The 57671-nt window shown below is 56.2% G+C and carries 37 protein-coding genes, 2 tRNA genes and 1 pseudogene (1 of these 40 running past the window's edge); 13 read left to right on the forward strand and 27 right to left on the reverse strand.

The window, feature by feature from the left end; translation table 11 throughout:
- Positions 1–203 precede the first annotated feature (203 nt).
- From EST62_RS02705 to EST62_RS02720, 4 genes are all read right to left on the reverse strand, one after another.
- Positions 204–1073 (reverse strand): N-acetylneuraminate synthase family protein, encoded by an 870-nt coding sequence (locus EST62_RS02705; protein WP_167599138.1) that lies wholly within the window; start codon positions 1071–1073, stop codon positions 204–206.
- Positions 1074–1158: 85 nt separating this feature from the next.
- On the reverse strand, positions 1159–1677 hold the full coding sequence (locus EST62_RS02710; protein ID WP_129050569.1) for an HAD family hydrolase: 519 nt from the start codon (positions 1675–1677) through the stop codon (positions 1159–1161).
- A gap of 608 nt (positions 1678–2285) precedes the next feature.
- Complete coding sequence (locus tag EST62_RS02715; protein WP_167599139.1) at positions 2286–2819, reverse strand: inorganic diphosphatase; 534 nt, start codon at positions 2817–2819, stop codon at positions 2286–2288.
- Positions 2820–2964: 145 nt separating this feature from the next.
- Positions 2965–4287, reverse strand: coding sequence for a sodium:alanine symporter family protein (locus tag EST62_RS02720; protein ID WP_245153429.1), 1323 nt, complete (start codon positions 4285–4287; stop codon positions 2965–2967).
- Between the two features lie 210 nt (positions 4288–4497).
- Between EST62_RS02720 and EST62_RS02725 the strand changes: the two genes are divergently transcribed.
- The 3 genes from EST62_RS02725 to EST62_RS02735 are packed head-to-tail and all read left to right on the forward strand — an operon-like array spanning position 4498 to position 5977.
- The gene (locus EST62_RS02725) at positions 4498–4806 is read left to right on the forward strand and encodes a BrnT family toxin (RefSeq protein WP_129050571.1); all 309 of its coding nucleotides are present in this window, start codon (positions 4498–4500) and stop codon (positions 4804–4806) included.
- Entirely contained in the window at positions 4778–5083 is a 306-nt protein-coding gene (locus tag EST62_RS02730; RefSeq protein ID WP_129050572.1) for a BrnA antitoxin family protein, read from the forward strand. Before EST62_RS02725 ends, EST62_RS02730 begins: the two co-directional genes overlap by 29 nt.
- Before the next feature lie 51 nt (positions 5084–5134).
- Positions 5135–5977, forward strand: coding sequence for a hypothetical protein (locus tag EST62_RS02735; protein WP_129050573.1), 843 nt, complete (start codon positions 5135–5137; stop codon positions 5975–5977).
- A 103-nt stretch (positions 5978–6080) separates the two neighbouring features.
- Here EST62_RS02735 and EST62_RS13730 read toward each other — a convergent pair whose 3' ends face one another.
- Positions 6081–6407 carry a hypothetical protein gene (locus EST62_RS13730; protein ID WP_245153431.1) on the reverse strand — a complete coding sequence of 109 codons (327 nt, stop codon included), beginning with the start codon at positions 6405–6407 and terminating at the stop codon, positions 6081–6083.
- Positions 6408–6466: 59 nt separating this feature from the next.
- On the opposite strand from EST62_RS13730, the gene EST62_RS02745 reads away from it, so the two are divergent.
- The 3 genes from EST62_RS02745 to EST62_RS02755 all read left to right on the forward strand — a co-directional run bounded on the left by EST62_RS02745 (position 6467) and on the right by EST62_RS02755 (position 11478).
- On the forward strand, positions 6467–8065 hold the full coding sequence (locus tag EST62_RS02745) for a peptide chain release factor 3 (RefSeq protein WP_129050574.1): 1599 nt from the start codon (positions 6467–6469) through the stop codon (positions 8063–8065).
- A 269-nt stretch (positions 8066–8334) separates the two neighbouring features.
- Positions 8335–10614, forward strand: a complete 2280-nt coding sequence (locus EST62_RS02750) for a cation-translocating P-type ATPase (RefSeq protein ID WP_129050575.1) — start codon at positions 8335–8337, stop codon at positions 10612–10614.
- A gap of 105 nt (positions 10615–10719) precedes the next feature.
- Positions 10720–11478, forward strand: a complete 759-nt coding sequence (locus tag EST62_RS02755; protein ID WP_129050576.1) for a SagB/ThcOx family dehydrogenase — start codon at positions 10720–10722, stop codon at positions 11476–11478.
- Positions 11479–11627: 149 nt separating this feature from the next.
- Here EST62_RS02755 and EST62_RS02760 read toward each other — a convergent pair whose 3' ends face one another.
- From EST62_RS02760 to EST62_RS02800, 9 genes are all read right to left on the reverse strand, one after another.
- Entirely contained in the window at positions 11628–11957 is a 330-nt protein-coding gene (locus EST62_RS02760) for a hypothetical protein (RefSeq protein WP_129050577.1), read from the reverse strand.
- Between the two features lie 99 nt (positions 11958–12056).
- Positions 12057–13295, reverse strand: a complete 1239-nt coding sequence (locus tag EST62_RS02765) for a glycosyltransferase family 4 protein (protein WP_129050578.1) — start codon at positions 13293–13295, stop codon at positions 12057–12059.
- A 10-nt stretch (positions 13296–13305) separates the two neighbouring features.
- Positions 13306–14667 (reverse strand): TolC family outer membrane protein, encoded by a 1362-nt coding sequence (locus EST62_RS02770; protein WP_129050579.1) that lies wholly within the window; start codon positions 14665–14667, stop codon positions 13306–13308.
- Between the two features lie 29 nt (positions 14668–14696).
- A complete protein-coding gene (locus EST62_RS02775) occupies positions 14697–15875 on the reverse strand; it encodes an HlyD family efflux transporter periplasmic adaptor subunit (RefSeq protein WP_129050580.1) in 1179 nt (392 codons plus the stop codon).
- Positions 15875–17626: a type I secretion system permease/ATPase gene (locus EST62_RS02780; protein WP_129050581.1), complete on the reverse strand. Its 1752-nt coding sequence runs from the start codon at positions 17624–17626 to the stop codon at positions 15875–15877. Before EST62_RS02780 ends, EST62_RS02775 begins: the two co-directional genes overlap by 1 nt.
- A complete protein-coding gene (locus tag EST62_RS02785) occupies positions 17623–19392 on the reverse strand; it encodes a type I secretion system permease/ATPase (protein ID WP_129050582.1) in 1770 nt (589 codons plus the stop codon). The genes EST62_RS02780 and EST62_RS02785 overlap by 4 nt, the downstream gene beginning before the upstream one ends.
- Before the next feature lie 267 nt (positions 19393–19659).
- Entirely contained in the window at positions 19660–25761 is a 6102-nt protein-coding gene (locus EST62_RS02790; RefSeq protein WP_167599140.1) for a cadherin domain-containing protein, read from the reverse strand.
- 112 nt (positions 25762–25873) lie between these two features.
- Entirely contained in the window at positions 25874–29416 is a 3543-nt protein-coding gene (locus EST62_RS02795; RefSeq protein ID WP_129050584.1) for a cadherin-like domain-containing protein, read from the reverse strand.
- An 88-nt stretch (positions 29417–29504) separates the two neighbouring features.
- Positions 29505–30338 (reverse strand): hypothetical protein, encoded by an 834-nt coding sequence (locus EST62_RS02800; RefSeq protein ID WP_167599141.1) that lies wholly within the window; start codon positions 30336–30338, stop codon positions 29505–29507.
- Positions 30339–30369: 31 nt separating this feature from the next.
- Between EST62_RS02800 and EST62_RS02805 the strand changes: the two genes are divergently transcribed.
- Positions 30370–30576: a hypothetical protein gene (locus EST62_RS02805; protein WP_129050586.1), complete on the forward strand. Its 207-nt coding sequence runs from the start codon at positions 30370–30372 to the stop codon at positions 30574–30576.
- 269 nt (positions 30577–30845) lie between these two features.
- Here the strand turns inward: EST62_RS02805 and EST62_RS02810 are convergent, their stop codons facing one another.
- Positions 30846–34871, reverse strand: coding sequence for a DUF4347 domain-containing protein (locus EST62_RS02810; protein ID WP_129050587.1), 4026 nt, complete (start codon positions 34869–34871; stop codon positions 30846–30848).
- A 229-nt stretch (positions 34872–35100) separates the two neighbouring features.
- The gene (locus EST62_RS02815) at positions 35101–37791 is read right to left on the reverse strand and encodes an Ig-like domain-containing protein (RefSeq protein ID WP_167599142.1); all 2691 of its coding nucleotides are present in this window, start codon (positions 37789–37791) and stop codon (positions 35101–35103) included.
- 141 nt (positions 37792–37932) lie between these two features.
- Here EST62_RS02815 and EST62_RS13870 point away from each other — a divergent pair, with 141 nt between their 5' ends.
- Positions 37933–38055, forward strand: coding sequence for a hypothetical protein (locus tag EST62_RS13870; RefSeq protein WP_256372349.1), 123 nt, complete (start codon positions 37933–37935; stop codon positions 38053–38055).
- 180 nt (positions 38056–38235) lie between these two features.
- Here EST62_RS13870 and EST62_RS02820 read toward each other — a convergent pair whose 3' ends face one another.
- From EST62_RS02820 to EST62_RS02865, 9 genes and pseudogenes are all read right to left on the reverse strand, one after another.
- Entirely contained in the window at positions 38236–43116 is a 4881-nt protein-coding gene (locus EST62_RS02820) for an Ig-like domain-containing protein (protein WP_129050589.1), read from the reverse strand.
- A gap of 821 nt (positions 43117–43937) precedes the next feature.
- Positions 43938–44635: pseudogene (locus EST62_RS02830) on the reverse strand (capsular polysaccharide biosynthesis protein); the annotation flags it as partial.
- The gene (locus EST62_RS13950; protein WP_129050590.1) at positions 44583–45119 is read right to left on the reverse strand and encodes a hypothetical protein; all 537 of its coding nucleotides are present in this window, start codon (positions 45117–45119) and stop codon (positions 44583–44585) included. The pseudogene EST62_RS02830 and the gene EST62_RS13950, both read right to left, overlap by 53 nt.
- A 561-nt stretch (positions 45120–45680) precedes the next feature.
- Positions 45681–45753: transfer RNA gene (locus EST62_RS02840), tRNA-Pro, on the reverse strand.
- Positions 45754–45776: 23 nt separating this feature from the next.
- Positions 45777–45849, reverse strand: a tRNA-Arg gene (locus tag EST62_RS02845).
- 107 nt (positions 45850–45956) lie between these two features.
- A complete protein-coding gene (locus EST62_RS02850; protein ID WP_129050591.1) occupies positions 45957–47345 on the reverse strand; it encodes an oleate hydratase in 1389 nt (462 codons plus the stop codon).
- Positions 47346–47391: 46 nt separating this feature from the next.
- Positions 47392–48006, reverse strand: a complete 615-nt coding sequence (gene recR, locus EST62_RS02855) for a recombination mediator RecR (RefSeq protein ID WP_129050592.1) — start codon at positions 48004–48006, stop codon at positions 47392–47394.
- Positions 48007–48018: 12 nt separating this feature from the next.
- Positions 48019–48354: a YbaB/EbfC family nucleoid-associated protein gene (locus tag EST62_RS02860; RefSeq protein WP_129050593.1), complete on the reverse strand. Its 336-nt coding sequence runs from the start codon at positions 48352–48354 to the stop codon at positions 48019–48021.
- 92 nt (positions 48355–48446) lie between these two features.
- Positions 48447–49430 carry a transketolase family protein gene (locus EST62_RS02865; RefSeq protein WP_129050594.1) on the reverse strand — a complete coding sequence of 328 codons (984 nt, stop codon included), beginning with the start codon at positions 49428–49430 and terminating at the stop codon, positions 48447–48449.
- A gap of 103 nt (positions 49431–49533) precedes the next feature.
- Between EST62_RS02865 and rsmA the strand changes: the two genes are divergently transcribed.
- Positions 49534–50331, forward strand: a complete 798-nt coding sequence (gene rsmA, locus EST62_RS02870; RefSeq protein WP_129050595.1) for a 16S rRNA (adenine(1518)-N(6)/adenine(1519)-N(6))-dimethyltransferase RsmA — start codon at positions 49534–49536, stop codon at positions 50329–50331.
- 17 nt (positions 50332–50348) lie between these two features.
- On the opposite strand, the gene EST62_RS02875 is transcribed toward rsmA, so the two are convergent.
- The gene (locus EST62_RS02875; RefSeq protein ID WP_129050596.1) at positions 50349–51197 is read right to left on the reverse strand and encodes a radical SAM/SPASM domain-containing protein; all 849 of its coding nucleotides are present in this window, start codon (positions 51195–51197) and stop codon (positions 50349–50351) included.
- 496 nt (positions 51198–51693) lie between these two features.
- Positions 51694–51942, reverse strand: coding sequence for a hypothetical protein (locus EST62_RS02880; protein WP_129050597.1), 249 nt, complete (start codon positions 51940–51942; stop codon positions 51694–51696).
- A 172-nt stretch (positions 51943–52114) separates the two neighbouring features.
- On the opposite strand from EST62_RS02880, the gene EST62_RS02885 reads away from it, so the two are divergent.
- The 4 genes in view from EST62_RS02885 to EST62_RS02900 are tightly spaced (at most 18 nt apart) and all read left to right on the forward strand, a layout consistent with a single transcriptional unit that may run on beyond the window.
- Positions 52115–54016 carry a propionyl-CoA synthetase gene (locus EST62_RS02885; RefSeq protein ID WP_129050598.1) on the forward strand — a complete coding sequence of 634 codons (1902 nt, stop codon included), beginning with the start codon at positions 52115–52117 and terminating at the stop codon, positions 54014–54016.
- A gap of 18 nt (positions 54017–54034) precedes the next feature.
- Positions 54035–54460, forward strand: coding sequence for a methylmalonyl-CoA epimerase (gene mce, locus EST62_RS02890; RefSeq protein WP_129050599.1), 426 nt, complete (start codon positions 54035–54037; stop codon positions 54458–54460).
- 2 nt (positions 54461–54462) lie between these two features.
- The gene (locus EST62_RS02895; RefSeq protein ID WP_167599143.1) at positions 54463–56247 is read left to right on the forward strand and encodes a carboxyl transferase domain-containing protein; all 1785 of its coding nucleotides are present in this window, start codon (positions 54463–54465) and stop codon (positions 56245–56247) included.
- A gap of 12 nt (positions 56248–56259) precedes the next feature.
- A protein-coding gene (locus EST62_RS02900; RefSeq protein WP_129050601.1) for a methylmalonyl-CoA mutase family protein crosses the window boundary here: on the forward strand, positions 56260–57671 show its 5' portion. It continues 337 nt past the right edge of the window; only the first 1412 of its 1749 coding nucleotides appear in the window; its start codon is at positions 56260–56262; its stop codon lies off the right edge, out of view.

The raw sequence follows: 57671 nt of genomic DNA on the forward strand, positions 1-57671 counted from the left end.
CCGCCTTCAGTTCACCGCGCAAGGCAAGACCGCAAAAGCTAAACCGCCGGATTATCAGCTCCCGCGAGAGCTTTGCCGTCTCTGAAGCCGCCAGCCGATTGACGGGGAGCTGACAGAATCCGCCGCGCAGACAAGAAAAAAGCCGCAGAGGACTCGGCTCCCCTGCAGCTTCACATTGTATGTCTTTCGTCGATCCCGGCCTGCTACACCCGGCGCAGCTTTTTGCGCGCGGCGGCCTCACCATCATAGACCCGCTTGACGCCGTCGCCAAGCGCTTTTTCGATGTCGCGAATGTTCGAGACCAGCCGCGACATGCCGGAAATCTCCACCGACGCCGCCTGGTCGGAACCCCACATGGCGCGGTCGAGCGTCACGTGGCGCTCCACGAAGGTCGCGCCGAGCGCCACCGCCGCCCAGGTGGTGGCCAGCCCCACCTCGTGGCCCGAATAGCCGATGGGGTTGTCGGGGTAGCGCTGCTGAAGCGTGTGGATCATGCGCAGGTTCAGCTCCTCGACCGGGCAGGGATAGGTGGAGTTGGTGTGGGCGATCAGCAGATTCTCCCGGCCAAGCTCGTTGACGGCGGCATCGACCTCCTCCATCGTGGACATGCCGGTCGAAATCATCAGCGGACGACCGGTCGCCTTGGTCTTTTTCAGCAACGCGAGGTCGGTCAGCGAAGCCGACGCCGCCTTGTAGCACGGCGGGTTGAACTGCTCCATGAAATCGACCGCCTCCTCGTCCCAGCACGACGCGAACCACGCAATCCCCATCTGGCGGCAGTAGGCGTCGATTTCGGAATAGTCGTCGAAACCGAACTCCACCTTGTAACGGTAGTCCATATAGGTCATGCGCCCCCACGGCGTATCGCGCTCGATCTGACGCTGATCCATCGGCACGCACAGCTCCGGCGTCCGCTTCTGGAACTTGACGGCGTCGCAACCTGCCTGCGCCGCGCCTTCGATCAGCTTTCTGGCCACTTCGAGCGAGCCGTTATGGTTGATCCCGATCTCCGCAATCACATACACCGGATGGCCGTCGCCGACCATGCCATTTCCGATTTTCACTTCAGCCATAGATTAGACCCGACAGATATTGTTAAAGCCTGCGCTGCAAGCCTCTGATTGATAGTATTGATAAAGGGAAAAGAGTCTGGAATGCTTACAACGCTCTCTGGGCGATGAGCCACTCGGCATACTCGCGGAACGCGCCCCGCCCGCCATGCGCGGCGCACCGGTAGTGAACGCACGGTTCAACCAGATGCATACCGTCACCCGGACAGGCCACCAGACCGGATGGCGCGATGGCATTCATGATTTCGATGTCGTTCACGTCATCGCCGATATAGGCGATTTCCGACACGTCGAGGCCGGTATCCGAGAGCACCTCATTGAGCTTCGAGAGCTTGTCCTTGACGCCGAGGTACAATCTTTCGATGTGAAGCTTCTGCGCCCGCCTGACAAGACTTGGCGAAACCTCGCCGGTGATGATGCCGGTTTCGATGCCATAAGCGCGTAGCCGTTCAACGCCCATGCCGTCGCGGATGGAGTACCGCTTGAACTCTTCCCCCCGTTCCGAGTAGTAAACGCCGTTATCGGTGAACACGCCGTCGTTGTCCGAAAGAACAACCCGGATGCGCGAAGCTCTCGCTTTCTGCTCCTGCGGAGAGAGAAGAATCATGGAGTCACGGGATTTGGTGGAATATCGCTTCAGTGCAAAACACCGGCCAATATATCACTTTTCTGTAATATCCTCGACGCCCCGCCTTCGCGGCGAAGAATTCAGCCTTAAAGCATCTCCACTTCTCGCCACGCAATAGCCGGGAACAAGGCGAATGGAGCGAAAAAACCGGAGTCGCGATGCCGATCACTGTCGGAACGGAATGAGAATTTCGACCCCGACAAACCACGACAAACGCAGTTATCAACCTTCGGGAACAGACAACTCAACAAGTTATCCACATTCCACCCACACATTGCCAACCCCTTTGCCGATGGGCTATTACGAACTTCTCACAGAAAAAGCGGACGCGGAGAGCAACAAGCGAAGAACAGCGCTATCGCAATGATATAAAACAACTTAAATTAAAAGAGGAAAAGATTGTTCGCGGGTTTGTCATCCAGCAGCCAACTCCGGCTCTTTATTGTACCAAATCGTATATATCAACTTTTCAACATTATATGCTGCGCCAACCGGCACCTTGCCGATACAGATCAAAAAGGGCGACATGGCATTGCTTCCATGACGCCCCATCGGATTCGCTGGATCAAAAATCGTGCCTGCCGGAATCAGGCATACGTTTCGTTGTAGCGGTTGATCGAGTCGAGCAGAATCTGCCTGGCCGTGGCCGCGTCCTGAAAATCTTCGACCAGAACGGTTTTGTTTTCGAGCGCCTTGTACTCTTCGAAGAAGTGCTGAAGCTCCATCTTGAAGTGCTTACCGAGATCGCCAATGTCGTGGATGCCACTGACGCTCATATCGCCTTCAGCTACGGCGATGATCTTGTCGTCGCCCTCGCCGTGGTCGATCATGCGCATGACGCCGATCACCCTGGACTTCACGACGCACATCGGCACAATGGAGCACTGTGAAATGACGACGATGTCAAGCGGATCGTGGTCTTCACCGAGAGTCTTGGGGATGAATCCGTAGTTTTCCGGATACAGCACCGACGAGAAAAGCACACGGTCAAGCAGCAACATGCCGGTCTTCTTGTCCAGCTCGTACTTGGTTTTGCTGTCTTTGGAAATCTCGACAATCGCATTAACGACGTTCGGGCAATCTTCACCGATCTCGACGTGGTGCCAGGGGTTGAAATTCATGGTTGGCTGTCTGGTTTATCTCTGGATGGTGTAAATGAAAACGTTTTTCAAGATAGAATTTTTTTTCAAACCATCCAGAAAAAAGAGCGTTAAGAACAAGATCAGCCAGATCGGCCGTATCCGACTGATCCGGCCTTTTTACCCATCACTCTCGCCGCGAGAAATACTCCTTCGTCTCACTGGCGATCACCGGGCTGAGCAGCAGCAACGCCACCAGGTTCGGCACCGCCATGAGGCCATTGGCGATGTCGGCGAAGGTCCAGACCACTTGCAGCGAGGCGACCGAGCCGACCATCACCGCCGCGACCCAGAGCCAGCGATAAGGCTTGATCGCCCCGCGGCCCGCGAGATATTCGAGCGCCTTTTCCCCGTAATATGACCATCCGATGATGGTCGAAAAAACGAAGGTCAACAGGCCGAACGAGAGCACCATCGGGCCAATGTGGGGTATGTCCGAGAAAGCGGCGTTGGTCAGCTCCGCCCCTTTCAGGCCGCTCGTCCACGCGCCTGAGTTGACCACCACGATCCCTGTGGCGGCGCAAACCACCACCGTGTCCCAGAAAGTGCCGGTCGAGGAGATCAGCGCCTGGCGTACCGGATGCGAGGTCTGCGCCGCCGCCGCCACGATGGGCGCGCTGCCGAGGCCCGACTCGTTAGAAAAGAGGCCGCGCGCAATGCCGTACCGCACCGCCTCGCGCGCCCCCGCGCCTGCGAAGCCGCCGAGCGCGGCCTGGCCGGAAAAGGCCGAACTGACGATGAGGCCGATGGTGTCGCCGATAGAGTGGTGCCCTATCACCAGCAGCGCGACGCAGCCGACGAGATAGAGCGCAGCCATGAAGGGGACGAGGTACTCGCACACGCGAGCGATTGACTTGATGCCGCCGATAATCACCACGCCGGTGAACGCGGTCAGCACCGCGCCGGTCAGCCACGGCGAGACCTGATACCTGGTCTGCAACAGCGTGGCGATGGAGTTGGCCTGCACCATGTTGCCAATGCCGAACGAGGCCACGACAGTGAAAATCGCGAAAATGACGCCGAGCCACTTCATCCCCAGCCCCTTTTCGAGCACGTACATCGGCCCACCCGAAATCGTGCCATCCTCGTTGACCACGCGATACTTGACCGACAGCACCGCCTCGCCATACTTGGTGGCGATGCCAAAGACGCCGGTAAGCCACATCCAGAGCACCGCCCCCGGCCCGCCGAGAGCCACGGCAGTCGATACGCCGACGATGTTGCCCGTGCCGATGGTGGCCGCCAGCGCCGTCACTAGCGCCCCGAAATGGCTGATTTCACCGGTGCCCTCATGCGAGCGGGTAAACGAAATACGGATCGCATGAGGCAAATGCTTCTGGATAATACCCAGCCTGAACGTCAAAAACAGATGCGTCCCGAACAGCGCCACCAGAAGCGGAATACCCCAAACGACATCGGCGATTTGCGAGAGAAGAGCTTCAATTTGCAACCGAAGAGGCTCAAATTGCGCAAGAAAGCTGTCAAGTGATTGCATGATTTTTAGTTAGGATGAATGTGGATGGAAACCTGGGCGCGCGGAACCCCAGCTCCGCATCTTTTAAAATCGTCAGGAAAAAGTACGGAAATTCCCGAAGCTCTGGAACTGCCAGCTTGACAGTTCCACACACATCGTGTATATTTCAATAATATACAAAGCATCATGAATCTTTTTACAGGCATAACCGGGTTTCAATGGGATGAGGGTAATCTCGCCAAAAATCCGGAAAAACATGGCGTATCGAACTCCGAGTCGGAATCGATCTTCTTCAACCAGCCGTTGATCGTTGCCGACGACCCGAAACATTCGGAGATAGAATCAAGATGGTACGCGCTGGGTCAAACGAATGAAGGCAGAAAACTCTTTGTGGTTTTCACCGTCAGGAAAGACAAAATCAGAATTATCTCGTCGAGAGACATGAACAGAAAGGAGAAGAGTACCTATGAAAAAGCAGACAAAGACCGTTCCTGAATTCAGCAGTGAGCAGGAAGAACGCGAGTTCTGGGCTACCCATGATTCGTCTGAATATATCGACTGGAAAAAAGCGAAACCGGCCATCTTCCCGGATTTGAAACCAACAATGAAAACCATTTCGCTCCGTTTGCCGGAAACGCTGCTCAATCGCATCAAGACTCTTGCCAACGAACGTGACGTGCCGTATCAGTCTTTGATGAAAATGTACCTCAGAGAACGCATCGATAGCGAGTACGGGCTGGAAAGGAACAAACAAAAGAAAGCGAACTCCTGAAGGTCAGGATATTGGTATAATTAACATCCTCTATTTTTTCTCATCATCACCATGTCAGAACAAATAAACGAAACAGAATACACGAAGCACTTCGGATTAGACGAAAAAAAACCTGATCAGAAAAAAGCGGAAAAAGCACTTAAGTACGCTTGGGATATTCGCAAATTTGAAATCGATCTATACTGGAAAAGGTCAACACATTTCTGGACATTAATAGGCGCAATATTTGCTGGATATTTTGTGGTTTTAGGATCAGATAAAATAGAGAATAAAGATTTTTATGCTCTCATAATCAGTTGCGTTGGCCTTGTATTCTCAATAGCATGGCATCTCGCAAATTTGGGGAGTAAATTTTGGCAAGAAAATTGGGAATATCAGATTGAACTGTTGGAGGATGATTTTATCGGGCCATTATACAAGACAACGCTATCAAAGATTAAAGAGCCTTCGACAATAAAACATTTTTTCACTATCCCAATCAAATCCCACTCTTTTTCTGTCACAAAAATAAATCACATAACAAGCCTCTTTACAACAATCATTTGGCTCTTATTAGTAGCATATAGCTTAATGAGCCTGTTCTCGCCGAGCGACATTACTATATCGCATACAGTCTTATACAATCTCAGCGAACCAAACGCCACAGTATCACTCCTTACTTTCACCACAAACATTCAACAAACCGACCAAACCATATCATACTGGAGTCTTGCATTCATCATAATCATAATCACATTCATTTTCATATGCCTACTATGTCACGCAAGAACCACAAAGACAAAAAAAGAAGAAATAAATCAACCAGAAAAACCGCGAGATATTAATTCAAATATCGTAATCGCGCAAAAACGAGAAACTCGAATATCCCCTCAAGAACGATTTAACAAGTTTTAGAAAGACAACTAATTTCTGCAAAAGATATCATGAATTATACTCACAGTGATTTAATCAAATGCTAATTATTTTGACAAAAAAAATTCCCCACCAACATCAAGAGTCACAGACTTAAGCCAGAAATAACTTTATCTAACGGAACACCTGGCTGATTCTGCGACGTTTCTTTCTCTTCCCTCAAATCCCTTAAATCCTGATAATCACTCATAGCTTCTTCCAAAACCATAAACTCTTCATAGGGCAAAACGACGAACTCTTTTTTACCCTCTTTTCCTATAATTTGCGGATGAAGTTCCATAGGGGCATCGACACTATCAAATTCATGATTCTTGCCTGACTTCCCCAAAAGTACACTCTCCGCCCCGATAAAACAAGGACGCCCAGCTTTACCATCATCCTTCCCCATGCCCGATATTCTCAATAATTTCATATTTTCCGCCCTCATCACAGAGAACCGGACTTGACACATCAGACAGAGAGAAGAAACCCATGGAGTTAGCACAGGAGATCGCGCGGCGACGGACGTTCGCTATTATCAGCCACCCGGATGCGGGTAAAACCACCCTCACCGAAAAACTGCTGCTGTTCGGCGGCGCGATTCACACGGCGGGGGCGGTCAAAAGCAACAAGATCCGCAAGTCGGCGACGAGCGACTTCATGGAGATCGAGAAGCAGCGCGGCATTTCGGTGGCGACTTCGGTGATGGGCTTCGAGTATCGCGGCAAGCGCATCAACATTCTCGACACGCCGGGCCACAAGGATTTCGCCGAAGACACCTACCGTACGCTGACGGCGGTCGATAGCGTCATTCTCGTCGTCGATAGTATGAAGGGCGTCGAGGAGCAGACCGAGCGGCTGATGGAGGTGTGCCGGATGCGCCATACGCCGGTGATTATCTTTATCAACAAGATGGACCGCGAGGGGCGCGACCCGTTCGAGCTGCTCGACGAGCTGGAGGAGAAGCTCGACATCCAGACCTGCCCGATGACCTGGCCGATCAGCCAGGGCCAGAACTTCAAGGGCGTTTACAATCTGTTCGACAAATCGCTGAACCTGTTCGAGGCCAACTCGTCGCAGATCGGCCAGAAGCTGACCGACATCGAAGGGATCGACGATCCGAAACTCGCCGACTGGATCGGCACGGCCAACGCCAAAAAACTGCGCGAGGATGTGGAGCTGATCGAGGGGGTCTATGAACCCTACGAGCTGGAGATGTACCGCGAAGGGTTGCAGGCGCCAGTCTTTTTCGGCAGCGCGGTCAACAACTTCGGCGTCCACGAACTGCTCGACACCTTCATCGAGGTCGCCCCCTGCCCGCACGAGCGCGAGGCGACCGAGCGCATCGTGAGCGCCTCCGAACCGACGCTGAGTGGCTTCGTCTTCAAGATTCATGCCAACCTCGACCCGAACCACCGCGACCGCACGGCCTTCTTCAAAATCTGCTCAGGGCGCTTCGAGCGCAACAAGTTCTACCAGCACACGCGCCTCGGCAAAAAGCTCCGCTTCTCCAACCCGACGCAGTTCATGGCACAGGAGAAAAGCGTCATCGACGAAGCGTGGGCGGGCGACGTGATCGGCCTGTACGACAACGGCTCGCTCAAGATCGGCGACACGCTCACCGAGGGCGAAGCGCTGCACTTCCGGGGCATTCCGAGCTTCTCGCCGGAGATTTTCAAGGTGCTCGAAAACCGCGATCCGCTCAAAACCAAGCAGCTCGAAAAGGGCATCCGCCAGCTCACCGACGAAGGCGTAGCGCAGCTCTTCGTGCAGTACGGCACGAAGAAGATCGTCGGCACGGTCGGCGAACTCCAGTTCGACGTCATCCAGTTCCGGCTCGAACACGAGTACGGCGCGCAGTGCTCCTTCACGCCCTTGCGCTTCCACAAGGCGTTCTGGTTCACCAGCGACAACCAGGAACAGCTCGACGAATTCATGCGCCGCCGGGCCAACGTCATCGCCCGCGACAAGGAGGAGCACCCGGTCTTTTTCGCCGAAACCGAGTGGATGCTCAAAATCGCCAAAGAGGATTTCCCCGAAATCGAATTCCACACAACCTCGGAGTTCAAAACCGAAGGCGAAGAGGCCTGAAGGATGAACCGAGAGGGCGGGCGTAAAACCCGCCCCTACGAAATATTTCAAAACACCCCACCCCTCGTAGGGGCAACCCTCGCGGTTGCCCTGCCACGAACCGCCTCAACGCCACGATGAATCATTCGCCTTGCAGCCAACAACAGGGCGGGCATGAAACCCGCCCCTATGGTGGACGTTGTGGACTTCGTGGACGGAAAAGGCAAAGGAACCATTGAGGTTGGCTGTGGGTAGTACTTTATAATTGTTACCATCCACAGAAAACAGCAATGACCACCCGCACCTACTCGGTCAAGGGGATGCACTGCGCGAGTTGCGTGGCGATCATCACCAAAAAGCTTTCGGCGCTCGACCCCGTCGCCAAAGCCGAGGTCAACCTGGCGACCGAAACGGCTCGCATCGAGTTCAGCGGCGAGCCGGTGAGCGTCGAGGCGCTGAACGAGTTGCTCGGCAGGTACGGCTTTTCGCTGGTCGAAGAGGCTCCCGCGAAAGCCGCCGCGCCGGAACCCGCCGCCGACCGCCGCGCCTCAAAAAAGCAGGAGAAGCTCGACGAACTGCGTCGGCAGAAGCGGCAGGTGCAGCTCGCCCTGCCCCTTGCGCTGCTCTTTTTCGCGGTGATGCTCTGGCACACCGCCTTCGCGCTCGTTCCATCGATCCCCCACTTCCCCATCGACAGGGAAACCTGGCGCTCCGTCACGCTGCTGGTCGCGGCGTGGGTGCTGTTCCACCTCGGCCTGCCGTTCCTGCGGGGCGTCGCGAGCTTCGCGCGAACCGGCGCGGCGAGCATGGATACGCTGGTCGGCATGGGCGCGCTGGTCGCGTGGGGCTACAGCGCCTTTTCGATTCTCTTCCCGACGCTGCGAGACCGGCTCGGCCTGCCGCACGAAAGCTTTGCCGACGCGGCCATCGTGGTGATCGGCTTCGTGCTCTTCGGCAAATACCTCGAAGCCCGCTCGAAGCTCAAAACCGGCGAGGCGATCGAAAAGCTCATCGGCTTGCAGTCGAAGTCAGCCATCGTTTATGACAACGGCCAGGAGATCGAAGTACCGGTCGAAGAGGTCGTCGAGGGCACGATGCTCGCCGTCAAGCCGGGTGGACGGGTGCCGGTCGATGGCGTGATTTTTTCCGGCAGTTCGTCAATCGACGAGTCGATGATTACCGGCGAACCGGTGCCGGTGGACAAGCGCGAAGGCGACACGGTGATCGGCGGCACCATCAACAAGCAAGGCGCGTTCACCTTCACGGCCACCGGCGTCGGCGCGGAGACGATGCTCGCCCGCATCATTTCGATGGTCGAGGAGGCGCAAGGCTCGAAAGCACCGGTGCAGAACCTGGCCGACAAGGTGGCCGCCGTGTTCGTCCCGTCGGTGCTCGTCGTCGCCGTGCTGGTGTTCCTGCTCTGGCTCGCCGTCGGCACGCCCGCGCTCGGCTTTAAAAGCGCCCTCGCCTACGGCATCATGGCGATGGTCGGTATTCTGGTCATCGCCTGCCCGTGCGCGCTCGGCCTGGCCACGCCAACGGCGATCATCGTCGGCGCCGGCCTCGGCGCGCGGCATGGCATTCTCGTCCGCAACGCCGAGAGCCTCGAAACGCTGAGCAGGGTCGATACAGTGGTGTTCGACAAAACCGGCACCATCACGCGCGGCACGCCGTCGGTCACGGGCATCGAACCGTTCGGTGACAAGATGACGGACGGCGAACTGCTCGCGCTGGCCGCGGGCATCGAACAGCACTCGGAGCACCCGCTCGCGCAGGCTATCGTCAACGCCGCCAGGGTGCGGAACGTCGAACCGGTGCAGGTGACGGAGTTCAAGGCGCTCGAAGGGGTTGGCGTCGATGCACTGCTCGGCGATGAGCCGGTGCGGGTGCGTAAGCCAGGCGACAGCGAGAGCGCCCGCCCGGAAGTCGAACGGCTCCAGGAGGAGGGCAAAACGGTGGTCGTCGTCGAGCGGAACGGCAAGACGCTCGGACTCATTGCCCTCTCCGACACGCTGAAGCCCGAAGCCGCCGAAACGGTCGCTGACCTGCGACGGATGGGCAAGCGGGTGGTGATGCTCACCGGCGACAACCGCCACGCCGCAGCGTTCATCGCCCGGCAGGCGGGCATCGAGGAGGTCATCGCCGAGGTGCTGCCCGGCGATAAAGCCAATGCCATCAAGAAGTTGCAGTCCGAAGGTCGCACGGTCGCCATGACCGGCGACGGCATCAACGACGCCCCGGCGCTCACGCAAGCCGACGTCGGCATCGCGCTCGCCAGCGGCACGGAGATCGCCATCGAATCGGCGGGCATCACGCTGCTCGGCGGCGAGATCGGCAAGGTCGCCCAGGCCATCACGCTCTCGAAGAAAACGATGCGCGTCATCCGCCAGAACCTCTTCTGGGCCTTCATCTACAACCTCATCGGCATCCCCCTCGCCGCCGGAGCGCTCTTCCCGCTCTACGGCATCTTCCTGAACCCGGCCTTCTCTGGCATCGCCATGGCTGGCAGCAGCATCTCGGTCGTCACCAATTCGCTCAGACTCAGGGCGGCTAAAATTAACAGATCGTGACAGGCGACGAGTCCGAAAGATGTTGTCAATCCTTTATTCGACCCATTCGTCCCATTTGTCTTATTTGTCTTATAAGTCCCATAAGCAAGCATTACATAAACAGCCATGAACCACGAACTCAACCACTACCGCGAGTTCCTCAGAGACAACATCCGCCAACAAGTGGACTTCTCGCAGACCGACCAGAACCGTCGCATTCCGCCGCCGCCGATTGAAAAGCCGATACCGAAAGGCGCGAAGACGATCCCCCTGCCGCCGCTCGAAAAGGCGACGCTGGCGGGCGACATCGATCTCTGGTCGGCCATCGCTCAACGCGAAAGCTGCCGGTTCTACTCCGGCGAGCCGCTCACCTTCGACGAGCTGTCGCTTTTGCTCTGGGCCACGCAGGGCGTCCGGCTGAAGCTCGACGAAGGCCACGCTTTGCGGACGGTGCCGTCGGCGGGGTGCCGCCACGCTTTCGAGACGTACCTCTGCGTGCTGAACGTTGACGGGTTGGAAAAAGGCATCTACCGCTACCTGCCGCTCGAACATGCGTTGCTCTTTTCGCACGCGCCGGAGCAGCTCGAAAGCCTGATCGTCAGGGCCACGCTCGGCCAGCGCTTCACCGGCGACGCGGCGGTCACCTTCATCTGGACGGCGCTCCCCTGCCGCATGGAGTGGCGTTACGGCCTGGCCGCGCACAAGGTGATCGCGCTCGACGCGGGCCACGTCTGCCAGAACCTCTACCTCGCCTGCCAGGCCATCGGCGCGGGTACCTGCGCCATCGCCGCCTACGACCAGCCCGGAATGGATCAGCTCATCGGCGTTGACGGCGAGGATGAGTTCACCATCTACCTCGCTCCCGTGGGGAAGAGACAGAATTGATAATGGAGAATGTATAATTGATAATGAAAGAGTGTTAAGTTGTTTGAAGAAAACAACTTACGCTCATTTGTCATGATGAGGAAAAATATTCGCGCTGCTGACCCATTCGTCCTGTCCGCCCCATAAGTCCCATGCGCAAACCCCCACCCTCAGTTCCGCTGGTGCATTCCAAACGCCGCCACGCAGAGCATGAGGGTATCGGCCTGTTCGCCTGCCTCGGTATCGCCGAGAAGCTTTTTGGTCAGCAACCAGGCGAGGCGTTCGTAAACCTTTGCGGAGTCGGCAAGCTCTTCGGCAATTTCGGGATAGCCGGAGCGCTCGCCGACAATGATGCTCAGTGAGGAGTGCAGGGCGTCGTAATCCATCCGCGTTTCAAGCGGCATGTACTCGTCGGCGATCCTGTGAAGCACTTTGTAAGCCATCATGTAGCTCTCCGATTCGAGGTATCCCAATACTTTTCTGAATAACTGGTCGTTCATGGTTGTCGTGACAAGTGACGAGTAACTCGTGACGGCTACTCAGCAAAAAATACGATGCAAGATTAACGACGATGGCTGGCAAAACGATCCGCAAAGCCTTTATTTCGCTCCCAGCCGCTCGACCCATTCGAGCTGCGCGGGCAGGCAGGCGCGCTTGAGGTCGTAGTGCTGCCGGACGAACTGGCTGGCGCGCTGGCCGAGGGCTTGGCGCTTTTCCGGATCGCCGAGGAGTGCGGCTACTTGGCTCGCCAGACGGCTGGCGTCGAAAAAATCGACGAGCCATCCGGTTTCATCGTGGAGGATTGCCTCGCGTACCGGCGCGGTGTCGCTGCCGACGACGGCGCATCCGGCGCTCATCGCCTCGAGCAGGCTCCACGAAAGTACGAAAGGGTAGGTGAGATAAACGTGCACGGTCGAGAGTTGCAGGAGCTGGATGAAGCGGGGATAGGGAATCTTGCCGAGAAAGTGGATGCGACGCCACGCCTCGTCACTCATCCGGGGGCGCACTTCGTCGCTGAAGCGCTGCTTCCAGCTTTTGCCGTCCGCCGGACGCGCGCCGTAGCTCACCTCGTCGCCGCCGACGATGAGCACGCGGGCTTCAGGGCGCTGCCGGAGCAGTTCGGGCAGGGCGCGCATGAAGATGTGAAAGCCGCGATAGGGTTCGAGGTTGCGGTTCACGAAGGTGATGACTTCGTCGTTGCGGGTCAGCGCCGCGCCGCCGTGAAGCGGGAAGGTGACGGACGGGTCGGGCCTGACGAGATCGGTGTCGATGCCGTCGTGCGTCACGGTGATCTTTTGGCGGAATGGCTCCGGGAAGGTGCTCGCCTGCCACCGGGTCGGCGAAAGCCCGGCGTCGGCGATGCCAAAGTGCAGCTCGTTGTTGAGGTTTTTCATCCGGATGCGGCAGGCGTTTCCCTCCGGATCGTTCACCGGAAATTCCGGATCGAAGTCGATGTCCGCGCCGTCGGGCCGGTAAAAAAATTCGCAGTAGCTACCAAGCCTCGCGTTCGGCCAGACCTGTTTGACGAACAAGCTTTCGCCCCAACCGGGGTGGGCGACGATCACGTCGGGATTGAATCCTTCACCCTTCATCTTCAGGCAGGCGCGGAAGCAGGCTTCGCCGCGAATCGTCTTGGACTCGATGTCGGCCACCCAGGGGTGAATGCCAGGCGTGCTGCCCCGCGCGACCCGGTAGCGGACGAGCCGCACACCTTGCCAGCGAGCCGGGGAGTCCTTCCGCATGGTCATGGCACTCACTTCGTGGCCCCGCGCGACGAGGGCCGGAGCGAGATGCTTGAACTGGCCGGGAAAATTCTGATGGATGAAAAGGATACGCATGGCGCAGCAATCACGATCCGGCGAGAACGAAGAAGCGGTCGATCTCGTCCAGATCGGCCTCGCCCAGCACGCCGGCGGCGTCACGGAGCATGAGGCGGTTCAGGATGTACTGGTATCGCGCCCGCGCCAGGCTGCGGCGGGTCTCGTACAATTTGCGGGTGGCGTCGAGCACCTCGGCGTTGGTGCGGAATCCGGCAATAAACCCTTTTTGCGTACCTTCGAGCGCGATTTCTCCCGATTTCGCCGCCTGCTCGTAGGCGCGCACCTGCACGATGCTGTTGAGCTGCGCGTTGTAATATTTCCGCACATCGGTCAGGGAGCTTCGCTCCTGAAGGTTAAGCTGCTCGCGGGCCTTGACGCGCCTCGCGTAAGCCTGCCGGATCGAGGCGCTCGTGAAGCCACCGGTATAGACCGGTACGCTCAATTGCAGGCTGACCGACCAGGTGTCGTAGATCGAGCCGATGGTGTAGTTGTTCTCGCTCACCGAGTAGCTCCGCCCGGCCCAGAGGTCAAGTTGCGGATATTTGGCTGCTTTGTTCTTGTCGATCTCCTTGCGGGCGATTTCGACCTCCTGACGCGCTGCACTGATTCTGCCGCTCTCTTCCCTGGCCATTTCGACCCACGCCTCGACGTCGCGCGGCTCCGGCCTCTGGAGCACGAGCTTCTCCGGATCGAGACGAGAGAGGCGTTCGGTATAGACGCCGGTGATGCGTTCGAGTTCGCGGCGGCTCTGCTCCAGCCCGGCGATGGCATCAGCCTGGTCGGCGACCGCAAGATCGTAGCTGGCCTGCGCCTCGTTGATCTCCGTAATGGTGCCGTATCCGTTCTCGTAGCGCTTTTTCGACTGCTCGAACTGCTCTCTGGTTGCTTCGACCTGCGCCTTGGCGAAAGCGATGTTCTCCTCGGAAAAGAGCACATTGCAGAACTGCTCGGCGGTGCGCACGATCAAGGAGGCGTGCTCGCTCCGGAACAGCGCTTCGCTCTTGGCCCTGACCGCCCGCGACTGCTTGTAGCTGGCGACGGTGGCGAGATTGAAGAGCGGCTGGCGGAGCGAGAGGCTGTGGCTCAGCGTGTTGTACCAGACGGTCGGACTCTCTCCGAGAGCTGTTGTCTGGTCTGTCTGGTTCCGCCCGCGCGAGGTCGAAGCCTTGATGTTGGGCAGGAACCCCGACCAGGCTTTGGCCACCTCCTCTTTTGCGATCTGCGTGTCGGCTTCGGAGGCGAGGTACTGCGCGTCGTATTCCAGCGCATGATCGTAAGCCTCTTTCAGGCTGAGCGGTTCCGCGCCCGATGCGGCGACCGGCAGAATGAGCGAGACCAGAACCGGAAGAGCCGAGCTGAACCGGCATCGCCATCCGGATTTGTTACGCATTTGTTTACCAATTATTCCGTTCACTCCTGTCACTCCTCCTTCATGGATGCGGCCATGCGCTGCATGAGCGGGTGCAGGATGTAGGTCAGCATGGAGCGCTCGCCGGTTTTGATCACCGCCAGCACCGGCATTCCGGCCTGAATCCGGCGGCGGCCAAGCTCCTTCATGCCTTCTGGCGTGACCGCGATGCGGGCGAGGTAGTACGATATGGCGGGCTGCGCTCCGGAAGGCGATTCTGTCAGCAAATCGCCAGACACCGATTCGAGGGTGCCGGGAATGACCAGTTGCGGCGCGTGCGCGAAGGCGGTGAAATGCAGATCGACCGTCAGGCCGGAGCGCACCCGGTCGATGAGATGCGGCGCGATTTTGGCCTCAATAAGCAGCGGCTCGCCGAAAGGCACAATGTCCATCAGCTTCTGGCCCGGCTGGATCACCGCGCCCACGGTCTGCACCTGAAGGCCGACCACCTGCCCGTCCGACGGAGAGGTGACGCGGGTGTCGGCAAGCTCCTGCGCGAGCGCTTTCGACTTCTCCGCGTCGGCTTTGACCTCGTCCTGCACCTGCGCGAGCTGCGCCTCGCTGTCGGCGCGGAACTGCACGACCTTGATTTCGAGATCTCGCTGCTGGCTCAAGGGCGCGAATCCCTCGCTGGCGAGCTGCTTCATGCCGGAGAGCTGCTGGCGAAGCAGGCTCATGATCTGCAAACGAGATTTGAGCAGCTCCCGCTGCGTTTTGACCAGCCGCCGCACCAGCACCGAATCGGGATCGGAGGTGAGGTCGGAGTGCAGCTCCATTTTCGCCGATCCGCTCTCCTCGGCGAGCAACCGGGCCTCGGTGGCGCGAAGGCCGAGATAGTGCTGGTGCACCTCGGCGTAGCGGGCTTTGGCGGTCTGGTCGTCGAGCACCATCAAGAGGTCGCCCTTGCCGACCTTCTGCCCCTCCTGCACGAGCACTTCGGTCACGGTTCCGCCAAAGCGGTGCTGCACCACCTTGCGTTTGGTGGCGATGCTCACCACCCCCTGGCACGGCACCCCCTCGTCGAGTGGGGCCAGCGAGGCCCACAGCATAAAGCCGCCGAAACCGATCACGAGAATCCAGATGCCGATCTTCACCGGGCTGCGCGTGTCGGTATGTCTGGGCTTCAGACCGTCGCGCGACGCCGGTTCGGGTTCAGATTTTTTCCGACGAAAGAGTGCTCCAAGATTCATTATGCGTTCTGTTTACCTTGTCCGTTCTGATTTTGCGGTGCTTGCTCGCCACCGCTCCTTTTGACCTGCTGCGCGTTGAGCACTTCGAGTACGCCCTCGCGTGGGCCGAAATGTTCGATTTTGCCATCCCTGAGCGCCAGCACCCTGTCCGCCGCACCGAGAATGTTCAGGCGATGAGTGATGAGAAAGACCGTTTTTCCCGACTGCTTGAGCTGGCCGACCGCCTGGGCGAGTGCTTTTTCGCCAGCGTCGTCGAGATTGGAGTTCGGCTCGTCGAGCACCAGCACCGAAGGGTTGCCGTACATCGCGCGCGCCAGACCGATGCGCTGGCGCTGGCCGCCGGAGAGCAGCGCTCCCGACTCGCCGATGGGCGAGTTGTAGCCGTTCGGAAAGCGCAGAATCGCTTCGTGAATGCCGGTGCGCTGCGCGGCTTCGATCACACGGGCCGGATCGGTGTCGCCGAAGCGCGAGATGTTTTCGGCAATGGTGCCGTCGAACAGCTCGATGTCCTGCGGCAGGTAGCCGATGTGCGGCCCCAACTCCTCGCCATTCCAGCTCCGTATCGGCTCCTCATCGTAGAGCACGTCGCCCGATACCTCCGGCCACGCGCCGACCAGGCAGCGCGCCAGCGTCGATTTGCCCGACCCCGACGGACCGACAATCGCCGTCACGGTTCCGGCGGCGAACGAAGCCTCGATGCCGTCGAGAATCGGCTCCGGCCTGCCCGGCGCGGTGGCGACAAGGCCGTCGATGCGCACGTCGCCCTGCGGCGCGGGGCGCGACGGTTTGTCCGGCGATTCCGGAAAATCGTCGAAGAGCTTCTCCAGCCGGAAAAAGGCGTCGCGCGCCTGGATGAAGGGCTTCCAGACGACGATCAAGAGGTCGAGCGGCTGCAACGCGCGGGACATGAGCACGTTGGCCGCAATCATGCCGCCGACGCTCATCTGGCCGTCGATCACCATCAGCGCGCCCGCGCCGAGCGTGAGCGACTGCATGGTGTAGCGCACGAATTTCGAGAAGGCTTGCTGCCGGTGCTGCTTGTGCTGCGCGTGGCCGTGCTGGCCGAGAGCGTCTTGGTGCAGATCGAGCCAGCGCTGGCGCAAACTGCCGGTCATCCCCATGGCGTGTACCGGCTCAATGTTGCGCAGCTTGCTGAAAAAGTAGGCGTTGCTCTCGCTGCCCGCCTTGCTGGAGCGCTCGATGTCATCGACGGTGGCCTTGTGATTGTACCAGGCCAGAACGAGCTGAATGATGCTGAAGAACACCGAGACCCAGCCGAGGAACGGATTGAGCAGAAAGATGACCGCGATGTAGATGGGCGTCCACGGCGTGTCGAAAAAGGCGAAGATGCCGTTGCCGGTCAGGAACTGGCGGATCACCGTCAGGTCGCCGATCGCTTCGGAGGGATTCGCGTTCGCCCGCTTCAGATTTTTCTCGAAGCTGGCGTTGAAGACGATGGCGTTCATCGCCTCGTCCAGCCGGACGCCGCCACGCACCAGCAGCCGCGAGCGCAGCCACTCGGCCACCACCATGATGGCGTACAGAAACACCATGAGCAGCGTGACGACGATGAGCGTCAGCTCGCTCTGCCCCTTGAGCACTCGGTCGTAGAGTTGCAGCATGTAGAGCGTCGGGGTCAGCATGAGCAGATTGGCGATCATGCTGAAAAAGCCCACCCAGAGAAACTCCTTGCGGAACGACCACAAATGGCGGGTCAGTTCGCTCCGGTCGAAAAACGGCCTCGGCTTCACGGCTGACCTCCCGGCGCGGGGTTGAGCGAAATACCTCTGGGTTGCTGCGGCTGCGGTTTTGGCGAGGTCTGCTGCTTTGGCGGCTGTTCGCCTTTGAGCGCCGAGAGCACCTGGTCCCGGGGGCCGAACTGCTTGATCTGCCCGTCAATGAGCACCAGCATGTAGCCCACGGACTGGAGAATGTTCATGCGGTGCGTCATGGCGATCACCGTCGTTCCGGCGGCTTTGAGCTGCCGGAGCGTGTCGATGAGCGCTGCGTCGCCGTCGGTGTCGAGGTTGGAGTTCGGCTCGTCGAGCACCACGAAGCGCGGCATTCCATAGACTGCGCGGGCGAGCGCGACGCGCTGCCGCTGGCCGCCGGAGAGGAACGCCCCGTCGTCGCCAACCGGCGTATCGTAGCCCTTCGGCAGGGTGGCGATGAACGCTTCGAGACCCACCATCCGACAGGCGGCCCGCACCTTGTCGGCGTCCGGCTCGCCGAAGCGGGCGACATTTTCGGCGATGGAGCCGTCGAACAGCTCGACCGCCTGCGGCAGGTAGCCGACGTGCGGCCCCAGCTCCTCCTTGTTCCAGGTAGCGATGTCGCTGCCGTCGAGCCGCACCTTGCCGCTCACCGGCGACCAGATGCCGGTCAGGAGCCGGGCCAGCGTGGTTTTGCCCGACGCCGACGGGCCGACCACGGCCAGCGAATCGCCCGGCGCGACGCGAAAGCCGATACCCTTGAGAATCTGCGCCTGGCTGCCCGGCGCTCCGGCAATCACCCCTTCAACCGAAAGCTGTCCCTTCGGCGGCGGCAATGGCATCCGCTCCTCTTCGGCGGGAAAGGCCTTCAGCATTCCGTCGAGGCGCGCGAAGGCTTCACGCGCCCCCTCGACCTGCCGCCAGTTGGCAATGATCTGCACCAGCGGCGCGAGCACCTTGCCGCCGAGAATCGAGCCGACAATCATGCCCGATCCGCCCAGATTTCCTTCCAGCGTCAGCCAGCAGCCGATGCCGAGCAGCGACGAGCTGAGCAGCGACTGCACCAGCTTGGAGAGCGATGCGTTGGCGCTCGCCGTGTCCGACGCATCGGCCTGGCTGGCGATGAACTCGCGCTGCTTTGCGAGCCACCGCTTGCGCATGTTGCCGAGCATCCCCATCGAGCGGATCACCTGCGCGTTGCGCAAGACGCTGCCCGCGTACATCTGCGAGGCGGTCGAGCCGCGGCTGGCCATCGTCATCGGCTCCTTGATGCGGCGCTCGTTGAACACGCCGATGACCACCTGAATCAGTGCGCCGATCACCGAGAACCAGCCAAGCAACGGATGCATGAGGAAAAGAATAATCAGCACCAGCAGGGCGAGCGGCGCATCCATGAAGGAGAGCGTGACCTGTGCGGCGATGGTTTCGCGGATGGTTTTGAGGTCGGCGACCACCTGCGCGGCGCTGCCGACCGGCAAATTCTTCAGGCGGGCGGCGAACGCGGTGTCGAACACGCGCCGACGCAAACGCTTGTCGAAAGCGCGCGCCGCTTCGTGCATGATGCCCGAACGCACCCATTCGAGCGCTTCGAGGATGATGTAGAGGCCGACGACCAGCACGGTCAGCATAAGCAGCGTCTGGTGATTGCGGCTGTTGACCACCCGGTCATAGACTTCGAGCATATAGCCGCTCGGCGTGAGAACGAGAATGTTGGTAACGATACTGAAAAGCAACACCCGGATAACCCACGGAGTGAGGGAGTAAAGAGCCTCTCGAACTTCGGATTTCTTTTCGGATTGAACCATTGAGCGGGAAAAAACACTTGAAAAAATGAACACAAGGCTTGTACTTGTCAGCCATGTGGTACATCGATCAATCCACAGGATCGCCTGACCCGAATATTGCTGCGCATTTCAGTTCCTCTACAGATGCACGTATAATCAAAGACGATCACAATATATACTGAGACAATGTCACAAAACCATAAAACATTGACCGAAATAAAAAGGCGATAAACGTTATGCGGAGCCTTTCCTGACCCCGCAAAAACGATACCGTATAATTGCTGATGCTTAAAAAATAATAAATGCAAGCAACCCGAGTCCGGCGACACCAGCCAGCATCTCGCCCGCACTGATTCCACCCGACGAACCGCCGGTAGCCGCCACGGCGGCATCGAGATTCATCAGGTGATAGGCGTCGTATTCATCAGTACCAAACAGAAAATGCTCAACTTCGCTTACGGTATCGGTACCGTCACGCCCTGCCTTCATATCCTGAATGGTAAAAGTCTGGGTAGTGCTGTTGTAACTGACATCGTAATCGCTCAGGCTGCCGGAGAACACCACGGTATCGCCGTCACCACCACCGCCGATGATCTTATCGTTTCCACCGAGGCCCTCAATGGTGTCATTACCGTCTCCTCCTTGAAGCCAGTTGTCATCGCTGCTACCGATAATCCGGTCAGCGTAGTCGCCTGCCTCGACATTCTCGATACCGGTCAACGTATCATAACCTATTTCAGCAGGATCATCCGAATAATCAGGCACCAGTGAATCAGTAACAGTATCAAACCATTCAAGTGATCCTGCTTCACCAGCATCAAGATTGACATAAATCCCTGCCTTTGCGCTGCCATAGACAATTGTATCAGAGTCCGTACCTCCGATATAGTGATCGTTACCATTGCCGCTTCCTCCAATAATCTCATCATCACCATCGCCGCCATCGACGCTGTCGTCACCGTCACCGCCGTAGAGGGTATCATTGCCAGCGCCACCGCTCAGAGTATCGTCTCCGCCTCCGCCGACAAAGGAGTCATCGTAGTCACCGCCGGTAAAGACCTGATTCACATTGACCGTGAACGATTCGCTGTAGATCAGATCACCGTCGGTCGATTTCACCGTCACGTCGTAGTGATCCTTATTTTCATAGTCCGGGGTCGCGCCGATAAAGTACAGCTCGTTGCCGTTCCTGATCTCGAAGCTGAGGACATCAGTGCCTTCGAGGCTCAGCACGTTGTTGTTGCTCGTTGCGTCGGGATCGGTCACCGTCAACGTGCCGATCTTTACGCCGCCACCAAACACAGTACCTTCCGTGATCGTGCTATGCGAAAGATCGATGTCGGTCGGCGCTTCGGCAACATCGGTCACATTCACCGTGAACGCTTCGCTGTACTCCAGCACACCGTCGGTCGATTTAACCGACACGTCGTAGTGATCCTTCGTTTCAAAATCCGGGCTGGCCCCGATAAAGTACAGGTCGCTGCCCCTGATCTCGAAACTGGCCGCATCCGTACCTTCGAGGCTCAGCACGTTGTTGTTGCCCGTTGCGTCGGTATCGGTCACCGTCAGCGTGCCGATCAGCACGCCATCGCTGACCACCGTGTTCTCGGCTATCGTGTTCAACGACAACGTAAGGTCAGTCGGCGCTTCGTTCACATCCGTGACGTTCACCGTGAAGTCTTCGCTGTACTCAAGGTCGCCATCGGTTGACTTCACCGTCACGTCGTAGTGATCCTTCGTTTCAAAATCCTGACTGGCTCCGACATAGTACAACTCATTGCTGTTCCTGATCTCGAAGCTCGCCGCATCGTCGCCTTCGAGGCTCAACTCGTTGTCGTTGCCCGTTGCATCGGAATCGGTCACCGTCAAGGTGCCGATCAGCACGCCAGCACCAACCTCAGTATTCTCGTCTATCGTGTTCGACGACAGCTCGATGCCGGTCGGCGCTTCGTTGACATTCGTGACATTCACCGTGAACGCTTCGCTGTATGTCAGACTGCCATCGGTCGATTTCACGGTCACATCGTAGTGATCTTTCGCTTCGTAGTTCGGACTGGCTCCGATATAGTACAGATCGTTGCCCCTGATCTCAAAATTTCCGGCATCAGTGCCGTCCAAGCTCAGCACGTTGTCATTGCCGCTCGCATCTGGATCGGTCACTGTCAGCGTGCCGATCAGAACGCCGGTTCCGACCACCGTGTTCTCGTCTATCGTGTTCGATGACAACCCGATACCGGTCGGCGCTTCGTTGACATTCGTGACATTCACCGTGAACTCTTCGCTGTACTCCAGATCGCCGTCAGTAGATTTCACCGTCACGTCGTAGTGATCCTTGGTCTCGTAATCCGGACTGGCTCCGATATAGTACAGCTCATCTCCGTTCCTGATCTCGAAATCACCCGAATCCGTGCCTTCGAGGCTCAGCGCGTTGTTGTTGCCTGTCGCATCGGGGTCGGTTACCGTCAATGTGCCGATCAGGACGCCATCACCGATCTCAGTGTTTTCGGCTATCGTGTTCGATGAGAGTTCGATACCGGTCGGCGCGTCGTTGACCGCAACGACATCGACCGTTACCGCCACAGGGTCAGTCGACTGATCGCCGTAATTATCCAGAGCCGTCACCGTAAACGCCTCCCGTTCTCCGTTGTCATTGGCGGCAGGAGTCCAGTAGGCGTTGTGCGCGGCATCGACGGTATCGTTCATGCCAGCGACAAACGCTGTCGCCGTTCCGGCATTTGCGCCAATGAGCAGGGTTCCTGAAGTGACGGCCTTGACAACAAATGCAGTAACAGAACCACCCTCATCTTCATCAGCCTCATCGCCTTTCGCGGCGAGGTCAGCAAAAGTGATCTCCTGTTGGGTATCCTCCTGTGTTTCGGCAACCACTCCGTCGAAACCGGTGAGTGTTGGTGGATTGTTGTCAACCAGATCGAGCGTCAGAGTAGCTGTCCCGCTCTCAAGACCAGCCTGATCGAAAACAGAGAAGGTCAGTTCAGCATTGTCATCCGCATTCTGACCAGCCGCCGGAGTATATTTCAGATCGCCCGCGTCAATCCGGGCTTTGTCGATTTCCTCGTCCGCATTAACGTCAACTCCATTGAGCATCAACTCGCCCCGGTCAGGCAGGATCGCAATCTTTACGCTCAAGAGGCTGTCGCCCACATCCGGATCGTTGAAGTTGAAGTCAGCGACACTGAGAGTTTTTTCACGTCCGACGGTCACGTTCACCGTGCTGTTGCTTGCAGAAGGCGCTTCATTCACATCCGTGACATTTACGGTAAAGTCTTCGCAGTAGGTCAGATCGCCGTCGGTCGATTTAACCGACACGTCGTAGTGATCCTTTGTCTCGTAATCCGGGCTGTCGCCGATAAAGAAAAGCTCGTTGTCGTTCCTGATCTCGAAATCACCGGAATCCGTACCTTCGAGGCTCAACTCGTTGTCGTTGTCGCTCGCATCCGAATCGGTCACTGCCAGCGTGCCGATCAGAACGCCGGTTCCGACTTCCGTGTTCTCGGCTATCGTGTTCGAGGAGAGCTCGATGCCGGTCGGCGCTTCGTTCACATTCGTGACATTCACCGTGAAGTCTTCGCTGTACTCCAGATCGCCGTCAGTCGATTTCACCGTCACGTCGTAGTGATCCTTGGTCTCGTAATCCGGACTGGCTCCGACATAGTACAACTCATTGCCGTTCCTGATTTCGAAATCACCGGAATCCGTGCCTTCGAGGCTCAGTACGTTGTTGTTGTCGCTCGCATCCGGATCGGTCACTGCCAGCGTGCCGATCAGCACGCCGGTTCCAACCTCAATATTCTCGGCTATCGTGTTCGACGAGAGTGCAATGTCGGTCGGCGCTTCGGCAACGTCGGTCACGTTGACTGTGAACGCTTCGCTGTACTCCAGATCGCCGTCGGTTGACTTCACCGTCACGTCGTAGTGATCCTTTGTCTCGTAATCCGGGCTGGCTCCGACAAAGTACAACTCATCTCCGTTCCTGATCTCGAAATCTCCTGCATCGTCGCCTTCGAGGCTCAGTACGTTGTCGTTGCCCGTCGCATCGGGGTCGGTCACTGCCAGCGTGCCGATCAGAACGCCGGTTCCGACTTCCGTGTTCTCGGCTATCGTGTTCGATGACAACCCGATGCCGGTCGGCGTTTCGTTCACGTCGGTCACGTTAACCGTGAACGCTTCGCTGTACTCCAGATCGCCGTCGATTGACTTCACCGTCACATCGTAGTGATCCTTTGTCTCGAAATCCGGGCTGGCTCCGACAAAGTACAACTCACCTCCGTTCCTGATTTCGAAATCACCTGCATCGTCGCCTTCGAGGCTCAGTACGTTGTTGTTGCCGGTCGCATCCGGATCGGTCACGGTCAACGTGCCGATCAGCACGCCGCCACCGACCACCGTGTTTTCGGCTATCGTATTCGATGACAACCCGATGCCGGTCGGTGCTTCGGCAACGTCATTGACGCTCACCGTCACTTCTTTGGTATCGGTCAGACTGCCATCATCAGTCGCGACAACCTCGATGGCGTATTCGTTTTTGACCTCGAAGTCAGGCGACTGGTTCAGGGTAACGTCACCGGAATCCGGATCGATGGTGAACGATGCGGCATCGGTGCCTTGGAGGCTGTAGCTCACATGGTCGCCAGCATCGGGATCGGTAGCGATGGCGGTGTAGATGAGCGTCGATGGATCGGCGTTTTCGTCAACAGCTGCGGTCAAGTCGGAGGTGATGGTCGGCGCGTCGTTGGTGTTTTCAACCGGATCGGTCGGGTCGCTCGAAACGCTTTCGTCCAGCCCCTCGCCATCCTGATAACTGGCAACGACCGTGATCGTTTTGCCGACAAGCGCTTCATCAGCAAGCTCTAATGTGTCGCCTGTCGCATCGGGAATATTTTCGCCGTCAGCTTGCCACTGATAGGTGACTTCGCCATTGCCATCCGGATCGTCAAGCGTGTTGTGAGCCGTTAACGTTTCATACTGTTCCGCATCTCCGGTGATGGTCACGTCACCACTGGGGGCGTAGTTTTCGGTCATGATGAGACCGACAACCCGGTCGTCGCCATCAAGCGCCAGACGCCCTTCCTGCTCATCGGTCACGTCACCAGAATCAGAAAGCTGATAGCGAGTGAAGGTGTTGTCATCGTTATAGACAATAATACCCCACTGGCTGCCGTTGGAAAATTCATACCTGTTGGGCATTCCGCCGCCGTCATCGTCATACAGGTTGACCTGGAACTGGCCGCCTTCGCCATCATCGACCGTGACCGAACCGGCATAGGTCGCCTCATCGTGCAAAGCGCCGTCATCGTACAGGTCAAGAACAGTCTGACGATCGTTCGACTCTTCGACGGGGGTTCCGTCAAGGTTGATCGTGAGATTGGGATCGTTCAGGCCGTAATAGATGCCTGTGAGATGACCGAGGTCAAGTGCAGCTTCATCGGAAGTATCATCACTTGACCATATTGCCGTATAGGTTTCTGTGACTGAAGTTTCCGTATCGAAAAGCACTAAAACTCCAGATGCTCCCGCAGCTATCGTAAATTGAAGCGTCACCAACAAACCGTCGCTTTCAAAATAGACCGGCTCCGACTCTCCGGAAAAAACGTTTTGCGGAGCTGTTGCAAGAAAATAAAGGTTATTGGTTGTGCCGGATACGATACCTGCAACTGATGCACTCCATGCTATAGGCGCAAGAACAATTTTGCTGATCGTTGCATCCGCGGTATCGTAAAGGAATGATGTATTCAAGACATTGACCGTCGTTCCACCTTTGATCCATACTTCAACGTTCAGTTTACCAGCAACAATCTCCGGGTGAAGTTCAAGAACCGGATCGGTGATTTCAGCAACAAGAGTGTGTGCATAGGCAAGCGCTTCCGTAAAAGGAACCGGTACCGTTAGCATTTCATGCGAACAAACATCCGGGACCCAGTTGCCACCAAGTTTCCGAGCGCCGACAAGACCACTGAAAGCCGTCACCTGTACACCGAACAACTCCGAAACCTCTTGCACAAACTGACGTCCAGCTTCTCCCTGCGCGGTCTTGCATGACCAGAAATGCAATGAAGGCATCGCGTTTCCTCCAGCTCCTGTAATGATAGCAAGAGTGCGAAAATCCTCGATTCGCAAATTTCTCGATCCAAAGCAAATTGATCCCGGAGCACCGTGAGCGAGCAGATGAATAGCATCAAATCCTTCACTGACGGCTTCAGCGAGAACGGCAATGACATTTTTTGCTGAATCTGCTGTCCAAACCTCAACTCCCGACCTCAAGTCGTCAAGAAGCATACCGGAATCGGCAATATCTGGATCGGCAATGACAAGTTCACGCCTTTTTTGATTCCGTGATTCAAAAGCAACTGAAAAAGCCCTTTCATCTACCATGATGTCGCACGTGGAAGCTGAAGCCCTTCTATTCATAAAGATTCTCCGATATAAAAATTGATATTTCAGATATGTATTTCTAGCAACAGGCCAATCTCAACAGTTTCGAGTGTCAAGCCGAAAGCGCCGGTGCAACCCAGCTTCCATCAACGTCGCCCATAAGAATGCCAACCAACTGAACATTCTGATCCTGATCAAGCGTTACATCAACCTCAGCCTCCGGCCATAAAACCGAGCTTCGTGACATCGCTTGCTCACCAACACTATCCGAAACGAAATTCCACTCGTCTTCCCGAATGATGCCAAATGACATCTTCAGAATAGTAAGAGCATCAACGACCTGCACTGCGCCGTTCTGATCCACATCCGCCGCAAGGTATTGGTACGACGATATGGCCCCTCCACCATTCGGATTAATACCAAAAGACATTTTCAGTGCCGCCAAAGCATCGGCTACTTTTACTGCCGAACCGTCAGCAGTTGCATCTTTGCTCGCTTCAAGGCTGTAGTCGCCTTCGATGAGATCGTCGAACCTTGCCTCTCCACCACCGAGCTCTTCGCCTGCCGATTCCTGATCGTTGCCGGTGTCGGTCATCGTGCTGGTCACTCCGTTGATTGCAGCTCCTCCGTTCCAGTAAGTCACCGCCACCGTGCAGTCGTGGTTTTCGGCTGCATGTTGGTCACCTCCGGCAAAGAGGAAAAATTCCGAATTCCTGATGGTATCGACCTCGCCGATGAATGATGCGACAAACTCCCCATCGACCTTTTCTGTCACCGTCCAGTCCCCTGTATCGTGATCGTAAAAGTAGAGGTAATCGGAATAGCTGCCACTGAACTCGACAACATCGGTGCCATCACCGCCGTCGATGGTGTCGCTCCCCGCATCGTCATCGACTGTATGCGATCCATCGCCGGAATCAACCGTCACACTGCCGCCAGCAATGGTGTCGTCACCCGTACCACCATACAGGCTGTCATTTCCATCACCACCAAAAACAAGATCGTTACCGTCATCTCCATAGAGCACATCGTCCCCACCAAGGGAGCCAACGCTATCATTACCTGCACCACCATGAGTAGTGTCGTCGTCATCGCCAAGAATGATGAACTGCGAGCCGCCATCGGCCACGGTAATGTTGCTGCCCTCGCCGCCGGAATAATAGCCGGGACCGATAATGATGGCAAAGCCGACGTTGTTCAGATTGATTGCCGTGCCGCGCGGCAACTGGCTCGCGTCGATCACCAGCACGCCATCGCCGTCATCTCCACCATCAATCGAAATCACATCACCTTCATCACCGCCGGTCAGCGTGAGCGCGTGAGCTGCCGGAGCATCGGGATGATCGTTTACATACTGGTTGATCTGTTCCTGAATCAGCTCCTGACTTTCAATGACCTCCTCGTTATCACTGCTTTCAACAAAAGCGGCCAACTGCTCTCCAGTGGTGGTACCTGCATCAAGTGACCGACTCTGGCCGGTTACGGTCGTACCGTTCAGAGTGACCGTAGAGCCACCAACCTCGGTATCACCATCTGTCAACTCTTCGACCTGCTCCACATAAACCGTGAGCGTATAGGCCGAAGCGCTGGTCAACCCCCCGCCGCTCACCTTGAACTGGAACGTTGTCGAAGCCACGCCGATAACCGGAGTGTAGGTCAGCTTGTCTGCCTCGATATCCGAACGGCTGATAACCTGATCCACGATAAGATCGACGCCATCGAGTTTCAGCGTGCCGGTTGCAGGCAGTGCGGTGATCGTCACGGAACTCAGCGGGTCGCCCTCGGCATCGCGATAGCGTCCGAAATCGGTGAGCCTGAGCTCCTTGTCGGCGTTATCGGGAATCGTCACGCTGTCGTTCGAGCTGGTCGGCGCATCATCGACGCCATCGATGGTGATGGTAGCTGTCTGCGCCACCTCGCCGCCATTGCCGTCCGAAATCGTGTAGTTGACCTCGATGGTTCTCGAGTCGCCGTCATCGAGATCGTTGAATCCGGAGTTTGCCGGATCGACCGTGAGCGTCGCGCCACTGAGCGTCAGCCCTGCCGGAACGGTGGAACTCGCCGTTCCGCTATCAACCGAGTATGTCGCATCGGTGACGCTGAGCAAATCACCATCGGGATCGGTCGCGCAGTTGAGAAGATTCAGAGGAGTAGCACCGTCGCCTTCGGTTGCCTCAAACTCCACCGGAGCACCGGGGGTGGGCGCATGGTTCGATCCGGTCACGGTAATCATCAGTTCCGCTTCCGAAGAGTTGCCGTGACCATCGCTGATGGTGTAATCGATACTGAGCGTCGTGGTTTCGCCGGATGCCAGATAGTCGAATGCCGTTCCCGGATCGAAAACATACGAGCCATCGGCAGATATCGTAATGGTTCCGTCAGGCACATAATCCTGAGTCTCCGGGTCATAGACATAGTTCCACGCAAAAGTATATCCGACTCCGCCGTCCCATCCCCAGACTTCGCTGACGACCAGCGTATCACCACCATCCGGATCGGTATCGTTGGCCAGAACGCCATCTGCCGCATCGACATGCAGCGGCGTCTTGTTATCGGTAGCGCCGAAATCGTCAGAAGCAACAGGCGGCAGGTTCAGGCCGGTCAGGGTCGCGCCGTCGATATTGAGCAGAAAATCATACAGATCAAGCTCATCCTTCTCGCCATCATCGTTGATGTCTTGAATATTGCCATCAGCCTCGAACAGATCGAGAATATCGACATGCTGCCCGGTGAACGAGTAGGTGGCGTTGTACGGCTGCTCCTCTTCGTCGGTACCCTCGGCATGAATGGTCAATTCGGTGACATAGCCGCCGACGATAAGCCCGTTCTGACCAATCTGCACGTCACCTTGATATGCAAACGAAGCTCCGGCAAGCTGCGCGGTAAGCGAGTAGAGCGAACCGGCCACATACCCGGTATCGAGATCGCCGTGATAGGTGAAGTCACCGGTATAGGTGAAGAAATTGTCCGATTCCGAAACACTGAAGTGGGTAAAGCTGCTCCCGTCGATTGAAATGTCGCCGTCGGCATTCTGACTGAAATGAATATCGCCGCCCAACGAGAGGGTGTACTTTGCTGGAGCTGTCAGATATTCTATCGTCAAATGGGACAGCGTTCCGTTTACGAGAGCGCCGCCATCGTAGGAGAAATCAATCGGCCCCTCAGCAGTTATGCTCAGGTCAGAGGTCGTTAAGGCAAACGAATCGAAGGTGCCGCCAAAGAAGTTTACCGGATCATCGATACTGGCATCGAAATCGATTTTGACACCAGTACCGCCATTACCGGAGGCCTGAAGATCAAGCTCGAAGTCGGAAGCGGAACTGGTTCTGGAAAAGTTGATACGGTTGATATAGACCGTTCCGACGGCGTCACTGCCGCCGAAGAGCTTATCGACCCCCGTGCCGTAAAGCGACAAAGTCATATCGCCCCCGGCATGGGAATACACTCCGGTGTACTGTGATGAGATGTTGGTCACCACTCTCGGCGCGACGGAGGTGGCCGCCTTGATTTCGTCGAACAGTTCCGCAAGATTTTCGGCCATGGCCCAGGATGCATCCCTGAAATCGGGAGCCAGATCGTAATCGATATAATCGACCAACCCGTTGCCAACGGTCTCGGCCAGCTCGTACAACCCTATCGTGCTCTCAACGCTCATTATCAATGGATTTTATATTGGGGAAATCACAGGAAGTCGAAGCAACTTGCCTCTCCTTCCGCGCTCTTGACGCACAATCGAAAGAGAACTAAAAATCGAGTCCGGCGTACAACTGGTAGCCGTGAATCTCGTAGGAGCCTTTTATTTCATGGTCGTCCTCGTGGATACGGACATTCCGGTCGCTAAAGCGATACCCCGCACCCAAAAAGAACCGCTCGGTCAATTGATACTCGGCCACGGCGCTAAACTCGATCAGCTTGCCCTCGACATCGCCGAGTGGAACGCTCATCCACTCGGACGAAAATCGATACGTGAGCGGGCCTTTCGTCCGGTACTCGGCAAACACCCCGACCGAAGGAGCCACGACCAGATAATCGAAATGATCGTACCCCACCATCGACATGAGCAACTTCGACAGATCGGCATTCATTGATACCTGCATCGCCTGCACCGAAACCGATGCGCCCAGGCTGAATGGTTCCGGCTGCCAGAGCGCACGCGAGTAGGTCAGCTTCAGCGTTCTTACATCGATCTCCAGAGGATCGCGGGGAGACGGGTAGAGATAAAAAAAGCCTAATTTTACCCGCCCGGTACCATGCACTTTTCCATCGGTACCGTCGGTGATGTACGCCAGCTCGATGTTCGAATCATCGGTCAGCTCCCGTTGCAGCGAAACAAACGAAAACGCTGTCAGCGGTCTGTCGCGATTGCTGTTCCAGCCCTTCACCTCGTCAGGATCGACCGGCGTGTACAGGAAATCCGGATTCTGGTGCGCCACCTGCATTCCGGCCCGCAGATGCCAGCGATACCGGTCGCTTTTTCGCGCCGCCAGCGCCTCGTCGGCCAAAGCCGTGACGTGAAAGCAGAGCAGGCTTACGCAAAAAATCCAAAGAACAAGAGCTATGCCGAGACTGCGCTTCATTCCGGAAACCTGAACCCTCCTGAGAACAACCATGCTTTGTTCATGCAGCCTTGTCATCCAAGCCATACATCATACAGGCAAGAGTCTGCCTGAAGCGCTGAAAGCTGCGTCAGAAAAACTCAGAGCTATTGAAGCGACGACGAATGGTAAAAACCTGGAGAAAAAACCTGTTAGCGCAGATTTGACGGCAACGGGCAAGCAGAGCATGAAAAAGTATTTTGCCATGAATTCAGAATGAAACGCAACGAAATAAACAAATTATATGTAATATTTTTTACGAATATTTTCTTTTGAAGAGCAAAATATACGACTCTATTGCGTTAAAAAAAACAGACGCAATATCTTTTTTCATGCTCTTGACAATAAGAGCAAACCGCACCTGTAAACATTATAGACCATCGAGTGACTGACCGGCTGCAACGCACACATTGCTTCTGTACGGATCGTGATCTTCATTGAATTTTTATTGACATAATCCGAACAGAAGCGTACCGTGCGAGCAGTTCGTCACCACCAGGTCAGCTCAACGTTGCCCAGCAGCACGCCCACCATATCGATCACCGTATCCTCGCCGAGCGTCACCGGCCAGCTTGTCTTATCGCTCGACATCTCTTCGTAGCTAACGCTCTCCGGTACGAAAACCCACTCCGGCTCCGGAGCATCTTCTCGACCCAGCGCCATTTTGAGAATGCCAAGCGTATCGCGGAAGCCGACCGTGCCGTCGCGGTCGATGTCGGCGGCCAGATACTGGTACGGCGATTCCGCTGTTCCGCCCAGAGCGAGTTCGAACGCGGCTTCGGCATCATCTTCCGTGATCAGAAAATCGTTTTCATCCGCATCGGCAGCTCTTGTCGCCGTCAGCGTGTACTCTCCCTCTTCGAGAGCGCCGAAATCGTACTCGCCTCCACCCAGGGACTGACCGGGAGTTTCATTCGATGACTCACCGGTCATCATGACCGTCACGTCCGGGATTCCCCAAGCAAATGGCCAATAGTAAACATTCACTGCGAAATCATAGCTGTCCGGTTCATCTTTCAGGCTGATCACAAGGTCTGCCGTCTGGTCGTGAGTCGTATCGCCGTCGGTGACTCGAACAGTGAGGTCGAAGGTATCTGACAAGTCTGCGGACTGGATATAGGTCGCACCCGCTTCGGTCAGGCTGATCTGGCCCGTTTCGGCGTCGATGGCGAAGAGCGGATTGTCCGAATCGTCCGTCGGCGGATTGTCGAGCGTAAATACCAGCAGGTTGCCGTCGGCGTCGGTGGCGTCCGCATCGGCTCCGGCGACCATTCCGGCAAGCTTGTGGTTGTAGATCGTGAGTTCCGCGTTGTCGAGCGAAAGCTCCGGCGCGGCATTGTTACCATTTTCAACATGGTCAACGCCGTCGAACCAGATACCGGTAGGCTCGTAATAATATGGATCAAACTCTAAAGCTCCGGTATAGAACGAAGCGCCAACGACCTGAAGCGTGTCGGGCTGGTCATCATCATTGGTGTCGAGCAAAGCTATTTGCTGCATGGTTGACAACCCGTTTTCGGTCACTCTGGCGTAATCGGGCGAACCGTCGCCATCGAGATCGAGCAGCGAGCCGCTCAGGGAAACGTCATCAGCCGCGAACTCGAAGGTCGCTACAACGCCATCGGCACCGCGCAACTGCCAGACCAGATTGACGCCAACGCCTTCCTCGATGTAAAAGCCGTCCGGCTTGCCATCATCATTGTCATCGCCCATCAGCGGCACGTCATCGGCGCTGCGAATTTCCGCTTGCCATGCATCCGGACTCCAGTCATCGTTCGTGTCAATAGCCGTAAAGGTTCCGGTCTCGACGCGCTCATGGCCATCCTCCTGATCGATCCAGGTCAGTTCGCCATACATGGTATTGAAGTCATCATCGTAATCTTCGTACAGCTCGAACTGGAAATGGTCGTCACCACCCCAGTAAACCAGACCTTTCCAATAATAGCCGTAGTACATCGGGTAGTACCGGGCGGGGTGATCCGCATCTTCCACACTCGCCACGTAATCGGTGAATGATCCGGCATCATTACCGGCCAGATCCTGAATGGCATCGGCATCGTTGCTGGCGCTCGGATCGGCGTAGGAGACGCTTACCGAATCGCCCGTTTGAATGGAAGAATCGAGAGAAAGCACGACATCGCTGCCGCTCACCTCGATTGAATTGACATCGACATCGGAACCGTTGACCTGCACGGTAAACCAGTTCGCGCCCGCCTTGTATGCCGAATCGAGCGTCTCGTCATAGTGCAGCGTCACCGTGTTGCCGCTGGCCACCGCTCTGGTCAGCGATGGTGGGGCGGTGTCGGTTGTCAGATGCCAGAAGTTATCGATATCAGAATCCAGAGAGACCTGATCGCCAACAAAACGGAAATGTTCAACATCCTGGATATGGAAAGAATGGCCGTCGATACTTACGGTTATTTCATTTGGTGAAGTTCTGACAAATTCACCGATCCGTGCGTCGCCGCCCCCCTCAACAGGCGTTCCGTAAAGCTCATACGCCGAGCCATTGTCCTGAAGGCTAAAGCCGGAATACTCAGTTCCAAAATCGAGCTGAAGGGTATCGTCACCGTAGTTGCCCCAAACCTGGAACAGGTCATCGAACTCATCGTCATCGACTGAAACCACAATTTCGTCATCCCAGGGCGAGGCGTTAATATATCCGCTGTCGTTCATCTCCTGATTGCTGACGGAAAGCTCCCAGTTGTAAGCGACGCGCAACACCTCGCCATTCGTGAATTGGACGGAAGAGACCGGATTCCCGTCATCATCAAGCTGCTCGACAAGGAGAACGTTCTCGCCATCAAGCCTTGTCACCGAGTAACGATCCTTCCCGTCAACCGAGGAAGAGAGATAATAGATGCCGCCATTGACACTTGTTGACACGTAGCCATCCGATTCGTTCCAGGGCAGGTAAAGCGTATCGTGCCCCTCGCCGCCATCGACCGTATCGTCTCCGCCCGACCACTCGATGAAGTCGGAATCATTTCCGGCATCCATTGAATCTTCGCCCGGCGTACCGAAAAGCCAGTCACGGTCGCCCGAGCCATCGAAGGAACTCACATGGAAGCTTGAAAAATGGAGGTTATCGCCACTCTCCCCATCGAGCTTCCATCCCCGCATATTCCCCTCATCGAGAAGGCCGTCAGGCACTTCGATCCGGAGCATCGAGAACCATTCGAGGTTCAGTTCATAATGAGCGTCATCAACATCATCGCCTGAAAGGGGAAGCGAAAGCATCGAACCCTCTGCCGAAAGCGACGAGACCGGTATCACAACAGTTTCACGCACGCCGTCGGGAGTGATGTGGGTTATCGTGGCATCACCCGTGTCGGGAATCGTCACGCCGTCCACGCCGGAGTCAAAAAACAGTTGGTCGTTATCGAAATAGACGTTATCACCATCTTCGCCCGATTTCGGAACCAGCAGGGTGACCGGATTGCCGTCGCCATCGAACTCCATCATACCGCTGAAAAGTCGATCCGAATCTTCGGTCTCGACGACCACCGCCCATGCTGAAACCGGATTATCCGAATCGAATTGCCAGCTCGCGCCCGGAATATCGAACAGCTCCGAACCGTCACTGCCTTCATACCTGACCTGATCGGGAATCCCGTCGCCGTTGTTGTCGATAAAGCTCAGTTGCGCTTCATCGCCATCGACAGAAAAAGATGCCGTGGCGACAACGCTATCGACGACGGTCTCGGCCCATTCTATAGAGATGGAACCGCCATCGACGATGAGTGTGTGAGGCTTGTGATCTGCATCATGATCGCCAAATTGCAGGTACTCGATACGATGCGCCGTCCAGTTAGTGTCGTCACTCCAGGTGATGTAATAGTCGTCCGGATCATCATCGCCATCTTCAAAAACCCTGAGAAAATCGATCTCGCCGTCACCATCGAGATCGGATACATATCCAGAGTCGGAATCGACGGAAAAAGTAGCAACTATAGTGTCATCGGGATTGGTATCCTCAACCAGCTCGACCGAAAAATATCCTGACGGCTCTTCGTATTCGGCGAGCGTATGCGCGTAAGCTGGCGTACCGACAAACGGAGCCGTAACGCCATCAGAGGCGACAAGCACATCCGGCGTCCAGCTTCCGCCGAGCTGTTTCGCTCCGACCAGCCCGGAGAACGCCGTCACCGCCGTGCTGAACAGTTTTGCGATTCCATCGACGAAGCGGCGTCCCTCTGTCCCCGCGCCGGTCATGCACGACCAGAAGTGCATCGATGGCGCTCCGCCGTCGCGTCCGCGAGCGAGCGCGGTGAACTCGTCGAGGCCGAGCGACCGCGAACCGAAATTTATCGAACCGGCAGCTCCGTGGCCGAGCAAATGCAGGCGCTCGACGCCGGAGCGCAAGGCCGACCGGAGCATCTGCCGGACATCGGAACCCGCATCGACGCGCCACACCTCGGTGCCGGGCGCGGCGGCGACAAGCAGTTGTTCGATGTCGGTTACGGAAGCGTCGGCGATCAGTAGATCACGAAAGTGGGGTGATGATGTACTCATGGATATTCTGGGGGAGAAAATTCACAAACACCCTTTCCGGGCAAACAGGCATCACTATGGATACGAGTAATTAGAAGGTATCAATGTATTTATAATTCTTGTAAAAAACACCACATTTACGCCGATACACCCCGATTTTCAGCGTTTTTTTCAGGCATAAACTTTTGCGTTGCCCCCGGCTCGTCCATTCAATACCGATGACAGGCTGACGGCTATTTCATCGAAGGAATCAGGCCGCCCAGCTCCCGTCAACGTCGCCCATGAGCACGCCGACAAGTTGCAGATCAACGTCTTCGGCGAGCGCCACGCCGGGGATTTCGGCTTCGCGCCAATCGACGTTGTCGCCCGACATTTCCGCATCGGCGACGCTCTCCGGCGCGATGATCCAATCCGGCTCCGGGGCTGACGAGAGACCGAGAGCCATTTTCAGGATGCCGAGGCCGTCGGCTGCCTCGACGCTGCCGTTCCGGTCGATGTCGGCGGCGAGGTACTGGCAGGCGGTCGGCTCAGGTTCCCCGTCGCCATTCGGATTCCTGCCGAATGCGAGTTTGAAGGCCGCCAGGGCGTCGCTTACCCCGACGGCGCGACTGGCCCCGTCATCGACCGGCTTCCCGGCATTCAGCCCGTACTCCCCTTCATCGACTCGACCGAAGCTGAACACGCCATCCGCGTTGCTGCTCGCGGTCGCTTCGACGGTTTCCTCCGGTTTCGAGACAAGATTCAGCTCCACTCCCGCCAGCGCCGCACCGCTTTGCCAGAAGCTCACCGCGCCCTCGACGAGAGAGCCCGACTCCTCGGTGGTGAACTGGTAGAGGTCGCCCGACGAAGTGTATGCAAAGCCGTGCAGGTCGAGGATGCCTCCGTCGGGAATGACGAGGCTGTAGGCCGTTCCGGCTTCGAGATCGGTGCCGGGATCGATGGTGAGCGTGTCGCCGGTGAAGGCGAGCCGGGTGCTTGCGACGGCATCATAGCTCTCGGCGAGTCCTCCGCCGGAATCGCGCAGCTCGATGAAGCCGCTGCCGCCGGTGACCGCTTCGCTGAAGGTGATGACGATATCGGCGTCAACCGCAACGCCCCCAGCCCCGTTTGCCGGGCTGAAGAGCACGATTTCCGGGAAAAGCTCCTCGACCCCGTCAAAGCTGAAGTGCTCGACGCCGAGCACGGTATCGACGCCGTCACGCCCGGCCACGCCGTCCGTTACGCTGTAGCTGCCGGTCGCCGGATCATAGACGACAGCGTACTCGCCGACTGCTCCGCTAAAGAGCGCCGTGTCGTCGCCCGCGCCGCCGTCGAGCGTGTCGTCACCAGAGCCGCCGCTCAGCACGTCATTGCCGCCAATGCCGGAAAGCTGGTTGTTGACGCCGTTGCCGATCAGCCGGTCGTTGCCGGAACCCCCCTCGCCATTTTCGAGCGTGGTGCCGAAACCGACGAACGCCTGGCCCGCGGCGAACAGATCGGTGGCGTCTTTCAGCCCGGCGTACAGCCAGCTACCGGCGTTGAGATTGAGATAGACATCGCCGGTTTCAGCGGCGGCCGAAAAGCTGTCGATACCGGAGCCGTCCCAGAGGTAGTGGTCGCTGAAATCGTAGGCGTCGTCGCCGGAGAGGGCCGAGCCGTTCACGCCGAAAAAGTAGTGCATCGCCGCGATGTCGAGAATGGCCGGTTCGGTCAGGTCATAGTCCCGCATCGTATAGGACATGACCGAATAGTCGGTGTTGTCCTGATCCTCCGGCAGAACCGCGCCATCTTCAAAGGGGTGCTTGAGGCCGAGGGCGTGGCCGATTTCATGGAGCAGCACCTGGAATCCGTAGGTTCCCGGATTCATGCTGTCGCTGGAGCTGAAATCGTTGACGTCGATATGGATCGATTCGTGAGAGGTGGTCGTCATCACGAAGTAGGGAATACTGACGCTGTTGAGCGAGGTCGAGGTTGACTGGCTGAGGCTGGCGTACCCCGCCGCAGCCGACATGCCTGCCGATGAGAGGTCGTCGCGGAAGAAGCGAATCTGAACATCCGGGCTGTCGGCCACTTCGGTAAACGACAGGCCCGAAAAGGCGCTGTATTTGCCCAGCGCCCCGGCTACCGCCGCCTGCTGCTCGGCGGTGTAGAGCTGAAAATTCTGCTCGTTGGTGGCAGCGAGAGCGAAGCTGTAGGTCAGCGTTTGCGCCTCGCCGTATCGTCCCCAGTACGGATTGTTGACGCTTTTAAGGGCGGCGATGAAGTATGGCAGCGGCTCGACATTTTCCTCATAAACGACTTCGGTCAACCCTTGCGGAACGCTGTAGCCGTTGACCGACACCACTGCCGTATCGCCTGCATTGGCCTCGAAAATCACATCGTTGCGGTCGTCGATAACGTAGATATCGTCGCCGCCGTTGCCGTACAGGCTATCGGCCCCCTGGCCGCCGTCGAGCAGATCATTGCCGCCATAAGCCGTAAGGTAGTCGTCGCCCTCGCCGCCGTACAGGCTGTTGTTGCCCATCCCCCCGTCGAGCAGATCGTCTCCGGCATCACCCCGAATGACGTCATCGCCCTCCATGCCGCCGAGGTAGTCATGCCCCTCGCCACCGGAGATCGTGTCGTCGCCGTCGTATCCGTAGATCGTATCGTTACCGCCATCTCCCGCGAGATCATCCGGGCCGCTGGTGCCATAATAGTAATTGTCGCCGCCGTCGCCTCTCCACAAACCGATGGCCTTCATAGAGGGATAACTCCGCACATCTTGACCGAAATAGCCGGCCATATCGTAACCGCCTGCCGTTTCAGGATTCTGGCCCTCATCGCTGACCGTGGCGGCAAAAGAGGCAAAGTCGTACCGGCTCGACATGAAGAGGCCGGTTCCGGCAAACAGACTTCCGTCTGCGACGAAAACTTTTTCGCGCTCATCCTGACTGTCGAAAACAAGCTGATTTCCAGACATACCGAGTCTCCGAAAAATGGTGAATGGGTTGGGGGCACCGCAGAGCATATTTTAAGAAATCATTCAGTAATCTCACACACTGGTGACCTGAGAATATTTTCGTTCCTGACAAAGCCATCGCCGCGAATCCGTCAGCGGGACATGACGTTGGTGGGTGGCTTTCATAAAGGCGTGGCAGGACAGGATGGCAACGGGCGGGAGGAGGTATCGGGACGCGCCGTGACGGAAGCTGCCGAATTGTCGGCATTACGATTACGGCAGTGACCCGATTGGCACGTGGGAAAAACGAACCGATTGGGAATTTCCGTCAGGGATGGAGGCTGAGATGTTCGCGAAGATTGCAAAGTACAAGAAACCGGCACGCATTCACCCCCGTAACGACAGTAAATGTTTGGCGGGATCTTTGAGAACCCCGCCAAAACAAAACTGCGAACGTACGTTGATTTAAAAGATAACAAACGCAAGCAAGCCAATCCCGGCCAAGCCCGCGACTACAGCTCCGGCACTGAGTCCATCCGACGAACCCCCGGTAGCCGCTACGGCGGCATCGAGGGTCGAGAAGTGGAAGGCGTCATCTTCATCTTCATCTTCGTACTCATAAGGATTGCGGGCAATATCGAGGACGCTGCCGTCAGCGAAGGTGACGTAATAGTCCGTAGCATACTCCAGGTTCCCATCAGGATTGATGACAAGGGTTTTGCCCACAAACGATACCTCTGGGTCCGTTACACCGAATGTGTCAACCTCGTTTCCCGCAGCGATTGAGCCTTTGTATAACGTGATCTCTCCTGTGCCTGCCATAACCATATCATCGAACGAAATGACAATATCGTCATCAATAGCCTGCGGGACAGGCGCTTCGTTCGGATCGAGCTCCGGAAGTGTCGTATTGACCGTGTTATCCGTCGAGAAAGTTTCGTTGGCGAATGCGAAGTTCTCGACATCAGTCACACTATCAGTACCATCCGCACCAGAGGTATCTATCACCTGGTAAGTGTCGGTACCGGCATCGTAGCTGATAATGTAATTGCTGTATTCACCACTAAACACGGCGGTGTCATCGCATGCACCTCCATCGATACTGTCATCTCCAGCACCTCCGGTTATTGTATCGTTGCCGCCAAGAGCTTCAATAGTATCATTGCCTTCATTCCCATTGATCGAATCCGCATTATCTGTGGGAAGCGCCTGAAGATTCACCGTATTGGCGGCATCGATAAGATCAGCAGCATCACTGCCCTCAATGGTCACTCCTGGCACCTGAAGTGAAATCGATGCGTAATCATCGCCTGTTCCATCGTTCGGAACAGAATCAGGATCGGATTCGAATACCGAAACCACCTCGGCCTGAATCGTATCGAGACACTTCTGTTCATCGTAAACAAGCGTTATCGAGCGACTGAGATTATCACGGACATTACCGACATCCCAGATGTCTGTTGATGAATCATACGTACCCTGGAGTGCGTTCCAGCTATCAGGCGTAATGTCATGTTCGGTATTAATCGCGACCTCTATACCCGATGCTATAGAAGGACCCGAATTTGTTAACGTAACTGTAACATAAACAGAGCCGCCACGTGTACTGGAGGTTATCGCCAATGAGAGATCAGCAGGATCCGGAGGAGCACCGAGAGCTGTAAGAGCAACAATCTCTTCGTTGTTAATAATCTCACCATCAATATCATCAGAGGCAACACTGCTTGTCGTACGAATCGTACCGGCATAAGGGACGGTACCTCTAAAAGTTACCGTTACAGAACCTCCGGCAGCGATACTGCCGAGAACCACATTCAACTCATCCCCCGATTGAGAAAAGGCATGAGTCGTGCACGACATGTTGTTCAGATTGCTGAACGATTCGGCAAGGAGCACGTTGGAGGCATCTGATGTGCCAATGTTCTCGATAGTCACATCATACTGGATGGTATCATTGACCGTAGGCTCAGGCAGCGTATCAAGAGTAGAGCTGACCTGAAGATCAACCGAGCCTGCCGGGGCGGCTGTTAGTTCACTAACAAGGCTTTCAATGCCAGCCGAATCGTTAAGCGCTTCCGGATCATAGGTATCACTCAACACGTAAATATCAGTACCAACCTGGTCACCTGGCTCGGCAGTTGAGTCCACCTTTACATCCACCGTAAAGTTCACCGAATCTCCGGGAACAACATCACCTACATCAAAGGCATAATCGGCAAAATCGGAATTACCGGCTGCGATTGAACTCGACTGATACGTTACTGTATCGGAAAGATTGACCAACGCTGTCACCCCCGTTGCCGTCGTCGTGGTTGACTCGTTGGTAACAGTAAAGGTGTAACGAACGGTATCACCAGGCAGAATAGTCACGGCATCCTGAGTGACGGCTACCGAAACATCGGCCTCTGAACCCGCATTTACAGGAGTATCCTCTTCGGCAATGATGATCGGTCCAGTGCCGTCGTCCAGCATCGCATACATATAATAGCTACCGGGAACAACCCCCATAGTATCCCAGGTAAATGTACCGTCTCCATCACTGACCACCGCAGACCCCGCAAAGATTCCATCAAAGTCAGCCAGATCATCATCATAATAGAAACTGACATTAGCCGTAGTCCCTGTGACATCAACCGAATAGGAGTATTCTACGCTGTCATCAGCATTCACCACCGGATCATTGGTAAAGTCAAACGTCGATACCTCGGTAGCACCATTGGCTTCATAGGTAACTTTGCCAAGCCCTGTTTCGTCCACAAGTTCGAGATCCCATATACCGGAAACTGGGGAACCAATAATCACTGTGCGGACAGTATCGCTCGACATCTCAGCAACCACCTGAATATGATGAACGGCAAAATCATCCTCATTGATAATCGTGCCATCAGGCATCTCTACATAGACCTTTGCATCAGGATCGGGATTTTCCCATATGGCGCTTATCAGTACGTATTCCGTACCGTCTTCGATCATCCAGCTACCAATTTTCGGAATATTGGCAGACCCAATCCTGCTTATAGTACCATCAAAAGCAATCCGCAAGCCAAGCGTCAAGTTATAATCCGCCCACAATGTACTGATGTGATACTTTCCCCAACCGGCCGCATAGTCGTTAGAGTAATCACCATCATTTGTAAAGCTCAATGCCAGATTTGCATTGGAAATTTTATAACCACCTCCCAACCATTTCGGGACAAAATTTGGAATGGATATTTGTCCAGTACGAGAGAAACCGAAGTCAAAGTTAGTATTCGCTGTAAACGCGCCGCTGGTAACGAAAAAGCCATCCAAAACATTCGACGTTCCAACGAATTTAAAAGAGCCTTCATTCCAGTTGAGTGTCGCCGTACTCTTATCTTCCACAAGTGTATATGTACCAAGGTCCACGCCCAAAAACTCGAAATCGGCAGTAAGAATATCCGTGGTCAAAGTACCTTCAATCGAATTCTTATCAACTTTGATATCACCCTGCGCCCTGGCAAGCCTTGTTCCTCCTATCTGCGGGCCAAGTGTAGCTCCGATAGTAAACGAAGCCTCAAGGTCTTTGGGGTTAGATGGAGCAAAATTATCGACAGACCCACCGATTCTCTGGAAGAAAAATGCCGGATACCCCGGGATGGGCTTGTTCAGGTTATCCAGAACAAGACCAACCATATCAAGCTGGAATGGATCATAAACAAACTCAACCGAAGCCTTGGCTTCAGCACCTTCACCAAACTTCAAACCAAACGGCGTACCCAGCGTTGCGCTGCCGCCAATCTCTTTGGTCGTCGTATTGAGTGTGAGTTCGAGATCTTGGAGCGACCAACCTTTGATCAGGTTAAGCCGACCTTCAACTTTTAATGCACCGACCAGCGAAATTTCACCGTCGCTATTTATCTGAACATAGTTATCGCCACTGAGGTCAGCCTCGATAGACCCAAAGCCACTGCTGCCGGCTGGCAACTTGGCAAAACTCTCATTCTCAAGCTTGATCTTTGCCTGAAATCGTAAAGCATCTTCCCCGCCACGATACTCAATCGACATGTCGCTCGCTTCAACCTCGAATTTGTCGAGAAACTTGAAGCTCTCTGGCTGTGGAATTTTAATTTTGAAACCTAAAACAGGAGTAGCCCCGCTGCTGGTAATCCGAAGAGCCTGCTTGTAAAAGTCAGACGTTTCAACGATAAGCCCGGAAACGGCATCGGGCATGACAAAATGAACGTCGAAGGCCAACGTATTTTTCAGTAAAGCCATTGACTTAAACTCAACATCAAGCGAGGCCAGCTTGAAATCACCCGGCAGAACGTTACCGAGGGAAGCCAGGCCCGTGGTAAAGTTGATGGTAGCATCCCCTCTGAACAAACTGTCCGAGATACCGCCGATTCCAGCATAGAACGTACCACCCTTCAACTCTGCCTGGTTCTTGTCATAACTGCTCTCGCTTGTTCCCGTCGCTCTGATAAGTGTGGAAGCGCCATCGGTACGTCCAACTTCAACCGTCCCCGTGGTTTCGCACTTAGTGCCGTCATCATTGGGTTCAAACGCTTTCGTAACGCCCAGCATACTCCACGGCGAAATATCTTTGCACTCGTTTGCATCGACGGTAACACCATAATACCAAGCAGTACCAGAATCGTTCGTTGCAACAACAATATTTAGGGTATCAGAATTACCAGAAGGTAAGGTAAGTGTACCTGAATTATAATAGCTAACAAATCCAGTATCAAGAAGTGTTCTGCCTTCGTAACGAATAATAAAGCGATCAGGAATCCCGTAGTGCTCATAGTAATAACTTATCGTACCACCATTCGTGGACTCCAACGTCAGCGTCTGGTTAGACCCCTCGTAACCGCCGCTGTCAGTGACCGAAACGGACGTCTCGATTTCAACCGTACTCCCATCACCAAGTGTGACGCTTCCGTGATCGTTGTCAGAAATAACCACAGGGGACTCACCGCGAACCACAGCGGCAAATGCGCGCCCTTCATCACCAGGCGTATCGCTGTTGTTAGCCAAGGCGTCGATACGATGGCCAAACTCCTCAACCAGCGCGTCAATCAGCGACTCCATGGGATAGTTCTCCGCAGTCAATTCATCAGACAAAAATATCTTATCCAGCGAAGAAGAATAGGCTGCCCGCGCACCAGCAAGAGACTCTGCGCTGACTACTTCTATCAAAGAAGCATCAAATCCAGAAGCATCCCAGTGATCCAGTATATTGTTCAGCAAAGTACTTGATGAAAAAATATCTTGTATTTGAGATGCTCGCTCTGATATAGCTTTTTGTATACGGTCATTCGCAACATCAACAGCGATAAATATATTAGCAGGCACTGAGCCATCATTAAAGTTAACAGAATTCATAAATAGCCTCCTTTAAATTAATTTTTATTAACAAAGAACTCTACCAAAAATAGTCCACAAAAAACCAATACATATAGAAAGCAAAACAAGAAAAACGGCATAAAAACCTGATTATCCGCACAAATTCTCTATATTTATTATATCTGAAAATAAGAAATGTGAAGGGGGTACTGCTTCAGATATTAATGAATTCATAGTACAAAATATTTGTATCATTTCGCAAGAAAAATGATACACTCTTTTACACACATACACTTATATGTATAAACTTAAACAAACGTAGAGTAACATACCTTATTGAAGGGAATACCAAAAAGCGTCACGAACAACTTAAGAGCAAGGGGGAGGTGGCGCAGAAACCAGAACACTCATAAAGTACACGAGAACACGAAAATTTTGAGCACCGCTCAACATCATAATCTGTGTACTCGATAAGTTTTCACAGATGAAATTTGACCCATAGGGTTCAAAAAATGAGCACCACACACAAAGGCGCCTTAGTTCAAACAAAAAAAGGCGGCCACAGCATCTGCCGTAGCCGCCTTGGTCGCGGAATGATACAATGACAAAGCTTGACCCCGTGAAATCAGGGATTCAAGCTGAAACGAGCCGACCTGATGCCGTCGGCAAAATCTTCTTAATGACTACTGTCAACTCAACACCAAACAGTCTGTTGTATTCCCCGTCATTGCGAGGAGCATAGCGACGCGGCAATCCCGACTTGTCGGGAACCAGCGAAACCAACAAAAGATGGATCGCCACGTCCCGACAAGTCGGGCCTCGCGATGACGAATATCCGCCATTTTTTTCTTGACACGCCACTACGTACCTGCAAACAACGCCCGCGCCAGAATGCGGGCTTTGCGGCACTGGCGGCGGAGATATCCGGCTCGCAGCTTCTCCAGCCCGCCCCGGCGCTCAAGCTCGTCGCGCTGCTCGACGATCCGGCGCAGCACCGCTTCGCAGGTGGTGTAGCCTTTCAGCTCCCAGTCCCAATAAAGCGGGTAGCGCAGGAGCGCTCCGGCGACCAGCTCGTCGAGCGACAGGCGTCGCGTGCGCCGCTCGAACGCTGCGCCGCCGCTCATACGGTCGGCGGTCAGCCCCCATCCGGCGTAGAACGGCTGACCATACGTGACGACCCGCTTGCCGCGCAAGAGCGCGTCGAAGCCGGAGAGCGAGGTCATCGTGTGCAGCTCGTCGCACGCCTCGATGCAGCTCACCACCGAGAGCTTGCTCTCGATCTGGTCGGCCCACTGCATCGCCGCCGTCAGCGCGACCCGGCCTGCCCGGTTGCCGCTCATCACGTCGGGATGCGGTTTATAGACGATCCACGCATCGGGGCAGCTTTCGCGCGCGGCTCGTGGTTGTACCTGGTGATGCCGTGCCGCACGATGAACTCCCGCACGTCGCGGGCGCGTTGCAGCCCCTCAGGTTCGAAGATCGCGGTCAGCAGCAGGTGTTCGAGGTCAGACGGCCCGGAGGGGTCGAAATAGAGGCCGCGCTCGTCGAGCGCCAACGCTGAACTGCCCCGGCGTCCACAGCACACGGTTATACTGAAGTTTCAGACGCCTCAACTCCATTTCCAGCGGCTCGGTGAACGTAACGGGAACATAAAAGAAGAGGAAATACACCTGCTTGCTCCCATGGACTTTACCGCCAACACTATCGGTTCGGTACGACAATTCGAGACTCGACACATCGGTCAGGTCGCGTTGCAGCGAAATAAAGGAAAAATCGGTCAACGCCCGATCAGGGGTTGTGTTCCAGGCCGATACATCCGACGTGTTAACAGGATCGTAGGTAAAGTCAGGAGACTGGCGCGCAACCTGCAACCCGGCTTTCACGCGCCAGCGATACCTGTCGCTATCTATACCAGGCCTCGCATCGTCGGCCCGAAGCACTGCCGGAAACATGACGAAGCAGCCAAGCAGAAACAAAAAAATGATCGTTCTTCTTCCTGACGACTCCGTTCCGGAAACATGGAACCCTCTTGTTTTAGCCATCGAACTCCTGATAAAATTCTGTCAATCAAAAACCGTACAAACGCAAGGCTCCTTGTCACTCAGGAAACATCAGTCCTTGAGCGTCGATCCTGAGCGCATGATGGAGAACGTGCAAAAAAGCAGACGGAAACAGATCTGTGAGACATAATGGCAAGGGGCAAACCATTGGTTGAGCGGAACGTTTTTGAACAAACGGCTGAGAACAGACTCAGTGTGAATGCCAAAATTCAGACGTAACTCTGAGAATATATCACTTATTTTTTAATATCAAAGAAATACGCAACTCGCTCAAATACTTTACTATTTACACTGCTTTACAAAAAAAATCCACCGAAAAGCACAACGGCTCGCCACAGACGACCTGCAATTCAGTATGCGGGTCATACTGAAAATGACGCACTTCTGACAAAGGGTTTTGTTCGGGGAAAAACAGTTCGCCAACATACGCACAGGCGTTGCTGCAAGGAGCTGGTATTGCGTTTCAAATAATGAGAAAGGAGGAGGCGAAAGGGGATAAAAAGAAAAAGGCGGCTACAGTACTTGCTGTAACCGCCTTTGGTGTCGGGGTGGCGGGACTCGAACCCACGACCTCTGCGTCCCGAACGCAGCACTCTACCAGCTGAGCCACACCCCGATGGTGCCCTGTGTTGAACCTTGTGCCCTTGGACAGATTCGAACTGCCGACCTTCAGTTCCGGAAACTGCTGCTCTATCCACTGAGCTACAAGGGCCTCGTGACCCAAGGGTCATTCAAACAGGAATGCAAAGATAATATTTAAATCGAAAAAAAGAACAACTTTCGCGCGGTCTCGAAAAGTTTCCGGAAATTTTTCGAGCCTCAATGCCCGTTCCCGGAGGCCGCCTTCACAAGCGCATCGACGGCGAGGTTGGCGCTCATCACCGCGCCGCCCATCGAGTCGTAGTAGAGCTGCTGCGAAAAACCGCCCGCGAGGAACAGGTTGCCAACCGGCGTCTTTTGCGTCGGGCGGTACTGCTCCATGCCGGGCAGCGGCGCATAGACCGAGCGCGGAATCTTGACGAGCGTTGACTTGAGGATTTTCGCCCCCTGCGACTCCTTCGGGAAATTGGCGCGAACGCTCCGGTCAACCCGCGCGATGATCTCCTCCTTGCTCAGCCCCATCAGCTCCCTGGCCGGGGCGACGCAGAACTCGAAGCGCGTCTTGCCGTCGAAGCGCTCGCCGCGCAGGGTGCGGTAATCGGGCGTGGTGCGGGTCAGGTTCGCGTAAACCGGAATGACGCCGTCCGGGCTGAAGAGCACGTTGTCGATCGGCGTGATCTCCCGGTCGTACCAGAGCTGCACCGAGATGACCGGCACCCCTTCGAGGTGGTCGAGATTGCCGAAAAAGCGGTCGTGCTGCTTGAGCGACGAGGGCAGCACCTTGCAGAGATTGTGGATCGGCAGCGCCGCAACGTAGTAGTCTGCGTCGAGAATTTCGCCGTTGCGCAACTGCACGCCGCGAATCCGCGAGCCGTCGAAGAGCAGCTCATCCACCGTGATGTTGTTCTGGAACAGTGCGCCTTTCTGCGTGGAGTAATCGATGAGCGGCTGGTGCAGGTACTCCTGCGGCGAGCCTTTCAGGAAGCCCATGCACGATGAATCGGGAATGCGGTAGAAGGTCTCGGTGACGTCGAGAATGATCTTGGCCGAAATCTCCTCCGGCGGAATGAACTTGAGCGCGAGCGCCATCGGGCGGAACATCTTGTCCATCAGGCGGCGTCCGAACTTCTTCTCTTCGGCCCACTCGGCGAAGGTCAGGTGATCCTGCGTCGGTGGATAGTTTGCCTTCTGGAGCGCCAGCGGCACGAGCGACTTCGAGAAGGAGGCCATTTCGCCAAAGGTGAAGTATCCGTTTTTGATGATCGCCGGAAGCAGGTGCAGCGGACTCGGCAGGTACCAGGTGTTGAAGGTGAAGCTGTTGCCGCCTTCGAGCGTGTAGGTGAGCTGGTGCTCCTTCCAGAGCACGGCGTGGTAGCTCTTGATCTCCTTCATGAGATCGTAGAGTACACCGTACGCACCAAAAAAGCAGTGGGTGCCGGATTCGATCCAGTCCCCCTCCTCGTCCTTCCACGCCGAAACCTTGCCGCCGTAAATGGAGCGCTTTTCGAGCACCTTGACCTGGAATCCGCGATCGACGAGCCGCTTTGCGGCGGCGAGACCGGCCAGGCCGCCGCCGATGATCAGAACCCTTTTTTTCTCTCCGTTCATTCCTTGAAAGTAATTACTGAGTAACTGTTAATGCGAACGCTGTAGCTCAGATAGCCGAGCGCCCCTCCATCGCCCGTGAGAGCGTCGCTTCGTCGATGAATTCAAGCTCCGCGCCGACCGGAATGCCACGGGCGATCCGGGTGACGTTGATGCCGAGCGGCTTGAGCAGTTTGCTGATATAGAGCGATGTTGTTTCGCCCTCGACCGTGGGGTTGAGCGCAAGCACCACCTCGCGCACCTCGTCCGATACACTGGGGCCGATGCGCACCAGCAGCTCGCGCACCTTGATGTCGTCGGGGCCGACGCCGTCGAGCGGCGAAATCACGCCGTGCAGCACGTGGTACAATCCTTTGTAGTGGCCGGTTTTCTCGAAGGCGAGCACCTCGGTGGGAGATTCGACAACGCAGATAACCGTACGGTCACGCCCGGTGGAGGTGCAGAGGTGGCAGGGGTCAACGCCGAGATCGGTGATGTTCTGGCAGACCGAGCAGCGGATCACCTTCTCCTTGACGTCGATAAGGGCCGACGCGAGCTTTTCGACCTCGGAGCGCCTCTCATGCAGCACATGCATCGTCAGGCGCTGGGCGGTCTTGCGACCAATGCCGGGCAACTTCGCGAACTCTTCGATAAGCGCCTCGACGGCTCCTGAGCTGTAACGCATGAACCGGAGAGCCTATCCCTGACCGCCGAACTGCTTCATCAGATCGGCGGGATTGATCATGCCGCCAGCGGCTTTTTGAATCTCGCTCTGCGCGAGTCGGGCCGAAGCTTCGAGCGCCTTGTTCACGGCGGCCACGACCAGATCCTGCACCATATCGACATCATCCATGATCTCCGGATCGATGGTGAGTTCGAGCAGTTTCTGCCGCCCGTTGACCTTCGCCTTGACCATGCCGCCGCCAGCCTCGCCTTCGGAGACGAGCTTTTCGAGCTGCTTCTGCACATCCTGCATCTTCGAGCCAGCCTCCTGAAGCTGCTTCATCATATCGCCAAAATTGGGCATCGCCATGGTTCGTTCTCCTGTGGTTTTGGCTCAAGGCCGGAAAATCGTGCTCATCGGTCGTATAAGTCCTATACGACTTATACGACCGATTCTTCCAATCAGCTCTTCCTGCGCAGCGCCAGGTAAATCTTCTCAAGAATGTCCTCGGTGGTGAGCTTGTACTTTTTCAGCAGGTCGTCGGGCTTGCCCGATTCGCCGAAGGTATCCTCGACGGCGACCATCTCGATGGGCACCGGAATGTTGCGGGCGCAGACGCTCGACACCGCTTCGCCGAGACCGGTGTACATCTGGTGCTCCTCGGCGGTCACGATCGCGCCGGTGTCGTTGGCCGCGCGCACGATGGCGAGCGTGTCGATCGGCTTGATGGTGTGCATGTTGATGACACGCACCGTCACCCCCTCTTTTTCAAGAATTCTTGCCGCTTCGAGGGCTTTCCAGACCATGATGCCGCAGGCGATGACCGTCACGTCCTTGCCGGGATGCAGCTCGATGGATTTGCCGATCTCGAAGCCATCCTCGTCGGTGGTGAAATCAGGAACGTTCGGGCGTCCAAAGCGCAGATAGACCGGGCCAACATGTTCGAGGATCGCTTTGGTGGCGCGTCTGGTTTCGCTGTAGTCGCACGGCACGACAACGGTCATGCGAGGCAGGCTGCGCATGATGCCGATATCTTCGAGAATCTGGTGGGTCGCGCCATCCTCGCCGAGCGTCAGACCGGCGTGCGAAGCGCAGATTTTCACATTGAGATTGGAGTAGCAGACCGACTGGCGAATCTGGTCGAAGACGCGACCGGTGGCGAACACCGCGAAGGTCGAAGCCACGGGCGTCTTGCCGGTGGTGGCCAGGCCGGCAGCCATCGAAATCATGTTCGCTTCGGCAATGCCGGTCTGGATGAAGCGCTCCGGAAACTCTTTACGGAAGAGGTTCATATTCAGCGACCCGGTCAGGTCGGCGCAGAGCGCGACAACCGAAGGGTTTTCGCGTCCGGCTTCGAGCAGCGCTTCACCGAACCCCGTGCGGGTAGCCTTGTTGGCCCGTGAAGCGTACTTCACCGGTTCCTCGACGATATTTTTCTCTCCCATTAATGACAGAATACCTTAGATTGGAAAAAATTGCGCGGGCCCCGGACTTCCGGGTTAACCTCTGCCCACTTATCACGTTGCGATCACAGAGCAAAGGCCGACGATGAAAGTTGAATATAAGCATACGCATATAGCGGCAAAAAAAAATTTGGGCCAAAACTTCCTGCTCGACAAGAACATCCCGAAGAAGATCGTCCGTGAGTCGGGAATCAGGGAAGGCGACCGGGTGCTTGAAATCGGCCCCGGCTTCGGCGCGCTCACGACGGCGATTCTCGAAACAGTGCCATCGTTCACCGCCATCGAGAAAGACCGCGAGCTGGCGAGGTTCATTCGTGAGGAGCACCCGCAGATCGAACTCATCGAGGGCGACTTCCTCAAGGCGCCGCTCGAACCGCTCGCCGCAGGCGGCAAACTCCACGTGCTCGGCAACATCCCCTACTCCATCACCAGCCCGATTCTCTTCCGGCTGCTCGACAACCGGCACCTCATCGCCTCGGCAACGCTGATGATGCAGCACGAAGTCGCCCAGCGCATCGCCGCCGTGCCCGGCACGAAGGAGTACGGCATCCTCGCCGTGCAGATGCAGGTGTTCTGCGACGTGAAATATCTCTTCAAGGTAGGCCGCGCCGTCTTCAAACCCCGCCCGGAAGTTGACAGCGCCGTCATCCGCCTGGTGCCGAAAGCAGATGAACCGGTGGAGGACAGCGAAGGCTTCCGGCTCTTTGTACGAAGAGCTTTCCACCAGCGCCGCAAAACGCTCTGGAACAATTTGAAGAAATATTACGACACCTCCGAAGTACCGGAAGCAACGCTCAAGCTACGAGCGGAAGCGCTGACAGTGGGAGAGTTGATCGAGCTGTTCGGGATGGCGCGGGTGATTGATGGAGATGAAACATTATGAACAAAAAAAAGACGTCACTATATGTCGCATATTTTACACAATTCTAAATTCGCCCTATTCCCTTTCCTCAGCTCTTTTCTGTATTTGACAAAAGGCGTGCTTTCCCAAATTTCTTTTATTGACTGCGTCCTCACATCGCCCATTTCTATTTTACCAAAAAAATCATTACAACATAGCACAACCTTTCCCCTGTAATCTATACATAACTGAAAAAAAGGATTGGTACATACTTTTTTTAATGGAAGCTGAGTGTTAGTAGTTACAAGACCCGCTCTATTCTGAATACTCAACAAATCGAAAACATGAGCATAAAAATGCTTCATCTCTCTTTTATCAAGAGACTGCATTATACCTTCAATATTTTTGCTAAGCTTGCCATCATATTGAGATATATTTGCATAATCCAAACCATTTCTCCTCAATAACTTCCACAGCTCAAGACTTAGTACATCACCATTTGTATTCAAATAGATATAACACGAAGGAAGTTGCTCTCTGATATACTTAATAAAATCAGGAAGTCTTTTATCAAGCAATGGCTCGTTATATAAATTGAAGGCAATCGAACCCTTAAATCTCATTTCAACCAACTGATTTACAATATCATAAAAAAGCGACTCTTCAAGAAATCCATTATTAGGCCTACGAAAAGTACTGTTTGGACACCAAGCACATCGCCTATTGCATGCCGAGTTAATTTCAATTAATACTGATTTTATATTATTTCTATTAACAACCTTTATCAACACCAAATTAACAAAATAATTAAAACGCCCTTTAATAAACGCCTTAAGATATGCTCCCTTGTCATCCGAAGAAATAAGCTTAGTCGCTTTAACAACAGCTTCATTTATCAAGCGAATCATTACAGAAAATGATCAGTATTACAAGAAATTATAAAAAATCCCCATATACAGGAAAAAAGAATAACAAAAAAGCATGGAATGCGAATTCATTTCACTCACGAATAAAGAGATTCAAAATTTTAATAACCAAACCGCTATTAAGAGCACTGCTTTGTACAACCGTACCATAACGGGCTCGCACAAGAGATGTTTGAGTTGGGCACAAGTGAAGTACTGATGGGTGCCCGTGCATCTGGGGGCGTAACCTGAAAACAACTGAACTTGTTTATTTGACTACGATGATTAGTTAATAAATTTTCAAAAACTTCACAACTTATTTTTTATCCCGCCATCTATCCTCCCCTGTAATGCAATAAAAATTCAAGACTTACAAAATGACATATAAAACTCATAAATAAACGATTAAATAGAAATCAATTTTCATATACTAACAACATCATCACGCCATCATGAAAATATTATATCATTTCACAAAAAGAAGATAGCCAACATCCTGTCATAGCATTTCATCTGTCATCACCGTGATGAAAAGATGAAATCTCCGCGCGGGCAAAATCGTGAATCGCATCGCTTTCACGAGAATCCGGATTGACTCGCGGCTTCGCTCCCCGCACTTTCTTACCTCATCCATAAAGCTTGCCGTTGTCGTGACGGCTGATGGCTGGCGCGATTTTTGGCGTAACAACCCCATCAGGCCATCGGGAAATCCTGCCGGAAGGTATCGCAAAACGTGATGATAGTACATGTTGTGTTGTGTATGTTTAGGATTTCGTGCTTACCTTTGGGGTAAATTCGCCAACCAGCCATTCGTGGACATGCGGGATTCTCAGCAGCATCACTTCTTGCGCAGCTCCGGCGTCCGGCAGTCCGCCTCTCCCTTACCATCATTAACCTCATAGTTCAAGGGGGCTTGCAGTATGTCACCACTCTACAGCGACGTTCACCGTCAGTCGATTGAAAACCCGGAAGAGTTCTGGGGCGCGCTTGCTGAAAAGCTCCACTGGTACAAGCCGTGGAACAAGGTGCTCGACGACTCGAATCCGCCGTTCTACCGGTGGTTCGCAGGCGGCGTCACCAACACCTGCTACAACGCCCTCGACCGGCACGTCGATGAGGGACGCGGCAACCAGATGGCGGTGATCTACGACAGCCCCGTCACCGGCACCATCGAAAAGTTCACCTTCCGCGAGTTCCGCGACAAGGTGGCGCTCTTCGCCGGTGCGCTCCAGGCTCGCGGCGTTCGCAAGGGCGACCGCATCATCATCTACATGCCGATGATCCCCGAAGCGCTTGTGGCGATGCTCGCCTGCGCCCGGCTCGGCGCGATTCACTCGGTGGTCTTCGGCGGCTTCGCCTCGCACGAACTGGCCGTGCGCATCGACGACTGCAAGCCCAAGGTGATCGTTTCGGCGTCGTGCGGCATCGAGCATGGCAAAATCATCGACTACAAGCGGCTGCTCGACTTCGCCATCGAGCTGGCCCACTTCAAGCCCGAAATCTGCATCATCCACCAGCGCGAGCAACTGAAAGCCGAGCTGAACGAGGAGCGCGACCTGACCTGGAAGCAGGCGCTGCTCGGCGTCGCTCCGGCGCAATGCACACCGGTCGAATCGACCGATCCGCTCTATATTCTTTATACCTCCGGCACCACCGGCCAGCCGAAGGGCATCGTGCGCGACAACGGCGGGCACATGGTGGCGATGCAGTGGACGATGGAGAGCGTCTATAACGTCAAGCCGGGCGAGGTGTTCTGGGCGGCCAGCGACGTCGGCTGGGTGGTGGGCCACTCCTACATCGTCTATGCCCCGCTCCTGCACGGCTGCACGACGATCGTCTTCGAGGGCAAGCCGGTCGGCACCCCCGATCCCGGCACCTTCTGGCGCATCATCAGCGAGCACGACGTTTCGGTAATGTTTACCGCGCCGACCGCGTTCCGGGCGATCAAGAAAGAGGATCCCGAAGGCAACTACATCCGTCGCTACAACTTCTCGAAATTCCGGACGCTCTTCCTGGCGGGCGAGCGCGCCGATCCCGACACGGTGCGCTGGGCCGAAAAGCAGCTCAAGGTTCCGGTGATCGACCACTGGTGGCAGACCGAGACCGGCTGGGCCATCGCGGCCAACTGCCAGGGCATCGAACCCGGCCCGGTCAAGTACGGCTCGGCCTCCAAAGCGGTTCCGGGCTACGACGTGAAGGTGGTCAACGAGGCGCTCGAAGAGCTTCCCCACGGCACGATGGGCGACATCGTCGTCAAGCTGCCGCTGCCCCCCGGCACCATGACGACGCTCTGGCGGGCCGATATCCGCTTCGTCGAGAGCTACATGAAGCATTTCCCCGGCTACTACCAGACCAGCGACGCGGGCTACATCGACGAGGATGGCTATATCTATATTATGTCGCGCACGGATGACATCATCAACGTCGCGGGCCATCGCCTTTCGACCGGCGCCATTGAGGCGGAGCTGTGCGAGCACCCGGACGTTGCCGAAAGCGCGGTGATCGGCGTACACGACGACCTCAAGGGCGAAGTGCCGCTGGGATTCCTCGTGCTCAAATCGGGCGTCGATACGCCGCCGGAGATGATCGTCAAACACGTCGTCGAGTACGTGCGCGAGAACATCGGCCCGGTCGCCTCGTTCAAGCAGGCGATCATCGTCAAGCGCCTGCCGAAGACCCGGTCGGGCAAAATCCTGCGCTCCACGATGCGCAAGATCGCCAACTCGGAGGCCTACGCCATACCGCCGACCATCGACGACCCGGCGATCCTCGACGAAATCAAAGAGGCTCTGCAAACCATCGGCTATGCCAAAACTTCGTAAAACAGATAAACCGTCACCATGATCGACAGAATCGACCATATCGCCATCGCGGTAGAGAACCTCGACAACGCCATCGACACCTGGACCAAGCTCCTCGGATGCAGCCGCTCGGCGGTCACGATCCACGAGGTTCCATCAGAAAAGGTGCGCGCGGCCTTCATTGCCGTGGGCCAGACAAAAATCGAACTGCTCGAACCGCTTGGCGATGACGGCCCGATTGCTAAATTCCTTTCGAAAAATGGCGAAGGAATGCACCACATCGCGCTCGCGACCGACGACGCAGCGGCGGAGGCCGAACGGGCTGCCGCCCTCGGCATCACGCCTCTTGGCGAGCCTTCGACGGGCGCGGGCGGCAAGAAGATCGTCTTTCTCCATCCCCGCCAGACCAACCGTGTGCTTGTCGAATTCGTTGAACCCAAACCCGATCATTCATTCATCCCGTGACCGTGAAACACTTCTTCCTGCCTTTCGAGAAAACAAAGGGGTTCAGCTACAGCGCGAAGTCAATTGAACGACTTTCGGAATACGAAAAATACCAGCTCTCCTTCCACCCCGAACGCCCGAAATACCTCGACTACCTCGCGGTTTTCGACAACGTGGAGGAGTGCCTGTCCAGCGACCTGCACGGCAGTTGCCTGATCCAGACCCACCGCGCCGAACTCCGCCGCAACGGCGTTGCGTGGCCGGTGATGCTCATCGGCCAACAATCCGCGCCGACCTCCGATTTTGGCGAACTGACCAGAATCATGCAGGACGAGGCCGAGGTCAAAAAGTGGAACCACGGCATGCCCACCCCCGCCGCCTTCGGGAAGGCGATCGAGGCGATAGCCATCGCGGAGCGCGAGAACCGCACCGTTATTACGGTGATCGACACGGCGGGAGCCGACCCGACCGAGGAGTCTGAAGCCGGAGGCATCGCCTGGAAGATCGGGCGATGCATGCAGGCGCTCGCCGAGGCGACCGTGCCGACCATTTCGGTCATCATCAATCGCGGATGCAGCGGCGGAGCCATCGCGCTCACCGGCTGCGACGCGGTACTCGCCATGGAGTACTCGACCTATCTGGTCATTTCGCCCGAAGCGTGCTCGTCGATTCTGTTCCACACGAGGGACAAGGCGAACCTCGCCGCCGAAATCTCGCAGATCACCTCAAAGGAGGGGCTGAAAAACGGCATCGTCGATGAACTGATCGACGAACCGGCAGGCCCGGCGCACCGCTTCCCCGGCGAGGCGCTCGAATCGTTCCGCGAGGTGCTCGGTCGCCGGATCGAAGCGTTCGGCAAAGCGCCCGTCGAATCGCTTCAGGAGCGGCGCGTTGAACGCTGGGCCAGGATCGGCCAGTGGAACACGACCACTGAAAAAGAGATCGCGGGCTACGAAAAGCGGGTCTCGAATTTCATCCCGAAACCCGAACGGAACCTTTTCATCCCCCGCCACAAAGGCTGCCGGAACGACGAAAAACGGCAAATCGCCGATCCGGTGCTCTACAGCAAACTGCTCTCGAACAACTTTGTGTGCTGCGTCTGCGGATTCCGTTACACCCGGTTGACCGCGCACGACTACATCGACCTGGTTCTCGACGCCGGTTCGTTCGCCGAACACACCGAGACGCGCTACATCGTTGACCGCGACATTCTCGGCTTCCCCGACTACGCCGCAAAGCTCTGCGAGGCTCGCGAAAAGAACGGCATGGCAACGGCGCTCATCACCGGCGACGGCACGGTCGGCGGGCGCGACGTGGTGGTTTGCGCCACGAGTTTCGGATTCCTCGGCGGCTCGTTCTGCATGTCCACCGGCGAAAAGATATGGCGAGCTTCGCGAATCGCCATCGAGCGCCGCCTCCCGCTCATCATCCAGGCGGCGGGCGGCGGGGCACGAATGCACGAGGGGTGCTCCTCGATGGTGAGCATCCCGAAGATTCACCTCGCCTTGTCGCTCGTCGAACAGGCCGGGCTGCCACTCATCACCATCGTCACCGACCCGACGCTTGGCGGCGTGGCCATCGGCTTCGGCTCGCGCGGCATCAGAATTTTCGAGCACAACGCAGCCAACATCGGCTTTTCGGGCAAGCGCGTCATCGAACAATACACTGGCAAAAAAACCTCGAAGGAGTTCCAGACCACCGGCTGGCTCCAGCAAAAAGGCTTCGTCGATCTGGTGGCCCATCCGCTTGAACTGAAAAGCCGCATCGCCGAAATCATTCGCAACCACTCGCAACGCCGAGACACCTGAACACCACGAACGATGAACGATACTGAATCACTGTTTTCCGGATTTCCCGCCGTCGATCACGAACAATGGAAGTTGAAAGTGACCGCAGAGCTGAAAGGCGCGGACTTCTCGAAAGTCGTCTGGAAAACGCCGGAGGGCTTCGAGATGGAGCCGTGGCATAACCGCCACACCGCCGTCCGACCCGCGCCGGAGGTGCCATTCCGGCGCTCGACGAACCACTGGCGCATCTGCCAGCAGATTGCCGTTGACCGGCTCATCGACGATCCGGCGCTGACGGGCGAGGCGCTGACGGAAGGCGCGGAGGCCCTCGAGCTCTGCTTCGAGGGCGTACCGGAGAGCGCCGAAGTGGTGCGACTGCTCGAAGCGCTGCGGAGCCTCGATCTGGCGAAAACCGCGCTCTACTTTTCGGGAGCCATCGGCGATCCGGCCTCGCTGCTCGACGCGCTCTCGGCGCTGCCCGGCTTCGCCGCGAACTCCGGCGCGCTGCTCTTCGACGCGCTCTCGGCAGGAGCGGACGCCGCGCTGCCGATTCCGCCGCATTCAGGATTCCGCACGATTGCCGTCGATACCACGCGCTTCCACGAGGCGGGCGCGACCATCACGCAGGAGCTGGCCTTCGCGCTCTCAGGCGCGAGCGACTGCCTCAGCCGCCTGACCAAGGCGGACGTGGATGCAAGCGAGGCCGCCGCCGCCATCGAAATTGTCTTCGCCGCCGGAACCAGCCACTTCCCCGAACTCGCCAAACTGCGGGCGATGCGGGCCATGTGGCCGCAACTGCTTTCCGCGTACGGGGTTGCGGCGGATGCGACGGCGGAGCCGCGAATTTTCGTCCGCTCCTCGATGCGCTCGATCTCAACGCTCGACCCGTACACCAACCTCCTGCGCCTCTCGACCGAAGCGCTCTCGGCAATTCTCGGCGGGTGCGACACGCTGCAACTCGCGCCGTTCGAGAGCGCCGGTTCGGTGTCGGCTGAATTTGCGGAGCGGATCACCCGCAACATCCAACTCCTGTTGCGCGAGGAGTCGAACCTCGGCCACGTCGTCGATCCGGCAGCCGGTTCGTTCCACATCGAAACCATGACCGCCGCGCTCTGCCGCGAGGCGTGGGCGCTCTTTCAGCAGATCGAAGCGGAGGGCGGCCTCGGCATTGCCGAAGCGAACGGAACCATCGCGTCGATGATCGCTCCGGCGGCTGATGCGCGGCGCAGGGCGATCAACACGCGCCGCCGGACGCTGGTCGGCATCAACCGCTACACCGTGCCGCCCGTCGCCGAAGTCGTGGCCGCAATTCAGCGACACCCCGATGCAACGAAGAGCAGCGGCTACGAGCAGCTCCGGCGGCGCATGATCGCGCACGTCGCCGCCGGAGGCGTGACGCCCCGCGCCGCGTTGTGGCTGCACGGCGATCCGTCGAAAAACCAGCG

Origin of the sequence: Chlorobaculum sp. 24CR, from assembly GCF_004118635.1 — a bacterium.
Taxonomy (GTDB): Bacteria; Bacteroidota; Chlorobiia; order Chlorobiales; family Chlorobiaceae; genus Chlorobaculum.

Excerpts from the sequence above, each read along its gene's own strand:
- EST62_RS02705 (WP_167599138.1), bottom strand. The coding sequence starts at position 1,073 with ATGGCTGAAGTGAAAATCGGAAATGGCATGGTCGGCGACGGCCATCCG.
- EST62_RS02710 (WP_129050569.1), bottom strand. The coding sequence starts at position 1,677 with ATGATTCTTCTCTCTCCGCAGGAGCAGAAAGCGAGAGCTTCGCGCATC.
- EST62_RS02715 (WP_167599139.1), bottom strand. The coding sequence starts at position 2,819 with ATGAATTTCAACCCCTGGCACCACGTCGAGATCGGTGAAGATTGCCCG.
- EST62_RS02725 (WP_129050571.1), top strand. The coding sequence starts at position 4,498 with ATGAATCTTTTTACAGGCATAACCGGGTTTCAATGGGATGAGGGTAAT.
- EST62_RS02730 (WP_129050572.1), top strand. The coding sequence starts at position 4,778 with ATGAAAAAGCAGACAAAGACCGTTCCTGAATTCAGCAGTGAGCAGGAA.
- EST62_RS02735 (WP_129050573.1), top strand. The coding sequence starts at position 5,135 with ATGTCAGAACAAATAAACGAAACAGAATACACGAAGCACTTCGGATTA.
- EST62_RS13730 (WP_245153431.1), bottom strand. The coding sequence starts at position 6,407 with ATGAAATTATTGAGAATATCGGGCATGGGGAAGGATGATGGTAAAGCT.
- EST62_RS02745 (WP_129050574.1), top strand. The coding sequence starts at position 6,467 with ATGGAGTTAGCACAGGAGATCGCGCGGCGACGGACGTTCGCTATTATC.
- EST62_RS02750 (WP_129050575.1), top strand. The coding sequence starts at position 8,335 with ATGACCACCCGCACCTACTCGGTCAAGGGGATGCACTGCGCGAGTTGC.
- EST62_RS02755 (WP_129050576.1), top strand. The coding sequence starts at position 10,720 with ATGAACCACGAACTCAACCACTACCGCGAGTTCCTCAGAGACAACATC.
- EST62_RS02760 (WP_129050577.1), bottom strand. The coding sequence starts at position 11,957 with ATGAACGACCAGTTATTCAGAAAAGTATTGGGATACCTCGAATCGGAG.
- EST62_RS02765 (WP_129050578.1), bottom strand. The coding sequence starts at position 13,295 with ATGCGTATCCTTTTCATCCATCAGAATTTTCCCGGCCAGTTCAAGCAT.
- EST62_RS02770 (WP_129050579.1), bottom strand. The coding sequence starts at position 14,667 with ATGCGTAACAAATCCGGATGGCGATGCCGGTTCAGCTCGGCTCTTCCG.
- EST62_RS02775 (WP_129050580.1), bottom strand. The coding sequence starts at position 15,875 with ATGAATCTTGGAGCACTCTTTCGTCGGAAAAAATCTGAACCCGAACCG.
- EST62_RS02785 (WP_129050582.1), bottom strand. The coding sequence starts at position 19,392 with ATGGTTCAATCCGAAAAGAAATCCGAAGTTCGAGAGGCTCTTTACTCC.
- EST62_RS02790 (WP_167599140.1), bottom strand. The coding sequence starts at position 25,761 with ATGGTAGATGAAAGGGCTTTTTCAGTTGCTTTTGAATCACGGAATCAA.
- EST62_RS02795 (WP_129050584.1), bottom strand. The coding sequence starts at position 29,416 with ATGAGCGTTGAGAGCACGATAGGGTTGTACGAGCTGGCCGAGACCGTT.
- EST62_RS02800 (WP_167599141.1), bottom strand. The coding sequence starts at position 30,338 with ATGAAGCGCAGTCTCGGCATAGCTCTTGTTCTTTGGATTTTTTGCGTA.
- EST62_RS02805 (WP_129050586.1), top strand. The coding sequence starts at position 30,370 with ATGCTTTGTTCATGCAGCCTTGTCATCCAAGCCATACATCATACAGGC.
- EST62_RS02810 (WP_129050587.1), bottom strand. The coding sequence starts at position 34,871 with ATGAGTACATCATCACCCCACTTTCGTGATCTACTGATCGCCGACGCT.
- EST62_RS02815 (WP_167599142.1), bottom strand. The coding sequence starts at position 37,791 with ATGTCTGGAAATCAGCTTGTTTTCGACAGTCAGGATGAGCGCGAAAAA.
- EST62_RS13870 (WP_256372349.1), top strand. The coding sequence starts at position 37,933 with ATGACGTTGGTGGGTGGCTTTCATAAAGGCGTGGCAGGACAGGATGGC.
- EST62_RS02820 (WP_129050589.1), bottom strand. The coding sequence starts at position 43,116 with ATGAATTCTGTTAACTTTAATGATGGCTCAGTGCCTGCTAATATATTT.
- EST62_RS13950 (WP_129050590.1), bottom strand. The coding sequence starts at position 45,119 with ATGGCTAAAACAAGAGGGTTCCATGTTTCCGGAACGGAGTCGTCAGGA.
- EST62_RS02850 (WP_129050591.1), bottom strand. The coding sequence starts at position 47,345 with ATGAACGGAGAGAAAAAAAGGGTTCTGATCATCGGCGGCGGCCTGGCC.
- recR (WP_129050592.1), bottom strand. The coding sequence starts at position 48,006 with ATGCGTTACAGCTCAGGAGCCGTCGAGGCGCTTATCGAAGAGTTCGCG.
- EST62_RS02860 (WP_129050593.1), bottom strand. The coding sequence starts at position 48,354 with ATGGCGATGCCCAATTTTGGCGATATGATGAAGCAGCTTCAGGAGGCT.
- EST62_RS02865 (WP_129050594.1), bottom strand. The coding sequence starts at position 49,430 with ATGGGAGAGAAAAATATCGTCGAGGAACCGGTGAAGTACGCTTCACGG.
- rsmA (WP_129050595.1), top strand. The coding sequence starts at position 49,534 with ATGAAAGTTGAATATAAGCATACGCATATAGCGGCAAAAAAAAATTTG.
- EST62_RS02875 (WP_129050596.1), bottom strand. The coding sequence starts at position 51,197 with ATGATTCGCTTGATAAATGAAGCTGTTGTTAAAGCGACTAAGCTTATT.
- EST62_RS02880 (WP_129050597.1), bottom strand. The coding sequence starts at position 51,942 with ATGTACTATCATCACGTTTTGCGATACCTTCCGGCAGGATTTCCCGAT.
- EST62_RS02885 (WP_129050598.1), top strand. The coding sequence starts at position 52,115 with ATGTCACCACTCTACAGCGACGTTCACCGTCAGTCGATTGAAAACCCG.
- mce (WP_129050599.1), top strand. The coding sequence starts at position 54,035 with ATGATCGACAGAATCGACCATATCGCCATCGCGGTAGAGAACCTCGAC.